Below are 55,408 nucleotides of genomic sequence, written 5' to 3' on the forward strand. Positions count from 1 at the left end.
ACATAGGTCAAGCTGGCACCAGTTGTTTGACGCTCAAAGACTGAGATGCCGAGAAATTCTTCGACTTTGTGTACCCGACGAGAAACAGCGGATTGACCTATACCAAGCTTCTGCCCTGCTTTGCGAAAGCTACCCGCGGCAGCCACAACGCGAAGTATTTCCAGATCACGCAGATCAATGCCGATCACCGGAATTTCTCCTTAGTTCGCAATCGACTGCCTTCAGCTTGAGAGAGCTGAAAGAGCTTTTGGCAACATGGAAGCCAAAACCGCTTAACATCAAATCAGACGCTGATGTTCGCAAAGGCGGCTTTTGCTGCAGTAACGGCGTTCATCGCAGCGGGAACGCCAGCATAAACCGATACTTGCAGGACGATTTCGACGATTTCTTCTCGCGTCACGCCCGTATTCATCGCGGCTCTTATATGGAACTCAAGCTGCCCCTGAGCGGTGCCCATGGCCGCCAGCATGGCAACGGTGAGCATTTCACGCGTGCGTAGATCAATTCCATCACGGCTGACGATATCGGAGAAGGCATAGCCCAGAATGAGTTCTGCTGCCTCGGGCGAAAAGGCATCAAGATTGGCCTGGACCCGGTTCGGTGCACCCGGCTCAAGCCGTTCAAGCAGGCCCATGGCGGATGCGAGAGGCTCTCTTTCCCGGCTCATGCGTTCACCCCTTTCATGCCTTCGACGGTGTAGCGTTCGCCTGAAGCGGCACCGGGCGGGACCAGGCGGTTGAGGTCGTCGAGATCTTCGCGCGTCAGTTCGACAGAAAGTGCGCCAACATTCTGTTCGAGGTATTTCGAGCGTTTGGTTCCTGGGATGGGAACCATCGAGACGCCATGCTCTTTCCCTTGTGCGATCACCCATGCAAGAGCGACCTGTGCTGGGGTGCAGCCTTTGTCCGACGCCATCGCCTGAACCGCTTGCACGATGAACAGGTTGCGATTGATGCTTTCGTCCGCGAAACGCGGATTGGAACGGCGGAAATCATTGTCGGCCAAGCCATCGGTCGAGCTCATCGCGCCCGTCAGGAATCCACGACCCAAGGGCGAATATGGCACAAATCCAATCCCCATCTCGCGGCAGGTGTCGAAGACTCCGTCTTCGGGATCGCGCGTCCACAGCGAATACTCCGATTGAAGCGCCGTAATCTGATGAACCGCATTAGCCCGGCGAAGCGTTGTGGGACTGGCTTCGCAGATCCCGATGTGCCTGATCTTGCCCTCATCCACGAGCTGCGACAGTGCCTCCATCACTTCTTCAATCGGCCGTTCTTTCTCGATCCGGTGGATATAGTAGAGATCGATTGTCTCGACCCCGAGACGCTTGAGCGACTTTTCGCAAGCTTCACGAATGTAAGCGGGATCGTTGGAGATGCCGCGCGCGTAGGCACCAGGTTCTCGGCGGATGCCGAACTTCGTGGCGATCGTCATGGCATCGCTTCCGCGTTCGGCAATCAGGCGGCCGATCAATTCTTCGTTGTGACCGAGGCCATATGTCTCAGCTGTATCAAGAAAGCTCACGCCAAGGTCGATGGCCCGATTGAGCGTCGCTAAAGACTGCTCGTCGTCGCGGGGGCCGTAGAATTCACTCATGCCCATACAGCCGAGACCGAGGGCGGAGACGGTCAATGGGTTTTCGGCAGACCCAAGCTGAACTGTCGAAATCGATGTTGATTCTGGTGTCATTGGTGATGCTCGCTCCATATCCTGTGGTTTATCCAAACCTAGACCTGCATGATGTGGACTTGTAGAGAACCCAATGCATCCCTATGCTGCAAATATGCAGCACTCTGACTGGAACACCATTCGGGATTTTCTAGCGGTCGCGCGAGGCGGTAGCCTCAATCAGGCCGCCAACACACTGGGTGTCAATGCAACCACCGTTGGCAGACGCGTAGAGTCATTAGAGGCAGCCTTGGGTGTACGCCTCTTCCAAAGGGCGCAAACAGGATTCGTTCTCACCGACGAAGGTCGCGATCTTGTCGATCGCGCCGAGAAGGTTGAGGATGCCGCACTGGCGTTCGAGCGCCGCGCTGAGCCTACTGATACAGTAAGCGGTCACGTTCGACTGGCGACAGCCGAAAACCTCGCCAACTTTATCATCCTCCCAGCGTTGAGTTCGCTGCGCAGAAAGCACCCCAATCTAGTGGTTGAGGTCTTGACCGACATTCAATCCGCCAACCTTCATCGACGGGAAGCGGACCTCGCGCTTCGGTTGGTCCGCCCAACCCAGGGCAACGTCACGATCAAACGGTTGGGTGAAATGCGCTATGGCCTCTACGCATCGTCCGAGTATCTCTCTCAACAGGGCGGTACTGAAGTTAGGAGCGACGCGGGCCGTCTTGATACGGATCACTTCATCGCGTGGTCGGATAGCTACCAGGACCTTCCGGCAGCAAAATGGGTTGAACGAACACTTCAGGGCAGAAGTCCGGCACTTGTCGTAACCAGTCTCTATGCACAGCTAGTCGCCGCTCGCGAGAGTCTTGGGATGGCGGTCTTGCCGTGCTTTCTAGCGGCGAACGAGCCCTCCCTGCGCCACGTGCCAAGTGAGGCGGATACCATCAAACAAGACCTATGGCTTGTCCTGCACTCAGACTTGGTCGCATCGGCCCGGGTCAGAGCGGTTGCTGACTTTGTGGAAGAGATCGTGAGCAACAGCATTGGACAACTCTCGAAATTCAGCGAGAAACATTGAAGAGTTTTGCCGAGGTGACCTGAGGCTGCGCATTTATGAGCCGCGACGCGAACCTCTGTGATGGCAGGCATCGAACACTGTGGTTACCTTCATGCATCTTCTGCGAAAGTCTGCTCCAAAAGTGCCAAGTAAGCAGCGCGTAAGCAGGTGTTACCGAAGCTGCCCAATTCTATCTATATGATTTTATTGAAGAAATGGCGCACCCGACAGGATTCGAACCTGTGACCTCTGCCTTCGGAGGGCAGCGCTCTATCCAGCTGAGCTACGGGTGCATACCGTTCGCGAGATGCTTACGCCATGCTTACGCAAGATTTTCGGCTCGTTAAAGAGCGAACCCGATATCCGCTCAAGCCGTTGTTTAGTCACTTCTTTCTTCCAACACCTTTCGCTTTCGCCAGACTTGACATCCGCCTTCGGAGGGTAGCGCTCTATCCAGCTGAGCTATGGGTGCTTACCGTATCGCAACTGCTTACGCAGTGCTTACGTGAACTTTTCGCGAGTTGAAAGATCGAAATGAAGGCCTTGCGAATCCTTGCTGCTATAGTCTTTCTTCATCTCCTCTTTTTCACGCTTCCTGTTGACATCAGCCTTCTAATGTCAACTTTTTTGTCCACTCGCACGACGGGGGCAAAACTGAACCGGATCTCGCGCCCCAGACTGAATCGACAGCTCGGATTTTCGCCGCCCGAACGGTGGCATCCATTCTTGATGGGAACCTGGTGTATTCTCAAGGTCTCGTGCTCTTGTCCGCTCCCCGGGTCACTGTTTCATTTGAGGCTCATCTTCCGGATGAAGCTGCAACGAATGCCTTTGTAAGGTGGCCGTCGTTCCAGATCAGCCATGGAAGCCTCGGGCGTCTGGATAACCCCGGACGGCATTCTGTGCAATTCGCAGGGCTGCGAAATTCCGACATCGCCTCGCCCGCCTGACGGCGGTGGTGTCATGAGCTTGACTGGCAGGACTGACCCTGCGCGCCGCTGCCGACGTTTCGACAGGATGGCTTTTGCAGGGATCAGCGATCTGCCAATCGCTCGATGTCTCGGGCGATGTCCTCGGCGAGGCGGGCAACCTTGTCCTGCGCGTCGCTACGTTGCGCATAGGCCCGCAGACCGAAAATCTCGGCCTGCAACCGGCAGGCCAGACGTTCGGGATCAGTGCCGTCGGGCAGTTCGCCGGCAGTCTGGGCTGCGCGGAATGCGGTGGCAAACTCTGCCTCCATTCCCTCCATGATCTCTTCGGTCAGACGGCGCAGGACCGTGTCGTCGTCAGGCGTCTCCAGCAGCGTCTTGACCAGCATGCAGGCGCGCGAGGGCACCGCGTCGGCCTGAATGCAGCCCAACGCCCGCACATAGGCTGCAAGTCCGGCCAATGGCGATGCTTTCGCGACCCTTGCCTGTCGAAGCTGTTCGCGCGATCGCCGTGCGTAGATGTGAAGCGTCTCGGCAAACAGCGCCTCCTTGGACCCGAAGGCCGCATAGATCGAGCCGGGTCGCATGTTCAAGGCCGCTTCGAGGTCCTTCAGCGACGTCGTGTGATAGCCCTTGCGCCAGAACAGCGCCTGTGCCCTGGCAAGCACCTCGTCCCTGTCATAGCCGGCTCGCCTGGCCATCCGCGCACCCATCCGTTCGATTCATGAGCAAGTGTTCAAAAATAACTTGAACAAGTGCTCAAGTAAAGCTACTTGCCAAGTCGAACACTTGATCGATCACTCAAGAAAGGACGATCCGATGGCCGATTTCACTCTTCACACGCTGGAAAGCGCCCCCGAGGAAAGCCAGGCGCTTCTTGAAGACAGCCGCAAGGGCTTTGGCCGCGTTCCCGGTCTGCATGCGGTGATGGCAGAGGCTCCGGCCCTTCTGGACGGCTACAAGCATCTGCATCAACTCTTTGCGCAAAAAACCAGCTTCAACAAGGACGAGATGACGGTCGTCTGGCAGACCATCAATGTCGAGCATGGATGCCATTATTGCGTGCCCGCACATACCGGGATCGCCAAGATGATGAAGGTGGACGACGCGATCACCGAGTCGCTGCGAAACGAAACGCCGCTGCCCGATGCGCGTCTCGAAGCCTTGCGGACCTTCACGCTGCAGGTGGTGCGCCAGCGCGGCGATCTCGGCGAGGACCAGGTGCAGGCATTTCTTGAAGCGGGCTACACCAAGCGCCAAATCCTCGAAGTGGTCCTGGGCGTGGCGCAGAAGGTGATGTCGAACTACACCAATCATCTGGCACAAACACCGGTGGACGAGCCAATGAAGGCTTTCGCCTGGACCAAGGCTTCCGCAGCCGCCTGAGGCTCGATGCAGCCGTGCGATAATGTCGCATCGGACGGGTCCGAACTCGGGCCCGTCTTCCTGCGTTCGACAACGATCCGCCCCGCCGCTCTTGCGCGCCGTCCCGACCGGACGCCGAGAAAAGGACCCGACCCATGCCCCGATCCGATACCCTGAACCGCAGATTCGTCCTGGCCGAACGCCCAAGAGGCGAGCCGGATGACAGCACGCTGCGGCTGGAAACCGGCGATGTGCCGGCGCCCGGCAAGAACCAGATGCTGCTGCGCAACGAATATCTGTCGCTCGATCCCTACATGCGCGGTCGGATGAGTGACGCGCCCTCCTACGCCGCGCCTGTCGGAATCGGAGAGGTCATGGTCGGCGGCACCGTCGCGCAGGTCGTCAGTTCGGATATCGACGGCTTTGACGAAGGCGACTGGGTTCAGGCCTTCGGTGGCTGGCAGGATTATGCGCTGTCCGACGGTACCGGTGTCCTGAACATGGGCAAGAACCCCGAAAATCCGTCCTGGGCGCTCGGGGTTCTGGGCATGCCGGGGCTGACCGCCTGGGCCGGCCTGACCCGGATCGGTCAACCGAAGGCCGGCGAGACGCTGGTCGTTGCCGGGGCCAGCGGCCCTGTGGGTGCGACGGTCGGCCAGATCGGCAGGATCCTCGGGCTTCGTGTCGTGGGCATCGCTGGCGGTCCCGAGAAATGCGCCCATGTGGTCGATGCCCTCGGGTTCGACGACTGCATCGACTACAAGTCCGAGGGCTTTGCGCAGGCTCTGGAAAAGGCGGTTCCGGGTGGAATCGATATCTATTTCGAGAATGTCGGCGGCGCGGTGTTCGATGCCGTCATGCCGCTTTTGAACCCGTCCGCGCGGATCCCGGTCTGCGGGTTGATTTCGCAATACAACGCCACCTCGCTGCCGGATGGCCCGGACCGGCTGAATCTGCTTTTGGGAACCATCCTGCGCAAGCGGATGACCATGCGCGGCTTCATCGTCTTCGATGATTTCGGCCATCTCTATCCCGAATTCGCCGAACAGATGCGCGCATGGGTGAAGGAGGGGAAAATCAAGTATCGCGAGGAGGTCATCGAAGGTCTGGAACAGGCCCCGCGCGCATTCGTTGGCTTGTTGCGGGGCGAGGCCTTCGGCAAGCGCGTCATCAAGCTGAATCGCTGAAAAGATCAGGAAAAGGAAAGATTCCGATGAAGATACTCATGGTTCTCACATCCCACGACCGGTTGGGCGATACCGGCAAGAAGACCGGCTTCTGGCTGGAAGAATTTGCGGCCCCCTATTACGTCTTCAAGGATGCCGGTGCCGAGATCACGCTGGCCTCGCCCAAGGGTGGCCAGCCGCCGCTGGATCCGTCAAGCGATTCCGAGGACGCGCAGACCGAGGCCACGAAGCGGTTCAAGGCCGATGACGCGGCCCAACGCGCGCTGGCCAACACCGCCGTGCTGTCCACCGTTTCGGCCGACGGATTCGACGCCATTTTCTATCCCGGCGGCCACGGTCCGCTCTGGGATCTGGCCGAGGATGGCGACAGCAGGTCGCTGATAGAAGCCTTCGCCGCGAACGACCGTCCCATCGGCGCGGTTTGCCATGCCCCGGCGGTGTTCCGGCATGTCGAGGGTTCGGACGGCAAGCCGCTTGTTTCCGGCAAGAAGGTCACAGGCTTTGCCAACACCGAGGAAGACGGTGTCGGCCTGACCGATATCGTGCCGTTCCTGGTCGAGGACATGCTGAAGAAGAACGGCGGCGACTACCAGAAGGGCGATGATTGGACCTCGTTCGTGGTGACGGATGGAAAGCTGGTGACCGGCCAGAATCCGGCCTCGTCAGAGGCTGCCGCACACAAGCTGCTGAGCCTTCTGTAAAATGCAAAGGCGGGGCGGTGTTGCCGGCCTTCCCGCCATGCCGGGCCCGTGCCCGGGGGCGCGCACGCATTCCGACCAACGGAGAAAACGATGAACATCCTTGTTGCCGGCGCCACTGGCCAGACCGGTCTGCGCCTGATCCAGGCGTTGAAGACGAAGGGCCATTCCCCGATCGCGTTGGTGCGGGATTCGTCCGACACCGGCCAGCTTCCCTCCGAGGTGCAGATCCGCCGGGGCGATCTGACGGACCTGCGGGACGGGATCTGCGAGGGCTGCGAGGCGGTGATTTTCGCGGCGGGCTCGGGCAGTTCCACCGGACCCGAGATGACTGACAAGGTCGATCGCGACGGCGCCAGGCGTCTGGTGGACCTGGCTGTCCGGGCGGGCGTGCGGCGCTTCGTCATGCTCAGTTCCGTCGGCGCCGACAATCCCGACGGGGACAGCAAGCTTGGACACTACCTTCAGGCCAAGCACGATGCCGACGAGCATCTGATCTCTTCGGGGCTTGAATTCGCCATTCTCCGCCCTGTCGCGCTGACCGACGACGAGGGCACGCGAAACATGCGCTTTGGCGATGAAGTCGACGTGACCGGCAAGGCCGCACGAGGCGATGTCGCCGCCGTCCTGGCCGACGCGGTTGACAACCCGGAATGGACCGGAAAGGTTCTGACCATGCAGTCGATCTAGGCGCAGCGATCCGGCGCCGACCGGCCCATGTCTTGGCTATGTCTCAACGGCGCTCAGGTAGGCTTTCAGCGCCACCGCGTTGTTGTGTTCGTCATCTTTCGCGCCATAAACCAGCGTGACCCGGCCCGATTCCAGTCGCTGGCGCAACGCTGCGACAAGATCGTGGTTTGCATCCAGTTCGCCCGCATAGCGGCGCTTGAATTCCTGCCACTTGTCCGGGTCGTGATCGAACCAGTCGCGCAGGCCGTCACTTGGCGCGATGTCCTTCATCCAGTCATCCAGTTCCAGCGCCTCTTTCGAGACGCCGCGCGGCCAGATGCGATCCACGAGGATCCGCTGTCCGTCGGATGGGCCGGGCTTTTCATAGGCACGTCTCAACCAGATTTGGGTCATCTTTCCTCCTTCGGCATATCGCCCGCTCCGGTCAGCACCATGTCCATCGGAATGTCGTGGGGCTGCGGATAGATCGTGGCGATGGCGGCAACGGGATGACCCACACCGATGAATATCGGCCTGGACGGCAATGCCGCCAGTGTCCGGTCGAAAAACCCGCCGCCATGGCCCAGCCGGAAAAGCCTGCGGTCGTAGCCGACCACGGGCGCGATGAGGATGTCCGGCACGACCTCGTCCGTTCCGACCGGGTTCGGAATGTTCCAGACGCCGCGTTCCCAGCGGCAATCGGGTCGCCATTCGCGGAACGCCAGGGGCTGGCCCTCGGCGACGACGACCGGCAATGCGGCGCGCGATCCCTGCGTGCAGGCCCGCTCCATCCAGCCGCGCAGATCGAGTTCGCCGCGAAAGGGCCAGTAGAGGCTGATGACGGTATCGGGACCGTGATCGACGATTCGGTCAAGCTCTGCACCGACCGCGACGGCAACCCTGGCCCTTTCTGCCGCCGAAACCCCGAGGCGCAGGTCGATGAGGCGCGCGCGCTCGGCCTTGCGCCAGCGGGCGACGTCGCGTTTCTGAACCGGATCGACGGCCGCAATGCCGTCTTGCATGGTCTCCAGTTCGTGGGCGAAGCAGGGTGGCGAGGCGTATCCATCCGCCGGGGTTCGGTTCATCGGCTCGCTCCTTGCTGCCGGTCGAAAATCAACCCGTCCGAAAGGGTCATCCCGGCGTGACAGGCATCGTCTCGGCAAGCATCAATGACTGACGTTGACGCGAGACAGGAACCGGGCGCCGCCGGCGGAACCGGAATTCCGATCATGCCGGCCTCAGGCTCGGTGGCGTCGATCGGCCGTATCCGCCGCGCCAGTCCACAATATTACCGTGAATCGATGCGGCGATGCGGCTGGCACGCTCGATCACATGCGCCGCACCTTCCGGCGGACAGGTTTCGCGGGCGGTCTGTGAAAACAGATCGAGCCAGCGATCGAAATGTGCTTGCTCCACCGGCAGCCCAAGATGCGCCTGCATCGGAGAGCCGTGGTAGCGACCTGTCATCAGGGCCACGGAAGACCAGAAATCGACCATCCGGTCGAGATGCGGCGGCCAGTCGGTGATCCGTTCGGCGAAGATCGGACCCAGAAGCGCGTCTCGCCTGATCCGGTCGTAGAATCCGTGAACCAGACGGGTCAGAACAGCGTCATTCAGCCCTGTCCGGTCCATCAGGGCCGATGTGATCTCTGGCCTGAGGGTGACGGTTGCTTTGGGCGTCGCTAGGGGAGGGGGCATGTCATTCACACTTGAATAGGCATTTTCAATGCTGTTTTATAGAGCCGACACGCCCACGTAAACCCCGACGAGATTTTCTGATGCGTCTGACCGCCTTCACCGATTTCGGCCTCCGGGCGCTGATGCGGATCGCCAGCGAACCGGAACGCGCCTTTTCGACCGCCGAGATCGCCGATGAGTTCGGCATATCCCGCCATCACCTGACCAAGACCATGGCGGCGTTGGCCAATGCGGGTTTTCTGACAACGAGACGTGGTGCCGGAGGCGGGGCGATGCTGGCCCGACCGGCGGCGCAGATCGGACTGGGCGAGGTGGTGCGGGTTCTGGAACGCGATCAACCGCTTGTCGAATGCTTTCGGGTCGATGGCGGGGCCTGCGTGATCACGCCGCAATGCCGTCTGAAATCCTTTCTTTTCGCAGCCGAAGCCGCGTTTCTGGACCGGCTCGACCATTTCACCCTGGCCGATTGCGCGCTGGATCCGCGCGGTCGGCCTGTAAAGGAGGCATTGTCGTGAAGCTGAGGCTGACCGAAACGGGCGTCGAAGTCGCCGCGGAAGACCTTGCCCCGCTTCTGGAACTGGATCCGTCCGATCTGCGCCGTCAGATGCGCGACGGAGCGGTGACAACCCGGTACGAGGTCGGCCAGGACGCGGATGCGGGCCGGTTCCGTGTCACCTTTCAATCCGCCGATTGGCGGGTCAGGTTCACATGCGCCAGCGATGGAACCGTGCTGAAACGACTGCGCAACAGGCGCGGCGGATGATGTCGTCCGGGACAGCGGTTGCGTCCGAAGTCATGACAGGCTGGATCGAATTCGCCGCCGCGATCGCGGTGTTCTTTCTCAGCCATTCGCTGCCGATGCGTCCGGCCGTCCGCGCGCGTGGCGTCGAATATCTGGGCCGCGGCGGCTTTGGCCTGCTGTATTCGGCGCTGTCGATTGCGGCGCTGGCCTGGATGATCGGCGCCGCGGGTCGCGCGCCCTTCGTGCAGCTTTGGCCGCGGCAGACCTGGCAAACCCTGGTGCCGTTGATCGCGATGGCACTGGCATGCCTGATTGCCGCCTTCTCCATCGCCCGGCCCAATCCCTTTTCCTTCGGCGGCGGGTCTTCGGGTTTCGATCCCGCCAGGCCGGGGATCGTGCGCTGGCTGCGGCACCCCATGCTGGCGGCGCTGGCATTGTGGGCTGCAAGCCACATGGTGCCCAACGGCGATCTGGCGCATGTCCTGCTTTTCGGCATATTCGCGGCCTTCGCCGTTCTGGGAATGCGCCTCGTGGACCGGCGCAAGCAGCGCCAGATGGGTGTCGCGCAGTGGGCCGCGCTGCGACGCGCGGCGGGGACCGGACCCTTCGTGCCGCGTCCTGTCTCGTCCGCCCATGCCGCGATCCGCTTTGGGATCGCGGCGGCTCTGTATGTGACGCTGATCGTGTTGCATCCGGTGGTGATAGGCGTGTCGCCTCTGCCCTGACAGGGATCGGTCTGGCCGTTTGCGCGAAAAGATGCGTCTCCGAAAGACCTGTCTGCCGCGCAGGATTGCAGAATTGCGCCCGTGGATGTCGGGTGACGCTGGTGCCGTGCGGCGGGAAGGTTGCATAGAGAATGGCAGGCGAATAAATTGACATCCATGATACCGATTTACGGCGGCCCGTGACGCCGTAGAATGACAGGGACGGTCGAGGACGGACGGAGCGACATATGCGCATGGACATTCACAACGCCGACGTCCCCGTGCTGTGTCGCGCCTGCGAAGCACGGCATCGCGGAATCTGTGGCGCGCTTGATGCGCCGGAACTGTTGCGGCTGGGTCGGACCAGCAGCAGACACGAATACGGTGCCGGAACGACCCTTGTCGCCGCCGGGGAACGCCCCGAACATTGTTCGAACATCCTCAGCGGAGTCGTGAAGCTTTCCAAGCTTCTGCCCGACGGGCGCCAGCAGGTCGTCGAGTTGCAGTTCGCGCCGGATTTTCTGGGCCGGCCGTTCGGCGGCGAAAGCGATGTCCTGGTCGAGGCGGCGACCGATGTGCGGCTGTGCTCGTTCCCGCTCGACATGCTTCAGACGATGATGGCCGGGTCGGCGGCCTTCGAGACGCGGATGCATCGCCAGGCGCTGCGTCAGCTGGACGATGCCCGCGACTGGATGATGACGCTGGGTCGCAAGAACGCGGCCGAGAAGGTGGCCTCGTTCCTGCTGATGCTTTCGCGCCATGTCCGTCCTCAGCAAGAGGGGTATTCAACCTCCTTCGCGCTGCCGATGGGGCGATCGGACATCGCCGATTTTCTCGGCCTGACGACCGAGACGGTCAGCCGCCAATTGACCAGGTTGCGAAAGGACGGCGCCATCGCGATTGAAAGAACGCGGCATGTCGAGGTTCTGGACCTGGACGAATTGAAAGAGGTCGCGGCGGGCGGAACCTAGTCGCGCCGCGACAGCGCCTGCCGGTAGAGAGGCAGGATCACGTCCCGATCGAAAGCCGAGTGCCGCATCAGCGGCCGGAACAGGCCGCGCAGGAGATAGCCGAGCTGATCGGCCTCCGCATGTCTCCGCGACCGGACGAAGCGCATGATGGCTTCGGCGACGATGGCGGCGTGATCCTCGTCCTCGACATGTTCCGCCCGCAGCCGGTCCAGCGTCGGGCCGATCGACGCTTGCCACGTCAGGATCGCCGGAAACACGTGGGTTTCTTCAAGATCCTGGCAGGCCCGCAAGGTCGGATGAAGCGCGTCGGCCAGCATCTTGGCCGCCAGCGTATCGATCCGGTCGGGAAGGTCGTCGGCCAGCGATTCCAGATCGCGGCACATCCGTTCCTGCCGCGAAATGAGAGCCTCGAAATGCTGCGAAAGGCGGTTGCGTTCCAGGGTGATGTCGATGGGCACTTGCACCCGATCGCCTCCTGCGACGACATGACGTGCGATGGCATCAGGCTATGCAATCAATCCTTCGCCAACTTGATCCAGATCAAGAAATGGTGACGACGCGGCACTAGGAGTTGATGGCCAAATCGTTGGGTCTTTCCGATGCCTGCCTCTGCCGCCCTCCATTCGACAGGTTCTCGAACCGTGACCCTGTCCGCACCGACGATCCGCTGCGGCGGCTGCGTTGCCGCGATCGAACGCGCCCTTGTCTCGCGCCCCGATGTCGATCGCGCGCGCGCCAATCTGACCCTGCGCCGGATCAGCGTCACACCCTCGCCCGCAGCGGCCGATCTGTCCGGGATTCTGGCCGCGCTGGACCGGATCGGCCATCCGGCGACCCCGATCGACGCGGCTGATCTGTTCGTCGAGGCCGGCGACCGGACCGGTCAGGCGCTGCTGCGCGCGGTCGCCGTGGCGGGGTTCGGCGCGATGAACGTGATGCTGCTGTCGGTGGCGGTCTGGTCCGGCGCGACCGGGGCGACGCGGGACAGCTTTCATCTGATCTCGGGGCTGATCGCGGTGCCGATCGTGGCCTATGCGGGGCGGTTCTTTTTCGTTTCAGCCTGGCGCGCACTGCGCCGGGGCGGCGTGAACATGGATGTGCCCATCGCGCTGGCCATCGCGCTGGCCACGACGCTGAGCCTGTACGAAACCGCGCGCGGCGGGGACCAGGTATTCTTTGACGCGGCCGTGACACTGACCTTCTTCCTGCTGATCGGTCGCTGGCTGGACCACCGGATGCGGGACCGGGCGCGCAGCGCGATGACGGGTCTGGCACGTCTTGCCGTGCGCGAGGCGGTCGAGGTTGCGCCCTCGGGCGCGACGCGCGCGGTCACGGTCGATGCCATCGTTGCGGGCATGGTCCTGCGGATCGCGCCGGGCGAGCGGATCCCGGTCGATGTCCGCATCCTTGCCGGTGCCTCCGATCTGGACCGGTCGCTCGTCACCGGAGAATCGCGTCCCGTCAGCGTGGGTGCCGGCTGCGAGGTCGAGGCCGGGGCGCTGAACCTGACCGGCCCCGTGGACGCGGTGGCCCTGCGCCCCGTCAGCGACAGTTTCCTGGCGCAGATGATGGCGATGCTGGCCACGGCCGAGGAAGGGCGCGGCCGCTATGTGCGCATCGCCGACCGCGCGGCGCGGCTTTATGCGCCGCTGATCCATCTGCTGGCGCTGGCGACGTTCATCGGCTGGATGGCCGTGACCGGCGATTGGCAGGTGGCGGCGTTCGTGGCGATCAGCGTGCTGATCGTGACCTGCCCCTGCGCGCTGGCCCTGGCCGTTCCGGTCGCCCATGTCGTCGCCGCCGGCCGGTTGATGGCCGATGGCATCCTGATGAAGGACGGATCGGCGTTGGAACGGCTGGCGCATATCGACCGCGTGGCCTGGGACAAGACCGGCACGCTGACAACCGGCGAACCGACGATCCGTGCATGGCCCGACATGGATGCCGCGTCGCGAAGGGCGGTTACGTCGCTGGCCGCACGGTCGGCGCATCCGGCGGCGCGCGCGATCGCAAGGCGCCTTGTCGCGCCCGCCATGATGTCGGCGGATGTGCCGATGGATGTGGTGGAACGCCCCGGATTCGGCGTCGAGGGTGTGATCGCCGGCCAGCGGGCGCGGCTGGGGCGGGCCGTCTGGGTCGGCGAGATCGCGGCCGATATGGCAACCGGGGACGGTCCCGCCTTTGCCTTCGACGGAGGCGCGATGCTGCGGTTTGCGCTGGACGAAGACCTGCGCGACGGCGCGGCGGATGCCGTGGCGACCCTGGCCGGGATGAACCTGGCCGGCGAGATCCTGTCCGGCGACGCGGCCCCGGCCGTGGAACGGGTCCGGCGCCTCCTGGGGCTGGGCGGGGCGCAATCGGGCATGAAGCCCGCGGACAAGATCGCCCGGCTCGACGACCTGCGCGCGCAGGGCATCCGGGTGCTGATGGTGGGCGACGGGCTGAACGACACCGCGGCGCTGGCCGCCGCACATGTGTCGATGGCGCCGGCAACGGCATCGGATGCGGGCCGGGCCGCCGCCGATCTGGTGTTCCTTCGCGACGATCTGCGCGCGGTGCCGCAGGCCGTCGGCCTTGCCCGCCGCACCGGCCGCATCGTCCGGCAGAATTTCGGCCTGGCGATCCTCTATAACAGCATCGCGGTCCCGCTGGCGGTCGCGGGCCTTGTCACGCCGCTGATCGCCGCCATCGCCATGTCGGCCTCCTCGGTCGCGGTGGTGGCCAATTCGCTGCGCCTGAACCGGCGCAGGGCGCCGATTGCGGCACCCGGTGCGGTGCTTTGCGAGGTGCCGGCATGACGATCCTCTATCTGCTGATCCCGATCACGCTGGTCATGGGTGCCATCGGCCTTGGCGCCTTCTTCTGGAGCCTTCGCAGCAGCCAATACGACGATCTGGCGGGCGATGCCGAACGCATCCTGCATGACGACGGCGACACCCCGCTTGTCCCGAACAAGGAGACCCCACGATGATAAAGCGTCTGACCATAGCCGAACGGCAGACCGCGATGCTGCTTTCGGTCCTGATCGCCCTGGCAGGCTTTGCCATGGCCGTCATCGGGCGGGGCGATCCGATGGGGGTGCATGGCTGGATCGTGCTGATCCTTGCCGGGGCGCTGTTCTTCGCTCTGGCCAGCGCGCTCTACGAACCCGAGCCGACCGAGGATCGCGCGGTCTCCTATTATGATGATCCCACCAAGGTCGGAATCCTGCTGACGCTGGTCTGGGCGGTCGCGGGCATGGGCATGGGGGTCTGGGTCGCGGCGCAACTGGCCTGGCCCGACCTGCGCTTTGACGCGGCCTGGTCCAGCTTCGGGCGCATCCGGCCGGTCCATACGTCCGGCGTGATCTTCGGCTTCGGCGGCAATGCCCTGATCGCCACCTCGTTCCACATCATGCAACGCACCAGCCGCGCGCGCATGGCGGGCCACATCTCGCCCTGGTTCGTGCTGCTGGGCTTCAATCTGTTCTGCATCATCGCGGCCACCGGCTATCTGATGGGCGTCACCCAGTCCAAGGAATACGCAGAGCCGGAATGGTATGCCGACATCTGGCTGGTGATCGTCTGGATCGTGTATTTCGTGCTCTATATCCGCACGCTGGCCCGCCGGAACGAGCCCCATATCTATGTTGCCAACTGGTATTACCTGGCCTTCATCCTGGTCGTGGCGGTGCTGCACATCGTCAACAACCTGGCCGTCCCGGCATCCTTCGGCGCAGCCAAAAGCTATTCGGCCTTTTCAGGCGTGCAGGATGCCATGACGCAATGGTGGTATGGCCATAACGCGGTGGCCTTCTTCCTGACGGCAGGCTTCCTTGGAATGCTCTACTATTTCCTGCCCAAGCGGGCCGAGCGGCCGATCTATTCCTATCGCCTGTCGATCCTGTCCTTCTGGGGGATCACCTTCTTCTATATCTGGGCGGGATCGCACCACCTGCACTATACCGCCGTTCCGGAATGGGTGCAGACGCTGGGCATGACCTTTTCGGTCATGCTGCTGGTGCCGTCCTGGGCCAGTGCCGGCAACGCGCTGATGACGCTGAACGGGGCCTGGCACAAGGTCCGGGACGACGCCACGCTGCGGTTCATGATGGTGGCGGCGGTATTCTATGGCCTGTCCACCTTCGAGGGATCGTTCATGGCGATCCGCCCGGTCAATTCGCTGTCGCATTATACCGACTGGACCGTGGGACATGTGCATGCGGGGGCGATGGGCTGGGTCGCGCTGATCACCTTCGGGTCGATCTATGCGCTTGTTCCGGTGCTGTGGCGCAAGCAGACGATGTATTCCTGGAAGCTGGTGGAATGGCACTTCTGGCTCGCCCTGGGCGGGACCGTCGTCTACGTCTTCGCGATGTGGAACAGCGGCATCACCCAGGGGCTGATGTGGCGCACCTATACCGAAAGCGGCACGCTGGCCTATTCCTTCACCGACACGCTGGTGAAGATGCACCCCTATTACATCGCGCGCGCCATAGGCGGGGCGATGTTCTTTGTGGGTGCCGTGATCGGGGCGTTCAACGTCGTGATGACGATCCGCAGCGTCGGCCATCAGGCACAGCAACTTGACTATCCCACCGGGTCGGAGGCCAACGAGCCTGCCGTTCCGGCGGCGGAGTAGACCCATGTTCAGAACACTTCTCGGACCGTTTGCCCGGTTCTTCGAATTTCACGCCAAGACCCATTACCGGGCCGAGCGGCATTCCATGGCCCTTGCCGGGGGCATCCTGCTGGCCGCAAGCATCGGCGGCTTCATCGAGATCGCGCCGCTGTTCACCATCGACGACACGGTCGAGGCCGCGCCCGACATGCGGCTTTATACGCCGCTCGAACAGGCCGGGCGCGACATCTATATCCGCGAAGGCTGCTATGCCTGCCACAGCCAGATGATCCGCACGCTTCAGGATGACGTGGACCGCTACGGCCCCTATTCGCTGGCGGCGGAAAGCAAGTACGACCACCCGATGCTGTGGGGATCGAAACGCACCGGGCCGGATCTGGCACGCGTGGGCGAGAAATATTCCGACGACTGGCAGGTGCGCCATCTGGCCGATCCCCGCGCCCTGGTGCCGGAATCGGTCATGCCGCAATACGCCTTTCTGCTCGACACCCCGCTGGAAACCGAAAGCCTTCCGGGCCGTCTGGCCGCCCTGCGGGCCGTGGGCGTGCCTTATTCCGACGCCCAGATCGCAAACGCGGCCAGCGACGCCTTCGGTCAGGCCATGCCCGACAGCGACCGCGCGGGGGGCGTTCTGGACCGCTATGGCGAGGAAACCAACCTGCGCATCTTCGATGGCCGCCGCGACCGCCTGACCGAGATGGACGCACTGGTCGCCTATCTTCAGATCCTGGGCGGCCTGACCGATCTGGCGGCCCGGACGCAACCGGCCAGAGGAGAGAACTGATGGAACTGAGCTATGAATGGACATCGGCCTTCGCCCAGTCCTTCGGTCTGATCTACCTGATGGTCCTGTCGGTGGCGATCGCCGTCTATGCGTTCTGGCCCAGCCTGGGCAAGCGCTTCGACAAGGCCGCCAAGAGCATCCTGAACGATGAGGACGGCCCATGTCGGTAAAGGAACGCGATCCGCTGACCGGTCACCAGACGACCGGCCATGAATGGAACGGCATCACCGAACTGAACACGCGCGTGCCCCGTGCGGTCTGGTTCTTCATCGCCGTCACGCATATCTGGGCGCTGGTCTATTGGGTGCTGATGCCGGCATGGCCGTTGGTCACGACCTATACCAAGGGCCTGCTGGGCTATGACGACCGGACACGGGTCGAACGGCAACTGATGGCGGCCAATGCGCAACGCGCCGACTGGACCCAGGCGCTGGCCACGCTGCCGGCCGAGGACATCCGCCAGGATCCCGCATTGATGGCGCGGGTCGCACAGACCGCACCGGCGCTTTTCGGCGACAATTGCGCCGCCTGCCACGGGACGAATGCCGCCGGCGGGCCGGGTTTCCCCAGCCTTGTCGACGATGCCTGGCTGTGGGGCGGTGATACTGCCACGATCATGGAAACCCTGCGCGTGGGGATCAATGCGCCCCATCCCGACAGCCGCAGTTCCCAGATGCTTGCCTTCGGCGAGACCGGGATCCTGACGCGGCCGCAGATCCGCACCGTCGTGAACTACGTCCAGTCCCTGTCCGGCCGAGAAACGCAGGCCGATGCGCAGCAACTGGCCGAGGGCGCAACGATCTTTGCCGAGAACTGCGCCAGTTGTCATGGCGAGAACGCCATGGGCAACCAGGACATCGGTGCGCCGAACCTGACCGACGATTTCTGGATCTATGGCGGCGACGATGCCGCGATGTTCACGACGATCGACCTGGGCCGGCAGGGCTGGATGCCCGCCTGGGAGGGCCGGCTGACAACGGCCGAGCGCATGGCGCTGACGATCTACATCCAGGATCTTGGCGCGGAGCAAGGCAAATGACCCGCCCGCGTCTTGTCGCCTTCGGCTCTGCCGGGTTGCTGGTTGCGGGGTTTGTCGCGGCCAATGCCCATCTCGTTCTGACCGCGATCGGCTCGCAGCCCGATTGCGTCCTCGAAGCCCCACCGAAAGAAGGCGCCGCGCCCCGAGCGGCGGAACCGTCATGCTGAGCGACCGCACCGATCCGCCCCCGCCCGACAACCCCCATGCGGGGGGCGTCATCCCCAAGGTGGTTCCACCTCTCCCGCGCGAGAACCCGCACGCCCGCAACCTGCCATGGCGGACAGCCCTGCGCTGGCTTCGGGCGGGCTGGTCCGATCTGTGGACCAATCCCGTGCCCAGCCTGCTTTACGGCGCGGGTGTCTTTGCGGTTTCGCTGCTGGTGGTCCTGGCGCTGTTCCAGTTCCGCTATGAATATGCGCTGTTCCCGGCGCTGGCGGGATTCATGGTCCTGGGTCCGCTGATCGCGAACGGCCTCTACGAAAAAAGCCGCCGACGGGAGACGGGCGAAAAGATCGGGCTGGGCGGCATGATCTTCGTGCGCCCGCGTTCTGGCTATCAGGCGCTTTTCATGGGCGTCATGTTGCTGGGGCTGTTCCTCTTGTGGCTCAGGGCGGCGGTGCTGATCTATGCGCTGTTCTTCGGCATGGTGCCGTTTCCGGGCACCGATGAACTGGTCCCGATGCTGTTTCTGACCCCGACGGGCTGGGCGCTGCTTCTGACGGGCAGTGCTGTCGGCGCGCTTTTCGCGGCCTTCGCCTTCGCGATCAGCGTCTTCGCCGTGCCGATGCTGCTGACCGAACGCACGGACGCGCTGTCGGCCATGGGCATTTCCATGGCGATGGTCTGGGCCAACCTGCCCGTCATGTTGGCCTGGGGCGCGATCGTGCTGGGGCTTTTCCTGGTCTCGATCGCAACGGCGTTCGTGGGACTGATCGTGGTCTTTCCGATGCTTGGTCACGCGACATGGCACGCCTACCGCGCCATCCGTCCCGTTGATCGCCAGCAGGGCGATGCCGAACGCATGTTCATCCGTCCGGCCTAGCGGGATCATGGTCTGCCGATCTGCACGGACGGGCCTTGCGTTTCAGTGCGGCGAAAACGATGGCTATCGCTGCCTGCGCCGGTGTCCGGCCCCGACGGCATCAGGCCGGCTTCACGCGATCTCGTCGCGTGCCCGCCCGCCGGCCCGGCCGCAGATTGCGCTCGGCAGCCCTGCCGATCGCTGGCCGGTCGGGGCCGGTTCGCCTAGCGCAGCGTGACAAGGACCGAGGCCGTCTTGTCTCGCAGCCTTGCGTCAAGCCGGATGGTGCCGGTCTCGCCAGTCGGGCGCAGCCAGCAGCCGGTGCTGCCGCCTTGCAGCACCGGGCAGGCCGGACCGATCAACCGGGCCGGACCGGCGAGGTCCAGAAAGACCGGCTCGTTCAGGAAATGCAGCCGGTTGCCAGCCTGATCCAGCGCGCGGACGATCACCCGGATCTCGTCGCTGGGATCGGCGGCGGCTTCGGTCACGTCCGCGGCCAGAACCAGCCGGTCGAACACCGCTCCTGCGGGAAAGTGACGTTCGGCCACCAGCTCGCCGTCGCGATAGCCGCGCAAAAGGCCCGAATGCCAGCTTTCGCCCCAATCGCCCAGTTCCTCGGCCGAGAAATGGCGGTGGTCGATGATCACCGGCGGGTGGGGCAGATGCGGGAACCGCTCGCGGTCGGGGCTGACACGCCTGGTCACGCGGGCATGGGACAATTCCACCTCGTCGCAATTCGTCAGCACGATCAGCGGCAGAACGCCGCCGATATTGCGCTCGCCGCGCGCCCAGACGGTGACGGGCTCCATCACGATGCCGTCCCCGGGGTCGCGCTGGCTGGCATAGGCATGGGCGGCGAATTTCGGCTCGCGGAAGATCGTCATCACGCCGTGATGGCAGATCCGGTCGCCGGCACCGAAATCCTTGTGGGTATTGTAATCGAACATGCACCAGCCGATGCAGCCGGCCAGTCCCGCGGCCGGGTCGTGAGCCGCATCCAGCACCTCGAGATGGCGCAGGACGTGTTCGTGCTGGCGATGTTCGGGATCGCCCGCCTTGGTCGGAAACATGTGCCCGTTATATTCGGTCACCAGATAGGGCACTCGGGCGGGCAGGCCGGTGACCTCCTGCTGATCGCGCAGCGCGGTGCGCGGCCGGTTCGAAAAGGGCGTCTCGAAATCGCCGAGGATGAAATCATTCATCGTATAGACGTCTTCCAGAAGCTGGCTGTCGGGGATGCAGCGAACGCCGCCGGTCGGCCGGGTCGGGTCCAGATCGCGCGCCAGCGCGTTGGTGCGGCGATAGAAATCCTCTGCATCAGGGCTTTCGTTGATGCGTACGCCCCAGATCACGATCGAGGGATGGTTCCAGTCGCGCCTGATCATCCTTTCCACGTTCAGCACCGATTCATCCTGCCAGCCGGGCCCGCCGATATGCTGCCAGCCGGGAATTTCCTCGAAGACCATCAGCCCGATTTCGTCGCAGCGGTCCAGGAACCACGGGCTTTGCGGGTAGTGCGAGGTGCGCGCGATGTTGCAGGCCAGATCGAAGCGCAGGATTTCGGCGTCGCGCTGCTGGCTGCGCCTGCCCTGCGCGTAGCCGGAATAGGGAAAGCTCTGATGCCGGTTCAGTCCGCGCAGGATGACGCGCGCGCCGTTCAGAAAGAACCCCTCGGGCGTGAAGCGCGCGTCGCGAAAGCCGAAGCGTTGGCTGAGGCGGTCGCCGCTGTCGGGCAGGGACAGCGTCAGCGTGTAAAGCGCGGGCGTATCGGGCGACCACAGCGTGATGCCTTCCAGCCCCGCAAGGCAGATCTCGCCCTGGCCGGTGGCATGCGCGATCTGGCGGCCGGACGCGTCCGACAGCACCGCCTCCACCGGGCCCGGCTGCGTGACCTCGATCCGGGCAAGGACCGTCTTGCCGTCGGCCAGCACCTCGGGCGTCTCGATCTTGACGGCGGCGATGTGGCGTTCGGGCAGCACCTCCAGCCAGACATCGCGATAGATCCCGGCATAGGTGAGATAGTCGATGCGCCCGCCGAAAGGCGGGATTTCCGGATTTTCCGATCCGTCGATTCGCACCGTCACCAAGGCTGAGCCGCCATCGAAACAGCCGGTGAGATCGACGGTGAAGGGCGTATAGCCGTCGCGGTGCCGCGCGACCCGCACCCCGTTCACCCAGGCCGTGGCATCGGCCATCGCCGCGTCGAAGCGCAGCCTGACGATCCGGCCCTGCCAGGCCGGTTCCCAGGCGATCTGGCGCTGATAGGTGAAGGGGCGCTGAAAATCGCCCTCGTCGAAATAGCTCAGCGGAAGATCGGCGGCGTTGTGGGGCAGGGTGACCGGTATGCCCGCCATCGACGCCGCGATATGGGCCTTGTCGAATCCGGGCGCAAAGCGCCAGCCGGCGTTCAGGGTGCGGATCTCTCTCATGCCTACCACTCCGCGAAACTGCCATCGGCGTGGCGCCAGATCGGATTGCGCCAGCGATGCCCCCCGGCCGCTTCCTGCCGGACCCGGTCTTCGTTGACCTCGATGCCCAGGCCGGGGCCGTCGGGGATGGCGACGAAGCCGTCGCGATAGTCGAAGACGCCGGGATTCGTCAAATAATCCAGCAAATCCGATCCCTTGTTGTAGTGGATGCCCAGCGATTGTTCCTGGATGAAGGCGTTGTAGCAGACCGCATCCAGTTGCAGATTTGCGGCCAGCGCGATCGGCCCCAGCGGACAATGCAGCGCCAGCGCCACGTCATGCGCTTCGGCCATGGCGGCAATCCGGTAGGTTTCGGTGATGCCGCCCGAATGGCTGGGATCGGGCTGGATGATGTCCACATAGCCGCCATGCAGGATCTGCTTGAAGTCCCAGCGGCTGTAAAGCCGTTCGCCAAGCGCGATCGGGGTTGCGCAATGATTGGCGATCTCGCGCAGCGCTTCGGCATGTTCGCTGAGCACGGGTTCCTCGATGAACATCAGATTGAAGGGCGCCAGCTCGCGTGCAAGCTGCTTGGCCATGGGGCGATGGACGCGACCGTGAAAATCCACGCCGATGCCGAAATCGGGGCCCATCTCGTCGCGGATCGCCTGCACGCGGGCCAGAACGGCGTCGATCCTGGCATGGCTGTCGATGAACTGCATCTCTTCGGTGCCGTTCATCTTGACCGCGGTAAAGCCGCGATCGCCGCATTCGCGCGCCATGCGCGCGGTGTCGCCCGGCCGGTCTCCGCCGATCCAGCTATAGACCCGGATCCGGTCGCGCTGCCGCCCGCCCAGCAGCGCGTGGACCGGCACCCCAAGTGCCTTGCCCTTGATGTCCCACAGCGCCTGGTCGATCCCGGCGATGGCCGACATGTGGATGCCGCCGCCGCGATAGAAGCCGCCGCGATACATCACCGTCCAGTGGTCCTGGATATGGCCCGGATCGCGGCCGATCAGATAGTCGGACAATTCCTCGACGCAGGCGGCGACGGTGGCGGCGCGGCCTTCCAGCACCGGTTCGCCCCAGCCCGAAATCCCTTCATCGGTGCAGATCTTCACAAAGCACCAGCGCGGCGGCACGATGAATGTCTCGATGGTGGTGATTTTCATGAAAGCCTCGCGGTGAAATCCAGCCGGATGGTGTTGGTATAGATCTGTCCCGGCCGCAGGATGGCGTCGGGAAAGTCGTTGCGGTTGGGCGCGTCGGGCCAGGCCTGCGGCTCCAGGCACAGGGCCTCGGCGGCGGGCAATCGGGCCAGAAAGACCTGCAAGCCCGGCTGGTCGGTCGAAAGCCGCATCGCCCGCCCCGAGGCGCGATCCTCCAGCCACGCCACCGGGCGCAGGCCCGGCCCGTGATCGAGGCAGAGGCAATGGTCCAGGCCCGGCGCGTCCGGTCCGGGCAGCGGGCGAAAATCGCGAAAGTCGAAGCGGGTGCCCGCGACGGGCCGGGCCGGGCCTTTGGGGATCAGCGCCGCATCCACGGGCAGATAGCGTTTGGCGGCGACGCGCAGCCGGTGGTCCCGGACCGGCCCGCCGCCCGCGAGGTTGAAGAACCCGTGCGAGGTCAGCGAAACCGGGCAGGGGGCGGTGACCGTCGCGCGATAGGTCACCGTCAGGCTGCCGGGATCGTCCAGCGCAAAGTCCGCCCGTGCCTGCAACGCGCCCGGAAAGCCCTGATCGCCGTCCGGGCTGTCGAGACCCAGAACGACCGAGCGCGGGCCGCGATCCAGGACCTGCCAGTCGCGCCGGTCGAAACCCTCGGCGCCGCCATGCAGCGTATTCGCGCCCTCGTTCGCGTCCAGCCTAACCTGCCGGCCGTCCAGCATGAAGCCGGCGCCGCCGATGCGATTGGCATAGCGGCCGATGCTGCTGCCCCGGAACAGGCGTTCCCCGCGGTGATCGGCCGGCCGGGGTGGGCCGATCAGCACCTCGCCGGGATGGCCGTCCGGGCCCGGAACGCGCAGGCTGGCCAGCGTCGCGCCATGGGGCAGGATCGTCGCGGAAAGGCCCGAGGGCAACGCAATGGTGCAGGCCGGTTCAGCCATGCCCGGTCTCGTCGAAGGGTGCGACGAGGCGGCGTCTGCCACAGAGGAACGCATCCGCGACCAGCCGCAGCGGAGCCAGATCGACCGCGCTTCTGCCAGCGGCGACAAGGTCGCGAAAGCCCTCGTAGAGCCGGCGATATTCCACGTCCTCGCCGCCGATGGCCGGCTTTCCGTCGGCCTCGAAGACCGCGCCGCCGTCACGCAGGCAGGCGGTGCCGTTCGTGGTCTCGAAGCCGATCTGCCAGGTTTCCCCGCCTTGTTCGCGCCAGTCGAACTCGGCATCGATCGCAACCGCTCCGGCGGACAGCGCAAGCTGCGCCGCGATCGGGGTCTGGCGGCCCTCGGGAATGTCCAGGCCGGCCGCGCGCAGGATCACCGGGTCTGCCATCAACGTCGTCAGCAGCGACAGCGCGTTGATGCCGGGATCGAAGACGCCCAGCCCCCCCGGCTGCCAGATCCAGTCCTGACCGGGATGCCATTTGCGCACATCCTCTCGCCAGTCGATGCGGACCTGCCGCACCTTGCGGACCGACAGCCAGCGGCGCGCGGCGTCCACCGCACGACCCTCGCGGCTGTGCCAGGTGGCGAAGATCGTCAGCCCGCGCCGTCCGGCCTCGTCGCGCAGGATCTCGGCCTCGGTCAGGGTCGCGGCAGGGGGTTTTTCCAGCATCAGATGCCGCCCCGCGCGCAGGACCTGCATCGCCTGATCGAACCGTCCCTGTGGCGGCGTGCACAACGACACCGCCGCAAGGCCGGGTTCGGCCGCCAGCATCGCGGCCAGATCGGGGTAGGAGGGGCAATCCGGCAGGCTGGCGTTGCGGCTGGCGATGGCGGCCAGATGCACGCCGCCGGTCGCGGCGATGGCGGGCAGGTGCTGGGCACGGGCAATGGCGCCCAGTCCGACAAGACCGATGGCCAGCGACATCAGCGCAGCCGCTGACCGGTCTGGGCATCGAAGATCAGCGCGCAGGCGGGATCGAAGCCCGCGCCGATCGCGTCGCCGATCCGGACGGCGACCTTGTCGCGATCCTCGATGACCAGTTTTTCGCCGTTCTCGGCCGAGGCATGGACGTAGGAGACGCCGCCAAGCGCCTCGACCATGTCGACGCTCAGGCTGTCGCCGCCGTCGATCTTCAGGAATTCCGGGCGCAGGCCGACCGTTACCGCGGTCCCCTCGGCCGGCAGAGCGACAGGGCTGGGGATGCTGCGGCGCATGGTCGGGATCGCGATCTCGCCGTCCTTGACCCGCCCTTCCATGAAATTCATCGAGGGCGAGCCGATGAAACCCGCCACGAAGCGGTTGTCGGGATCATCATACAGGTCCATCGGCCGGCCGACCTGTTCGATATTGCCCGCGCGCAGGACGACGATCTTGTCGGCCATCGTCATCGCCTCGACCTGGTCATGGGTGACATAGATCATCGTCGCGCCGATCTCGCGGTGCAGGCGGGCGATCTCGGCCCGCATCTCGACGCGCAATTCGGCATCCAGGTTCGACAGCGGCTCGTCGAACAGGAACACCTCGGGGCCGCGGGTGATGGCCCGGCCGATGGCGACGCGCTGACGCTGGCCGCCCGACAAGGCCGCAGGCTTGCGATCCAGCAGCGGTTCCAGCTTCAAGATCTGCGCCGCCTCCTGCACCTTGGCGGCGATCTCGGTCCGCGGATGGCCGTTCATCTTCAGCCCGAAACCCATGTTTTCGGCCACTGTCATGTGCGGATAGAGGGCATAGGTCTGAAACACCATTGCGATGCCGCGATCGGCCGGCTCGGCGCCGGTCACGTCGCGTCCGCCGATGCGGATCGCACCACCCGTCGTCTCTTCCAGCCCGGCGATCATCCGCAGCAGCGTGGACTTGCCACAGCCCGAAGGGCCGACGAAGACGCAGAACTCGCCCGGCTCGACCTGCAGATCGACGCCGTGGATGACCTCGGCATCGCCGAATTTCTTGACGATCTTTTCCAGTCCGACTCCGCTCACGGGGTCCGTCCTCCCTTGTTCCGCGAACCCGCCTTCAGCCGGGCCGCTTCTGTTCCGGAAAGCGCCAGTCGCTGGCGGCTTTCGCAATCTTGTCCGCCGTGTCCAGGATCAGCGGGACGTGGCGTTCCAGCCGGTCATGTTCGGCGCGCTGGCCCGAGGTGATCGACAGCGCGCCCAGCACCCGGCCCTGCGGCGACAGGATCGGCGCGGCGATACAGCGGATGCCGGGTTCGTGTTCCTCGTTGTCCCAGGCGATGCCGCATGCGCGGATGTCGCGCAGCTCGGCGCAGAGGCTTTCGGCATTCCTGTGCGTCTTGTCGGTGAAGCGGTGAAAGCTTTGCCGGGCCAGCGCGTCCCGCAGGGCGGGTTCGGGCAGAAAGGCCAGCATCGCCTTGCCGACGCCGGTGCAATAGGCCGGCCCGACCTTGCCCGATTGCGAGAACATCTCGACCGGGCGGGCGGCGTTGCGTTTGTCCACATACAGCACCATGCCCTGATCCAGCTGCGCCAGATGCAGTGTCTCGCCGGTAAGATGCGAAAGCTGGTCCAGATGGCACGCCGCGATCGGCGCCAGCGCGCTTTGCGACCAGGCCGCATGAGCCAGCCGCACCAGGCGCAGGCCCGGCGCATAGGTCTGGCGATCGGCATCGAAGGCCAGCATCCCCTGCTTCGTCAGGGTCCGGAGAAAGCGGTACAGCGTGGCCTTGGGCAGGCCGGATACGGGCAGCAATTCGGCAAAGCGCACCGGCCGGCCGAATTCGGCCACGCGATCCAGCACCGCCAGCGTGCGCCCGACCGTGCCGTCCGTGCTGTCGGGCGCCGCAATCGCCTTGTTCATGACTCCTCCTCAGGGCTGTTGACAGGATGAGAGATTCGCGGCAGCATTTCAATATGTAAAATCAAGTTCCAGCATGTGAAACAAGATGCTGGCTGTTTTACCGGCGAAAATGGGGAGGAGACCCGAATGACGATGCCAAGAACCACCGCGCTGACGGCGCTGATGGCCGCGCTTGCCTTGCCCGCCATGGCCCAGCAACGCGATCTGACCCTGTTCACCGATGCCTCCGATCCGGCACCCAAGGCCGCCTTCGAGCAACTGGTAAAGGGGTTCGAGGAGGAAAACCCCGATGTGAAGGTCACGGTCAACACCTTCGATCACGAAGGCTACAAGACCGCGATCCGCAACTTCCTGACCGCCGACAGCCCGGATCTGGCCAACTGGTATGCAGGCAACCGCATGGCGCCCTTCGTCAATGCCGGACAGTTCACCGATGTCTCGGATGTCTGGGAGGAGAACGGGCTGAAGGAATCGCTGGCGCCGGCGCTGTCGTCGATGACCATCGACGACAAGCAATGGGGCGTGCCCTACACCTATTACCAGTGGGGCATCTACTACAACAAGGATGTCTACAAGCAGGCCGGCGTCGAGGTGCCCAAGACCTGGGACGACTTCATCGCGAATTGCGAGAAGTTCAAGGAAATCGGCATCGATTGCCTGACCACCGGGACCAAGGCGCTGTGGCCCGCCGCCGGAATCTTCGACTATCTCAACCTGCGCACGAACGGCTACGATTTCCACATGCAGCTGACCAACGGCGAGATTCCCTGGACCGACGACCGCGTGCGCAAGGTCTTTGCCGAATGGGCCAGGGTTTTGCCCTATACCACGCCCAACGTCGCCGCGATCGATTGGCAGGACGCGGTGTCCAACATCGTGCAGGGCAAGGCCGCGAACTACGTCATGGGCAATTTCGCCGTCGCCACCTTCCGCGATGGCGGGATGACGGACGAGACGCTGGGCTTCATGGACTTTCCCGAGATCACGCCGGGCATCCCGCGTGCCGAAGAGGCGCCGACGGACACGATCCACATCCCGGCAGGCGCCAAGAACGTCGAGGATGCCAAGAAATTCCTGGCCTATGTGGCGCGCGCCGATGTGCAGACCGCGATGAACGAAACGCTGGGCCAGTTGCCGATCAACGTCAATTCGACCGTGGGGGACGATCCGTTCCTGAAACAGGGCTTCGAGGTGCTGTCCACCGCCGAGGGCGGCATCGCCCAGTTCTTCGACCGCGACGCGCCAGCGCAGATGGCCAAGGCCGGGATGGAGGGATTCCAGGAATTCATGGCCTATCCCGACCGTCTGGACGCGATCCTGGAACGGCTCGAATCGGTCCGCCAGCGCGTCTACAAGAACTGATCCTGCGCGTGGCGGGCGGTTCCCGGAACCGGGTGCCGCCCGCCTTTCCCCCCTTCCTGATCCGAGGAGTGCGACGATGACCGTCTCGCCCGCCGCCGCGCTGCCGCCAAATGGCCCGCCCGCGCCGCGCCGCCGCAGGCTGGGGCGCAAGCTGGCGCCCTGGCTGTTCCTGGCCCCCGGCGCGATCATGTTCCTGGTCTATGTCATCATCCCGATCGGCCAGTCGATCCGGATCTCGTTCTTCGACTGGGACGGGCTCAGCCCGAAGGTCTGGACGGGGCTTTCCAACTATGCCGAGCTGTGGGGCGATCCGGCCTTCTACACCAGCCTCAAGAACAACGTGATCTGGCTGGTCCTGTACATGCTGGCGATCCCGGCCGGCCTGGCCATTGCGCTGTTTCTGAACCAGACCGTGCGCGGCATCCGCATCTACAAATCGCTGTTCTTCTTTCCCTTCGTGATTTCGCAGGTCGTGGTCGGCCTGATCTTCTCGTGGTTCTACGCGCCCGGTTTCGGGCTGTTCTTCGAGATGACGAAATGGTTCGGCGGCGAGGGCGTGGCGGTGCTTGCCAACCCCGATACCGTGACCTACGGCATCATCGCCGCAGGTCTTTGGCCGCAGATCGCCTATTGCATGATCCTGTATCTGACCGGCCTGAACGCGGTCGCCCCCGACCAGATCGAGGCCGCCCGGCTGGACGGCGCCAAGGGGCTGAAGATGCTGTGGTACGTGGTGCTGCCGCAGCTTCGGCCAGCGACCTTCATCGCCGTCGTGGTGACCGTCATCGGCGCCCTGCGCAGCTTCGATCTGGTGTCGATCATGACTGATGGCGGACCGTTCGGATCGTCGCGGGTGCTGTCCTTCTACATGTATGAACAGGCGCTGTCGGAATACGGCTATCGCATGGGATACGGCGCGGCCATCGCGGTGGTCCTGTTCGCGATCATGATGATCTTCATCTCGGGCTTCATCTGGAAGATGTGGCGCGACGAAAAGGGGCTTTGAGATGTTTCCCAGACCCGTCCAGTCCATGAGCCCGGCCGCGCGGACCACCTACCAGATCGCATTGCCGGTGATGCTGATCCTGTGGCTTCTGCCGCTGCTGGGCGTGGCCCTGACCTCGGTCCGTCCCTCAAGCGATCTGGCGCAGGGCAATTATTTCGGGGTGCCGTCCTACCTGGCGTTTTCGAACTATCTCGACGTGTTCCGCAATTCGCCCTTCGCCAGCTACATGCTGAATTCTTTCCGGGTGACGATCCCGACGGTGATCGGGGCGGTGGCGCTGTCCTGCCTGACCGGCTATGCGCTGGCGGTCTACAGGTTCAGGGGCAACCTGATCGTCTTCTTCCTCTTCGTGGCGGGCAATTTCGTGCCCTTCCAGATCCTGATGGTTCCGGTGCGCGACCTGACGGTGACGATGGGATTATACAATACCATTACCGGGCTGGCGCTGTTCCACATTGCCTTCCAGACCGGGTTCTGCACGCTGTTCATGCGCAATTTCATCAAGGCGCTGCCGCGCGAACTGATCGAGGCCGCCCGCGTCGAGGGCGTCAGCGAATGGCAGATCTTCTGGCATGTCGTGCTGCCGCTGGTGCGGCCCGCCATCGCGGCCCTGTCGGTGCTGGTCTTCACCTTCATCTGGAACGATTATTTCTGGGCAACGGTGCTGACGACCGGGGCCGGCACGCAGCCGATCACCGCCGGACTGCAATCGCTGAACGGGCAATGGGTGGCGGCCTGGCAACTGGTTTCGGCCGGATCGATCCTGGCCGCATTGCCGCCGGTGGCGATGTTCTTTCTGATGCAGAAACACTTCATCGCGGGGCTGACGCTGGGGGCGGTGAAGTAATGATCCGAACCTGGTCGCTGGACGATGCGCGGCAAAGCCTGGTCCTGGCCAGCCGCGACGCCCGCCTGCCCGAGATCGTCTATTGGGGCGCGCCCCTGCCGCCGGACGAGGATCTGGCGGCGCTGGCCCGCTCGGGGTTGGCCGATGTCACCGGCGGGATGCTGGATCGGCTGCCCGAATTGTCGATCTGCCCGGAAGCCTCGCAAAGCTTCCCGGGCGAGCCGGGGCTGATCGCGCGCGATCTACAGGGCCGCCCGCTGCGCCCCGCCTTCCGCCTTCAGGGCGACGAGACGGCCGAAGGGCGGCTGGCGCTGTCCTATCGTTGCGCGGCCACCGGCATCGGCTATCGCGCCAGCTTTGCGCTGGACGCGGATACAGGTCTGGTCGCGGCGCAGGCCGAAATCGACAGCGATCGGCCGATCATCCTGCACTGGCTGGCCGCGCCGGTCTTTCCGGGCCCGCAACTGGCCGACGAGATGCTGGAAATTTCCGGCCGCTGGTGCGGCGAATTCCAGATCGCGACGTCAGCCTGGCGCCCCGGCCAGCGCGTGCGCGACAATCATACCGGCCGCACCGGGCACGAACATTTCCCCGGCCTGATCCTGCCCGACCGCGGCGCCGCCAAGACCACGGGCGAGACCCGCGCCTTCCATTACGCCTGGTCGGGCGGGCACCGGATGCTGGCCGAGGAATTGCCAGACGGCCGCCGCCAGATCCAGTTCGGCCACGCTTCGGGCGCCGAGCCGGGGCCGGGACGGCATTTTCGCACCGCGACGCTTTACGCGGCCTTTTCGGATCAGGGCTCGAACGGCTGCGCGGTGGCGTTCCAGCGGTATCTGCGCGCCCGCGCGCCGCAGGCCCGCCCGCGCCCGGTCCACTATAATTGCTGGGAGGCAGTCTATTTCGATCACGATCTGGCCGCGCTGAAAGACATCGCCAGCCGCGCCGCCGCGCTTGGCGCGGAACGATTCGTGCTGGATGACGGCTGGTTCGGCCGGCGCGACGACGACACGACCAGCCTCGGAGACTGGCAGGTCGATCCGCGCAAGTATCCCGACGGGCTGGGTCCGCTGATCGCGCATGTGCGCGGGCTGGGCATGGATTTCGGCCTCTGGTTCGAACCCGAGATGGCCAACCGCGACAGCGAACTGGCGCGCGCCCATCCCGACTGGATCCTCGGGGCCGGGGATCAGATCGAGGGCCGCGGCCAATGCGTGCTGGACCTGTCGCGGCCCGTGGTCCGCGACCATCTTTTCGCAGCCGTCGACGCCGTTCTTTCGGCTCACGCGATCGGCTATGTGAAATGGGATCATAACCGGGTGCTGCCGCATACGGACGCGGCGCAGGCGCGCGGACTTTATGACGTGCTGGACCGGCTGCGTGCGGCCCATCCGGGCGTCGAATTCGAAAGCTGCGCCTCGGGCGGGGGGCGGATCGATTTCGGCATTCTCGAACGCGCCGCACGGGTCTGGCTGTCGGACAGCAATGACGCGCTGGAACGGCTGCGCATCCAGCACGACGCAGCGCTGTTCCTGCCCGCCTGCGTCACCGGCAGCCATGTCGGCCCCCGCATCTGCCACACGTCGGGGCGCGAGATCGACATCCACACCCGCGCCTGGACCGCGGCCCAGCGGCACATGGGATTCGAGATGGACCCGCGCGAACTGACCGATGACGAGGCGCGGGTGCTGCGCGACGTGACCGCGTGGTGGAAGGCGGGTCGCGACTGGCGGATGGAGGCCGATATCCTGCGGCTGGACAGCGCCGATCCGGCCGTTCTGGCCGAAATGCAACTGGCCCGCGACGGCCGCCGCTTCGTGGCCTTCGCCGCGCAGATGGCCAGTTCGGCGCCGATCCTGCCCCGGCCGCTGCGGCTGGCCGGGCTGCAGCCGGATGCCCGCTATCGGCTGCGCTTGCTTGATACCGGGCAGGGCACGCGGCTTTCGCGCGGGCTGCCGGCGCTGAAGGCCGGGCCGGTCACGGCCAGCGGTCAGGCGCTGATGCGGCGCGGCGTCACCCTGCCATGGACCTTTCCACAGCGGATCCGGGTGATCGAAGGAGAAAGGGCATGAGCCACGCCAACCCCGACTGGATCGCCGCCGATTGGGGCACGACGCATCTGCGGCTGTGGGCCATGAATGGCGACCGGGTGCTGGATCGCCGTGTCTCGGATCAGGGGATGGGCCGTCTGGCGCCCTCGGAATTCGGCCCGGTGCTGGAATCGGCGCTGCGGGGATGGGGGGTGGCCCCGGTCGTCGCCTGCGGCATGGTCGGCGCGCGCCAGGGCTGGTTCGAGGCGCCCTATACGCCGGTGCCCTGTCCGGCGCGGCCGCGGCTGGTCAGGGTGCCGGGGCACGCCGCGCGGCCGGTCTTCATCGCCTGCGGCCTGCGTCAGGACAGCCCGCCCGACGTGATGCGCGGCGAGGAAACCCAGATTGCCGGCCTGAGCCTGCGCGATCCGGATTTCGACGGCGCGGTCTGCCTGCCGGGGACCCATACCAAATGGGTCACGATTGCGGGCGGGCGCGTTGCCTGTTTCCGCAGCTGCATGACCGGCGAGATCTTCGATCTGCTCGCCCATCGTTCGATCCTGCGGCACATGCTGGGCGCGGGAGGTGACGACATGGCCGCCTTCGACGCGGCCTGTCAGGCGGCGCTGACCGATCCGGCCGCGGCCTATGGCGCGCTGTTCGGTCTGCGGGCCGGGGCATTGCTGAACGATCTCGCCCCCGCGACCGCTGCCTCGCGTCTGTCCGGGCTGCTGATCGGCTGGGAACTGGCCGCGACGCGCGATCTGTGGGCGGGCCGAACGGTGGCGCTGATCGGCAGCCGCGTGCTCAGCCCGCTTTATGCCCGGGCGCTGGCGACCCGCGGGATCGCCGCCACCGTCCATGACGCCGAATATCTGACCCTCGCCGGGCTTTTTGCCGCGCGCCACAGCCTGGAAATTTCCCATGACACCGGAGCCCAGCCATGAGCCGCCCCCTGATCGCCATCCTGCGCGGAATCACCCCGACCGAGGCGCTGCCCGTGGCCGGGGCACTGATCGAGGCGGGCGTGACCCGGATCGAGGTGCCGCTGAACTCGCCCGAACCGCTGGACAGCATCGCCCGCATGGTCACGGCCTACGGGTCGGATGCGCTGATCGGCGCGGGCACGGTGCTGACCCCCGGTCAGGTGCGCGAGGTGGCCGCGACCGGCGCGCGGCTGATCGTCTCGCCCAATTGCGATCCGGCGGTGATCGCGGCCAGCAAGGCCGCCGGGATGGACAGCTTTCCCGGCGTGATGACCCCGACCGAGGCTTTTGCCGCGCTGGCCGCAGGGGCGGACGGTCTGAAGCTGTTTCCCGGCGAATTGATCGGCCCGGCGGGACTGCGCGCAATGCGCGCCGTGCTGCCGCCGGAGGTGCCGCTGTTCGCGGTGGGCGGCGTCTCGGCCGACAACATGGCCGATTGGCACCGCGCCGGTGCCGCCGGATACGGGATCGGATCGGCGCTCTACAAGCCCGGCGACAGCGCCGCGACCGTCGCCGCGAGGGCGCGCGAGCTGATAGCCCGCTTTGACGGGGCGTGCGCGGCATGACGGCGGGGATCCTTGATGGCCGCGCCTGTTTTCTGGGCGAAGGACCTTTGTGGCACCCGCTGCGCGGTCAGCTGTTCTGGTTCGACATCCTCGACGGACGGCTGCTCAGCCGCGACGCGCAGGGCGCGCGGGAATGGCCGATCGGCCAGATGGCCGCCGCCGCCGCCTGGGTCGATGCCGACACGCTGGCGATTTCAACCGAGACCGGGCTGCGGCTTTTCGACATCGCCAGCGGCGCGCACGAGCCGCTGGCCGGAATCGAGGCCGACAACGCTGCGACGCGCTGCAATGACGGACGGGCCGATCCGATGGGCGGGTTCTGGGTCTCGACCATGGGCAAGCGGGCCGAACCGGGGGCGGGGGCGATCTATCGCTATTACCGGGGGGCGGTCGCGCCGCTGTTCACCGCGATCACCATCCCCAATGCGATCTGTTTCGCCCCGGATGGACGCCGCGCCTATTTCGCCGATACCCCGACCGGCCGGATCATGACGGTCGCGCTGGATGCGCAGGGCTGGCCCGATGGCGCGCCCGAAGTCTTCGCCGATCTTGCCGCGGAAGGACTGAACCCCGACGGCGCCCAGACCGATGCCCAGGGCGGGGTCTGGAACGCGCAGTGGGGCGCCGGGCGCGTGGCCCGCTATCGCCCCGATGGCAGCTTCGATCGGGCCATCGCGGTGGGCGGGCGGCACGCATCCTGTCCCGCGTTCGGCGGGCCGGATTTCGCGACCCTGTTCGTCACCACCGCGCGGCAGGGAATCGAGGCACCGGATGCGGGGCAGGGCTGTGTCTATCAGGCGCCCGCCGGAATCGCAGGCCGCGCCGAGCCCGCACTGCTGCTGGGCCGCTGAACGCCGCGCGGGGCGTCGTCCGATCGGGCGGTGGCAATCGCAGCCGGTCCCGGTCCGGCGCGCCGCCTGCAACAGGAACCGGTCCGGCAGGTGCTGCGCAGGATCGGTTGCCACGGCATCCAGGCAGGCACCGGCACGACATCCGGCGACGGCATCGGCTGGTCCGTCCTGTCCGCCCGCGCGATCAGGGCCGGTCGGTCACGGCCCGGCCTCGAACCAGTCCAGCATCGCCGTCGCCCAGCCCTTCGGCACCACATGGCCGCCCGGATGCAGCGCGAGGACCAGCGATGCGCCGGGCGCGCAATCGCTCCACCGCCGGATCTGGAACGACGGATCGCCCGCGAAACCGTCGGGCTGGCTGCGCGGGCAGCGGTTCGCCGCGCGCCAGATCGCCATGGCGGCGAAGACATCGCCCTGCACCGCCGTGCCGCCACCGACCGCGCGACCCTCCAGCGGGACGGTGCCGTCGCGCCAGCCATGGGTGTGGAACAGCCGCACCGGACCGGCGCAGGCGCGCGGCATCGGTCGCCAGAAACTGCCGCCGACCGGGGCATAGGCGGCGAAACTGCCGGGCGTGTCGCAGGCCACGTAACTGACCATCGAGCCGCCGACCGAAAATCCCGCGAGAACCATCCGCGCCCGGTTCAGGCCCTGGCGGCGGGCGGCATCGTTGGCCACGGCGCGCAGGAACGCGCCCTCGTCACGGCCAGCCGCGCGCCCCTGGCGCGGAAACAGCCATTGCCGCCCGTCGCGCCCCTCGCGCGGGCTGCCATCCGGGGCGATCACCGCATAGCCACGCCCGGTCAGCTCGCGAACCACCCCGGACATGGCCAGGATCCCGGATCCGTCACTGCCCCAGCCATGCAGCATCACCACCGCCGGCCAGCCACCGGGCGGCGCCTCGCCCCCGGGCAGGACCAGATGATAGCTGCCTGAAACCGCGCCCGCCTGAACCTGGCAGGCCGCCTTCCGGTCGGCGCATCCGGCCCGCGCCAGACCCGGCAGCGCCAGCGCCAGCATCACCAGCGAAATCAGCAGCCCGATCTGCCGCCGGATCATGGCCGCGCCGCCGCGATAGCGGCGCCGGCGCCATGCCCGCCGGCCTGAACCCTGGCCGGCGCGGTCTTCCCCGCCGGCTGCCGCCAGGGCTGCCGCTTCAGATAGCCGACGAAATAGGCGATGGCGGTGATGATCGCGGCCCCCAGCAGGTTGACCAGCGCCACGCTGGCCAGGTTCCGGCCCAGAAGATCCAGCATCACCCCCAGCAGCCGCGCCAGCACCATCGACGACATGAACACCGCCAGCGATTGCTGCCCGACCTTGCGCACGACGCCGACGATCCCGTTTCGGAACCGCCCGCCAGACAGCCTTGCGCCGCCCGGCCCGGCCGCGATCCAGGCCAGATAGGCCAGCGCCAGGAAATGGACATAGCGCAGCAGCCCGAAATGGGTCTTGTCGATCAGGATTTTCCACTCGTCGCGCCACTCGCGCACGAAATCCGAGACGCCGATGATCCGGAACCAGGCAAAGGGAACCGTCGCCACGATCACAACGATGGCCAGCGCGATCAGCCAGCCCCTGACAGGCGGCGCGGGCAGCCAGCCCGACATGAAGGCAAAGCCGGTAAAGAACACGAGCTGCCAGGCGAAGGGGTCAAAGAACCATTGCCGGTCGCTGGGGGGCTGGAACCACAATTCCGCCGGCAGTCCGACCCCCTTGAGCGAACCCGCCATCCACAGCGCCACCGAGGCCGCCATTGCCAGCGCGACGTGAATCCGCGCCAGCCCGATGATCACGGGGATCAGCGCCAGAATGACCAGATACATCGGCAGGATGTCGAAGTAATTGGGCACATAGGTCAGCGTCAGCAACCCGACCAGATTCGGCCCCGGATCGTTCAGGAACGGATAAAGGTTCAGCGCGCCGACGTAATCCCTTTCGAACCAGCCGGTCATGTTCAGCGCCACCATGCAGAACAGCGTGACCACGAAAACCCCGATATGGGCCCAATAGACCTGCCAGACCCGGTGTGCGACACGCAATGCGCCCAGTGCCATCCCGGCCCGGGCGAAAACCGCGCCGAAGGCCATGGCCGAGGCCATGCCCGACGAGAAGACAAAGATCTCGGTCGCGTCCGAAAAGCCGAAACGGGCGGGAATCCACAGGGTCCAGGGATTGCCGGGGATATGGGCGATCAGGATGATATACATCCCGAGGCCGCGAAAGAAATCCAGCCGTGGATCGCGCGCCCTGGCCGGCGTGCCGGACAGGGCCAGCGCCTGCGAACGGTCGGCATCGGCGGAACCCGCGGACGGGGTGGCGGGCCGGGCGGCGGGCTGGATGGCAGCGGCAGGCGGCGGGGCGGTCATGGTCGGGATTCTCCGTCGGATGTCGGATGGCCGGGCGGCGGCGGCGCGGTCAGACCGCCCGTTCGCGCGCGGCGTTCAGCAGATCCAGCCTGCGCCGGGTATAGCCATCCTCGAAGCCTCCGCGCAATCGGCGGCGTTCGTGCAGCATCTGTTCGGCCGCATCCGGATAGCCGCCCAGAAGCGCCGATTCGATCGTCAGCCGGGTGAACACGTCGCGCTGCGCATGGCTGCCGCCGATCCGTTGCAATTCCGGCGCGGCGCCGCGCAGGTTCAGCCAGGCGCGTGCGTAGCTGCCGCTGCCGAAGGCCTGGAGGCCGGCCGCGATCCGCTGCCCCGGATCGGCAAGAATCGCCGCCGCCTCGCCCTCGCTCGCACGGGCGCTGGCCATGCGCGCGACCAGCCCGGCCGCGGCCTCGTCGCGCCCGCCGCCGATCAGCGACAGCAGATAATGCAGGTCGGCGAAGGCCAGGCTGCCATCGCTGGAACGTTTTTCGGACAGATCGGCCAGTTCGTCCCAGCGGCGGCCGACATCGACGCCCTCGATCTCCAGCCGCGACAGCAGCGAGGCCGCGTTCGAGATGTCGCGGTAATCGTCGGTCCGCTCGGACCGGACCTCGCGGTCGTACAGATCCAGCGCGGCGTCGAAATCGCCCAGATCCAGATACATCAGCGCCCGGTGCCACCAGACATGGAAGCGGAAATTGTTGCAATGCGCCCAGGACGATTCGCGTCCCGTCAGCCAATCCAGCCCCTCGCGCGCGCGTCCCGTGCTGTCATGGACATGGGCCACCGCGTGCAGCCCCCAGGCATCGTCCGGAGCCAGGTCCACCCCGTGCTTTCCGGCCGCCTCGGCGGCGGCGTATTCGCCGGTCTCTTCCAGCGTGAAGGCATGGCAGCCCAGCAGATAGCCGCGCGCCGGGTGATCTTCCCAGTGTGGCAGCACCGCCTCGACCGAGCGGCGCATCGCCTGCGGGCGGCCCATGATGAAATGGATCGCGTGGACCAGCTTCATCGCCAGCGCGTCGCGCGGATGGTCGTCCAGGATCTGCTGGACCCGCGCGGCGGCGGCCGAGGGCCGGCCCGACAGCCAAAGTTCCAGCGCCGCGACATAGCCCGCCTCGCGCGGGGTCGGCGGGCGGCGTCGGGCGGCGGTCCGCGCCCGCGCCATTGCCTCGTGGGCGGTCTGCGTCATCTCGGCACGGCCCAGCATCAGGCAGGACAGGCCCCGGATCGCCTGGGCCAGCGCAAAGTCGCCGTCGGCCGCGATTACCGCGTTCAGATCGTCTCCGGTGGCGGCTGAATGGGACAGGATGCCGCGGATCACGCGATCCCACAGCGGCACCAGCCGCGCGTCGGTCGTGACGTCCATTCCCGACAGGTCCGTCATCGATGCCATGCTGGCCTCCTGTGATCAAAATCGCGCGTGGCTGGCGCCTGAGGCCCGGCAACCCCTTTGCATGACACCGCATCCGGGGTTCTATACGAACACCGCCGCCGGAATGTTACAGTTTTTGTCATACAGGGGGCGAACCACTTGCGGACGGCGGCAAGAAGCCGCCCCCCGGGGGACAGGCGCCATGCCCAACAAGACCCCACTTCTGCTGTCCATCCTGGCGCTGGCCGCGCTGCTGGCTTCGCAGGCGATGATGGGGCGGGCCGCGGGCATGGGCGCGGCGCTGGCCGGGTTTCTGGGCGGCTTTGCCTTCTATCACGCAGCCTTCGGCTTTGCCGGAGGCTGGCGGCGCTGTCTGACACAGGGCGACGGCAGCGGCGTCCGCGCGCAGGTGCTGCTTCTGGCGCTGATCCTGCCGGTCAGCCTGACGCTGATTGCCCTCGGCGGCGCCTCGGGCTGGGTCGTGCCGGTCGGGGTCGGGTTCCTGGCGGGGGCCGCGATCTTCGGCATCGGCATGGCGCTGGCGGGCAGCTGCGCCTCGGGGACCCTGTTTGTGGCGGGGGGCGGCAATACGCGGATGCTCGTGACTCTGGCCTTCTTCATCGCCGGATCGCTGCTGGGCACCGCCCATGTGCCGTTCTGGCTGTCGCTGCCGCGCCTGCCGGCATTGTCGCTGCCGGCAACCTTCGGCACCCCCGGCGCCATTGCCATCAGCCTGGGCCTTTGCGCCGCGCTGGCCTGGCTCAGCCGCCTGCCCGAGCGCAGCCGCCCCATCCCGGCGTCACGGTCCGTGCCGCCGTTCCGCCTGCTGCGAGGCCCCTGGCCGGCCTGGTTCGGGGCGCTGGTCCTGGCCATCGCGGCCCTGGGCATGTTTCTGAGCCTGCACCGGCCCTGGGGCGTGACCGAGGCTTTCGCGCTGTGGGGGGCCAAGATCTATCAGGCCCTGGGGTTTTCGGTCGCGGACTGGCCCTATTGGTCGGGCGGGCGGCGCGCGCAGCTGACGCAGCCGGTGCTGGCCCATGCCACATCGGTCACCAATCTCGCATTGATCGCGGGGGCGATGGCGGCGGCCTCGCTGGCGGGGCGGTTCCGTCCGGTCTGGACCGTCTCGGGGCGGGAGGTCGCCACCGCGGCACTGGGCGGGCTGGCGATGGGCTATGGTGCGCGGTTGTCCTCGGGCTGCAATATCGGCGCGCTGATGGGCGGCGTCACCTCGGGCAGCCTGCATGGCTGGGTTTGGGCGGTGGCGGCCTTTGCGGGCTATGCGCTGATGCTGCGATGGCGGCTGCCGGGCAGGCGGGGCGATGCGCGGGTTCAGAACGCGCCGTCATAGGCGCGCGGCCCGATCCGCAGCGCCAGCAGGCTGAAATGGTCGCGGTCCAGCGCGGCGCGGGTCTGGACCTCCAGCGTGTCTTCGTCCTCGATCCAGGCGCCATGGCCGCCAAAGGCACGGGCCAGCGCCGGAAAATCGGTCCGGCCCGCGAAATCGACGCCCAGATTGCCGCGCTGGCTGGCGCGCTGTTTCATCTCGATCAGCGACAGGCTGCCATCGACCAGCACGCACAGGATCACCGGCAGGCCCAGATCGCGCAGGCTGGCCAGGTCGCCGGCGCCCATCTCCAGCCCGCCATCGCCCAGGATCGCCAGAACCGGCGTATCCGGCCGGCCCAGTTTCGCCCCCGCCGCCAGCGGCAGCGCGCAGGCCATGGTGCAAAGCGCGCTGGATTGCAGCATCAGCCGCGGCGCCGGACAGGTCCAGATCTGGCTGGCGAGAATCCGGTGCGCGCCCGAATCCGCCGTCACCACCGTTTCGGGTGGCAGCAGCTGCCGCAGCCTTTGGAACGCCCGATGCGGCCCCCAGCCCGGCGGCGGATCGAAGGCGCGCTCCAGCGCCCTGCGCGCCTGTCCCGGCGCCCCGTCAGGCCAGCGTGGCGTGGCCACGTCGTGGCGCAGCGCGGCCAGCGTCGGTGCGATGGCACCGATCAGCAATTCGTCGATGCGGTGCATCCCGTGGCCGCGCGCGACCGGGGTGATCTCGATCGCGGTCTGGTCGGGCCGCCAGGGGTCGCGCCAGCCGGCCCGCATCTCGATCGGGTCATAGCCGGCCATCACGATCACATCGGCCTGTGCGATCAGCGGCATCAGCACCCGGTCGGCGCGCGGCGACAGCCCGGCCCCGCCCAGCGACAGCGGATCGGCCTCGTCCATCAGGCCCTTGCCCTTGTAGCTGGTGATCAGCGGCACGCCGTGGGCGCGGCAGAAATCGGCAATGGTCGGGCCCGCGCCTTCGTTCACCGCATCGACCCCGGCGATCATCAGCGGCCGCATCGCCCCCGCCAGCGCAGCCTGCGCCCGCGCCAGCGAGGATGCATCCGGCAGGCCGGGGCGGGCGGGCGGAATCGTTGCGGCTCGGGCCTCGTCGCCGGGGTTCTCGGCCACGCCGATGGGCACATCGACATGAACCGGGCCGGGCTGGCCGCTGGTCGCGATGGCGATGGCCTTGGCGATCACCGCGCCCACCGCACCCTGATGCAGGCGAAAGCTGGCCTTGACCACCGGACGCAGCAGCGCCTGATGATCGAGGACCTGATGGGTATAGCTTTCGGCCTCGGCGGCATCGACGCAGCCGGTCAGAACGATCAGCGGCACCCGGTCCTGCATCGCGTTGGCGATGACATTGACCGCATTGGCGACCCCGGGCCCCAGGGTCGCCACCAGCACCGGCAGATCGCCGGTCATGTGCCAATGCCCCTCGGCGAAGAAGCCGCCGGCATTCTCGTGCCGGACCAGCGTGAAGCCCACGCCCGCGCGGTCCAGCGCCTCGATCAGGGCCAGGACCTCGCCGCCCGGCACGCCGAAGGCGCGGCTGGCGCCCGCCCCGGCCAGGGCCGCGCCGATGATGTCGGCGCCTGTCGCGGGTCCGGTCACGGCGCTGATGCGGGCGAGGGCAGCCCGATCGCCCCGGACGCTTCCAGATCGCGCAGTTCCTCGGCGTCCAGATCCAGATGCCGGCCCAGAACCTCGGCCGTGTGCTGGCCCAACAGCGGCGGTGCGTTGCCATAGCGGACCGGCGTGTCGCTGAATTTCAGCGGATTGCCGATCAGCTCGACCGCGCCGGCGCCCGCCAGCGGATGCGGCAGGCTGATGCGCATCTCGCGCGCGGCAACCTGCGGACCTTCGAAGACCTGCCGCAGGTCGTTCACCGGCCCGCAGGGCACGCCGATCGACGCCATCCTGTCCAGCCAGTCGGCCCGGCTGCGGATCCGGGTCAGCGCCTCGATCCGCGGAATCAGCTGGTCGCGATGGGTCACGCGGGCGGTGTTGGTGGCAAAGCGCGGATCCTCGGCCATGGCGGGATCGCCCGCCTCGGCGGCAAAGCGGCGGAACTGCGCGTCATTGCCCACCGCCAGGATGAAATCCCCGTCAGAAGCCGGAAAGCTGCCATAGGGCACGATGGTCGGATGGTCGTTGCCGCGCCGCGGCGGCACCTTTCCGTCGGTCAGATAGCCGACGCCCTGGTTGATCAGCCAGGCCACCTGCGTGTCGAACAGGCTCAGGTCGATATGCTGGCCGCGCCCGGTGCGGTGGCGGGCCTGCAAGGCCGCCAGAATGCCGCTGAGCGCATACATGCCGCACATCACATCGGCCACGCCGACGCCCACCTTCAGTGGCCGGCCATCGGCCTCGCCGGTCAGGCTCATGATCCCGGCCTCGCCCTGGATCAGGAAATCGTATCCCGCCCGCGCCGCGTTCGGCCCGGTCTGGCCGAAGCCGGTGATGGAACAATAGATCAGCCGTGGATTGCGCCGCGACAGGCTGGCGAAATCCAGCCCGTAGCGCGCCGTGTCGCCGGTCTTGAGGTTCTCGACCAGGATGTCGGCGCGTTCGGCCAGCCGCCCGATCAGCGCCTGGCCCTCGGGCGTGGCGATGTCGATGGCGACCGATTGCTTGCCGCGATTGGCGCAAAGGTAATAGGCGCTTTCGCCGGTTGCCGTGCCATCCGCGCCGGTGACGAAGGGCGGACCCCATTTGCGGGTGTCATCACCCATGCCGGGGCGTTCGATCTTGATCACCTCGGCGCCCAGATCGGCCAGCGCCTGAGTGGCCGTCGGCCCCGCCAGGATCCGCGACATGTCCAGAACCGTGATCCCGTCCAGCGGAGCTTCAGACGACATCGGCAGATCTCCCCCACCCTGATGGCGGCATCCGCGCGGCCCGTTCAGGCCCGCTGCATCAGCCGCATCACCGCAACCAGCACGATGCCGTAAAGGACGTGGCCGACCAGCGCAACCCAGGTGATCCCGGTGAAGTTCAGGAAGAAGGGCAGCCCGGCAATCGCGGTGATGCCGCCGATGGCAAAGACCCACAGCCCGAATCCGTAGACGGCCGAGGCCAGCAGCGCCCCGCCCCGGCCGCCGGTGACGGCGTTCCAGACCGGGCGGAACACGAACAGCCAGCCGATCGGATAGCCCAGCAGTCCGACGCCGTAGAAATGCACGAAATATCCCGCGAAATCGCCATTGGGCAGGCCCAGACGGCCCAGCAGGCTTTTGGCCAGCCCGTGCGGCGACAACGCCGCCAGACCCAGTCCCGGACTGATCAATTGGCCCCACAGGTCGAAGGCCATGGTGGCCACCACGCCCGCGATCATCATCATCCCCAGGGTGCGGGCGTTCAGCGGCGGCCAACCGGTTCCGGTGTCGCCGGTGACGGTCTGGATGTCGGGCATGGTCATGGTCTTGTCCTTTCCTGTGCTGCGCTGCGAAGGGCGCGGACAGCGGTTACCGACCTGCCTGCGGCTCATCGGGGGTGAAATCGGGTATCGCGCGGTCCGAGGCTTTCGCGGGCTCGATCGCCGGCCAGTTTTCCTCGGCGATGGCGATGTTGCCGGGGATGTCCGCCTGCCAGAGCCCGGCGACGTCCGGGGTGATGTTCAGATACAGCCTGTCATCGACGATGCGCCACAGATCGGGGTTGCCCGGAACCTTGTTGCCCCTGGCGACGCCATAGGCGCAATGTCCGTCATATCGGGGCGCGTAGCGGGCCGGGTCGGTCAGGAACCGGTCGCGGTTGGCGGCTGTGGCAAAGGCGAAGACGGCACCGTTGTATTCGGCGGTGATGTCGCGGCGCCCTGGCACGGCCCGGGGCTGGGGCCGGCCCGCCGGCACCTGTTCCAGATCGCGGTAGGCCACGACATCATAGCCCGAAACGGCAAGTCCCGTCGCGTCCACATATTGCTCGCCGGCAAGGGCCGCCGCCGGCTTCAGCATCAGGGGCGTCAGCATCAGGACCAGCGCGGCCATCAGATGGATCGGTTTCATGCGGCACCTCCGGAATGGCGCGGTCGCTTTCGCCGACCGCCATATCCGCCATTACGCGGGCCGGACCCCGGACGTTACGGCACGCGACGGCGCTTTTTCGAAGGACAGGCGGATTGCGCAGCAAATCCCGCGCTGTCGCGCAGAAGATCTGCATTCTCGGACACGGCTCTGGAAAGCGCCCGCATCAGCGGTAGAGCACGACGGGCACCTTGCACGATCGGATCATCTGGGTGGTGGTCGAGCCGATCATCAGGCTGCGGATGCGGCTGTGGCCATAGGCGCCCATGACCAGCAGATCGAATTCCTCATCGGCGATGATCTGCGGCAATGCGGTTTCGGGCTCGCCCCGGACGAAGCGCGCCTCGGCCTTCCGGCCCGCGTCTTCCAGCACGGCCTGAGCAGCCTCGATCCGGGCCTGGGCGGCGGGGCCGGGTTCGGACACCGTGATCAGGCTGATCGCCAGGTCGCGATACAGCGGACTGTCGGCGACATGGCGGACAGCCTTCATCGCCGAATCGCCGCCGTCGAAGGCGATTATCGTGCGGGCGATGGGTCGGAAGGCGCGCGAGGCAACCAGAACCGGCTTGCGGCTGACCCGCGCGATCCGTTCCAGATTCGAGCCCAGGTGACCCTTGGCGAAATCCGCCGCCACACCGCGCTTGCCGATGACGATGGCGCGGGCCTCGGGCTCCAGCTTGGCGACGGTTTCGATCAGGTCGCCGTGCAGCAGGCGGGTCCGGACCTCGGTCGCGCCACTCTGGCGGGCCAGTTCGGCCGCATCCTCCAGCATGGCCCGGCCCTGCCGCGTCGCCAGTTTCGACCGCTGCGCATCCAGTTCGGCCAGTTCCTCGAGCAGCCGGGTCCGCGCACCCAGCCGGATCGCGCCGGACAGATCCTGCGGAACGGCCCCCTCGCGGCGGCCAAGGACGTGCAGCAGGTCCACCGGCGCGCCGGTCCGGGCCGAAACCCAGGCCGCATGTTCGCAGACCGAGGCCGCATAGCTCGAGCCGTCGATCAGCGCCACGATCGGGTTGGTCATCGGAAGCGTCTCCTCAATGTGCGGCCAGCTTGTCCATCGCGCCGGGCTTGTCGTGGATCGCCAGCTTGTCGACGATGGTCTCGGACGCCCGGTTCAGCCCGACCAGATCGACCTCGGCCCCGTCACGGCGAAATTTCAGGATCGCCATGTCCAGCGCCTGGACCGAACTGATGTCCCAGATATGGGCGCGGCTGACGTCGATCACCACCCGGTCCAGAGCCTCGTGGAAATCGAAGGCCGCCATGAAATCCTCGACCGAGCCGTAGAAAAGCTGACCCTCGATCTTGTAGACCCGCTTGCGTCCGTCGGCCGAGATCGTCGAGGACACGCGGAACAATTGCGCGATCTTGGCGGCAAAGAAGATGCCCGACAGCAACACGCCGACCAGCACGCCGATGGCGAGGTTGTGGGTGTAGACGACCGTGGCCACCGTCGCCAGCATCACGGCCGAGGATGACCTGGGATGGGTGCCCAGGTTGCGGATCGACGACCACGAGAAGGTGCCGATCGACACCATGATCATGATCGCGACCAGCGCCGGCATCGGAATCCGGCTGACCAGATCGCCAAGGCCGGTGACCAGGATCAGCAGGAATACGCCGGCGACGAAACATGACAGCCGCCCGCGCCCGCCCGATTTCACGTTGATCATCGACTGCCCGATCATCGCGCAGCCCGCCATGCCGCCGATGAAGCCGGTCGCGGTGTTGGCAAGCCCCTGACCGATACATTCCTGATTGCGGTTGGACCGGGTGTCGGTCAGCTCGTCCACCAGATTCTGCGTCATCAGGCTTTCCAGCAGCCCGACCACCGCGACGGCGACCGAATAGGGCAGGATGATTCGCAGCGTTTCCACGTTCAGCGGCACGTCCGGCAGCAGGAAGACCGGCAGCGTGTCGGGAAGAGCGCCCATGTCGCCGACGGTCCGCACCTCCCATCCGAAGATCAGGCTCAACCCGGTCAGCACGATGATCGTGACCAGCGGCGAGGGGATCGCGCGCGTGATGAGCGGGAACAGGTAGATGATCGCCAGCCCCGCTGCGACCAGCGGAAAGGTCGGCCAGGGCACCTGGCGCGGGTCCAGTTCAGGCAGTTGCGCCAGAAAGATCAGGATCGCCAGCGCGTTGACAAATCCTGTCATCACCGATTTCGACACATAGCGCATGACGAAACCCAGTTTCAAAGCCCCGCAACCGATCTGTATCAGACCGGCCAGAACCGTCGCGGCAAGAAGATATTGCAACCCGTGGTCGCGGACCAGCGTCACCATCAGCACCGCCGTGGCCGCCGTTGCCGCCGAGATCATGCCGGGCCGCCCGCCCGCGATTGCGGTGATCACCGCGATCGAGAAGCTGGCATAGAGCCCGACCTTGGGATCCACGCCCGCGATGATCGAGAAGGCGATCGCCTCGGGGATCAGGGCCAGCGCGACGACCAGACCCGAAAGCAGGTCGGCGCGGACATTGCCGGTCCACTGGCGTTTGTAGGTATCGAATGAGAACATGAAATATCTGTCCATGACCGGGCCGGTCCCCCGAACCGGCCTCGGCGCGATCCTGTCTGTCGGTTCATGTTGTCCGGCGGATCAGCGGCCGGAAGAGCCACCCGGAATTGCGCCGGGTCCATGCGATGAGCGCGTGATAGGCGCAATCCCTCCCGGATCGCAACCCCGTGATCCGAAATTGCACGGGGAATGTGGCCGGTTTCCCGGTCCCGGACCGTCTTCAGGGCCGGCTGCGCAGCAGGCCCATGATCTGCTTGGTCTTCTCGAGGATCGGGGTCGCGACCGTGTCCGCGCGCAGCGCGCCATCCCCAAGGATGCGGTCGATTTCGGCCGGGTCGTCCATGTATTCGGTCATCTTCGCGGTGATCGGGGACAGGGCCGAGACCGCGATGTCGGCCAGCGCCGGCTTGAATGCGCCAAAGCCCTGGCCCTCGAAGCGGGCCAGAACCTGATCGGGGGTCTCATCGGCCAGCGCGGCATAGATGTTGACCAGATTGCGCGCCTCGGGGCGGTCCTTCAGCCCGTCGATGGCGCCCGGCAGCGGGTCGGCATCGGTGCGGGCCTTGCGGATCTTCTGGGCGATGGTGTCGGCATCGTCGGTCAGGTTGATCCGGCTGGCATCCGAGGGGTCGGATTTCGACATCTTTCTGGACCCGTCACGCAGCGACATGACACGGGTCGCCACCCCCTCGATCAGCGGTTCGGTGATCGGAAAATGACCGACGCCGTAATCATGGTTGAACTTGGCGGCGATGTCGCGGGTCAGTTCCAGATGCTGCTTCTGATCCTCGCCGACCGGCACGGCGGTTGCCTGATAGGTCAGGATATCGGCCGCCATCAAAGCCGGATAGGCCAGCAGTCCGAGGCTGGCGTTTTCGCTGTTCTTGCCTGCCTTGTCCTTGAACTGGGTCATCCGATACATCCAGCCGACGCGAGCCACTGTGTTGAAAAGCCATGCCATTTCGGCATGGGCGCTGACCTGGCTCTGATTGAACAGGATCGATTGCGCGGGATCGACGCCCGATGCCATGAAAGCGGCGGCGGCCTCGCGGATGCGGGCGCGCAGCATTTGCGGATCCTGCCAGACGGTGATCGCGTGCAGGTCGACGATGCAATAGACCGTCTCGGCGCCCTGTCCCTGCAGGGCGGCAAAGCGTTTCAGCGCGCCCAGATAGTTTCCCAGCGTCAGCCCGCCCGAGGGCTGGATGCCCGAGAAGATGCGCGGCGTAAAGCCCGGATTGATCGGATCGCTCATGTCTGGCCTGCTTGGATTTTCCGTGGCGCTGGCTTAGCTGTTGGCCGCGACAAGAGCAACCGAGAAGGAAATCCGATGCGCGAGGGACTGACCGAATCGCCGCTGAATCCGCTGCCGATGGCGGTCTGGCTGCTGGCGCTGCCCATCATCGCCAGCGAGGCCGTTTTCGGGCTGGGCCGGATCGGGCTGATCGGCGGGGCGCAGGGCGTGGGATTGCGGCTGGCGGGAATGCAGCTTTCGGCCTATGCGCCCGAGATGGTGCAGCGGATGTGGGATATGGGCGCGATCGACTGGGCCCAGATCTACCGGCTGTTCAGCTATTCCTTCGTCAATGCCTCTTTCACGCAGTCGCTGTTCGTGCTGGCCTTCACGCTGGCGCTTGGCAACCTGGTGGCGCGTCAGTTCAGGCCCACGGCCCTGATCATGCTGTTCTTCGGATCGGCGGCGGGCGGCGCGCTGGTCTATACCGTGGCGATGGCCGCGCTGCCGGGGCGCGCGGTGCCGCTGATCGGGGGCTATCCGGCGGTCTACGGGCTGGTCGGGGCCTTCACCTTCCTGCTGTGGGCGCGGCTGGCCGCGGCCAATGCGAACCGGATGCGTGCCTTCACGCTGATCGGGATGCTGCTGCTGTTCCAGCTGGTCTTCGGGATGGTCTTCGGCGGCACGGGCTATGGCTGGATCGCCGAGATCGCGGGTTTCGCCGTTGGCTTCGGTCTCAGCTTTCTGCTGGTCGATGGCGGCGTTGCGCGAGCCATCCGGCAGATCCGCCAGCGATAGCATCCGGGCGGCCGCCCCGAAAGGCCGCGGCGGGATCGCGACAGATCAGCGGCCGCGTCTGACGGCGGTCCCGAGATCGCCGAGGCGGTAGGCGCGGGTGAGGAAGGCCAGCGAGAAATAGATCGCGGCGCCGCCGAAGACGAGAATGGCGAGGCCGGGAATGCGCGCCATCCCGGACGCGGCCAGCCAGTCGCGGATCAGCCAGAGGGCCATCGCCATCAGCGCAGAGGCCAGCACGATCCGGGGCGCGGTCCGGCGCAGGCGGGCATCGGCGCGGGCGGCCTGTCCCATCGCGCGGGTGCCCCACCAGAGCTGCGCAACCATGACCCAGGCTGCAACGGTGGTGCCAAGCGCCGCCGCGATGAAGCCCAGCGGCTGCATCAGGCCAAAGGCGACGGCGGCGTTCACCACCATCGACCACAGCGCGAAGCGGAAAGGCGTGCGGGTATCCTCGCGCGCGAAATACAGCGGTTGCAGGATTTTCTGCAGCACGAAGGCAGGCAGGCCGAGCGCATAGACGACCAGCGCCTTCGCGGTCTGCGCGGTGTCGAATGCGGTGAACTGGCCACGCTCGAACAGGGCCGCCACCATCGGCTGGGCGATGACGGCGATCGCGAAGGCGGCAGGCAGGGTCAGGAACAGGCCGAATTCGGTGGCCCGGCTGTAGGCGGACTGGCCGCCGGCGTGGTCGCCGGCCCGCAGGCGCCGGGCCAGTTCGGGCAGCAGGACGACGGCGACGGCGGCGCCGACGACGCCCAGGGGCAGTTGATAGAGGCGGTCGGAATAGGACAGCCAGCCGATCGCGCCGTCAAAGCGCGAGCCGACCTGCCGACCGATCAGCAGGTTCAGTTGCACGACGCCCCCTGCGAAGGCGGCCGGCAGCGCCACGGCCAGCAGGCGGCGCATGTCGGGCGAAAGGCGCGGCCGGCGGGGCAGAAAGGTCCAGCCGGTGCGATGCGCGTCCCACCAGACCAGCGCCAGTTGCGAGATGCCGGTGACCGGCGTGGCCCAGGCCAGCGTCAGCCCCAGATCCCAGCCGCGCCAGCGCCCCAGACCCATCGCCGCGATGAAAAGCAGGTTCAGCAGCACGGGGGCTGCCGCCGCGGCGGTGAAGCGGCCATTGGCGTTCAGCACGCCCGAAACCATGGACGCCATGGAAATCAGCAGGATATAGGGGAAAGTTATCCTGCCGTATTCAACGGCCAGCGCAAAACGTTCGTCGCCCTGAAAGCCCGAAGCCATCAGCCAGACCAGCACCGGCATGAAGATCATTGCCACAGCCGAAAGGATCAGCACGGTCACGAACAGGCCTGAAAACGCCTCGGAGGCGAAGCGCAGCGCGTCGCGGCGATTGTCGAGCTTCTTGGAAAAGATCGGCACGAAGGCGGTGTTGAACGCGCCCTCCGCGAAGAAGCGGCGGAACATGTTGGGCAACGACAGCGCGATCAGGAAAGCCTCGGCCACGGGCCCGGTGCCCAGCCACGCCGCCATCAGGATGTCGCGCACGAAGCCCGAGACGCGCGAGACGAAGGTCCAGATTCCCACCGACAGGAATCCGCGCACCAAACCGGATTTCATGATCTATGCCTCTGCCCGTCTTGTCCCGTCGGCGATGGCCTTGCGCAGTTTCTTCTCGAGCGCAAGGCGTTTGCCATCGCCGTGCAGTTTCAGGCCGAACATGTCCTTGACGTAGAAACTGTCCACGACCTGCGCGCCATAGGTCGCGATCACGGCGCTGACGATCTGGATGTGGTTGGAGGCCAGCGTCCGGGTCAGGTCATAGAGCAGGCCGGGACGGTCGCGGGTATCGACCTCGACGATGGTATAGATGTCGCTGCCTTCGTTGTCGAAGGTGATATGGGTCGGGAACCGGAATTCGCGGTTGCGCTTCTTGGGCTTGTCGCGTTCGGCGAAGGCCTCGCGCGCCACGATCTCTCCGCCCAGCGTGCGCAGGATTGTCTGGCGCAGGCGCGGCAGGCGATCCTCGGCAAAGGGATGGCCATCGGCATCCTGCACCCAGAACACCGCGGTCGCGTAGCCGTCGCGCGTGGTATAGGTGCGCGCGTCCACGACATTGGCGCCCATCAGCGTCAGCGCCCCGCAGAGCCGCGAGAAGATGCCTGGATGATCGGCCAGAACAAAGGCCGCGCGGGTGGCGTCGCGGTCATGATCGGCGCGCAGGTCGGTCCTGATCTCGTCCGCGTCTATGCCGCTCAGCAATTCCGCAAAGACCGCCTGCGTCTCGGAGGGCAGGCCGGGCCAGTAATTGTCGTAGTGGCGCGCGATCTCGGCCCGGATCGCGCGGGCCTCCCAGCCCTTGGCGATCAGCAGGTGGCGCAGGGATCGCTTGGCCTCGTTCTGGCGCTTGTCACGGTTCAGTTCTTCCAGGCCGTTATCCAGCGCCGTGGCGGTTTCGGTATGCAGCTTGCGCAGCAATACCGCCTTCCAGTTGTTCCAGACGCCCGGCCCGACGCCGCGAATGTCGCAGACGGTCAGCACCAGCAACATGTCCAGCCGCCGGCGTGTCTTCACCGCCTTGGCAAAATCGCGCAACGTGCGGGGGTCGGAAATATCGCGTTTCTGCGCCACGTCCGACATCAGCAGGTGATTGCGCACCAGCCATTCGACATTGTCGATATCGTCCTGGGAAAAGCCGAAGCGGCTGGCCACGCGGCGGGCGAGGCGGGCGCCCAGGATCGAGTGATCCTCGGGGCGGCCCTTGCCGATGTCGTGCAGCAGCGTCGCCAGATACAGGACGCGGCGGTTGATGCCCGAATCCATGATCGCGTGGGACAGCGGCAGGTCTTCGGGATGTTCGCCGCGCTCGATCTCGGCCAGGGCGGCGACGCATTGGATCGAATGTTCGTCAACGGTGTAGTGATGATAGTGGTTGAACTGCATCATCGCCACCACCGGCTCGAATTCCGGAATGAAGGCTGCCAGCACGCCCAGCTCGTTCATGCGGCGCAGCGCGCGTTCGGGATTGCCGTGGCGGATCAGCAATTCCATGAACAGTCGGATCGCCTCGGGATCCTGGCGCATCCTGTCGTCGATCCGGTCCAGGTTGGCGGCGATCAGGCGCATCGCATCGGGGTGGATCAGGATGCCGGTGCGCAACGCCTCTTCGAAGAGACGCAGGATGTTGAGCGGATCGGCGAGAAAGCCCGCCTCGTCCTGGATGGCCAGACGGCCAAGCTGATCGACGAAGCCCGCCTTCAGCTTGCGCCGGCGGCGGAAGATGCGGCCCAGGATCGGCGCGCTGCGCACATGGCGGGATTCAAGTTCGGTCAGGAAGACGCGGGTCAGTTCGCCGACGCGGGTGGCGTGGCGGAAGTAATCCTGCATGAAATATTCGACTCCGCGCCGGGCCTGGGTGTCGTGATATCCCATGCGTCGCGCCACCTCGACCTGCATGTCGAAGGACAGCATGTCAACGGGGCGTCCCGCGATCAGATGCAGATGGCAGCGCGCGGCCCAGAGAAAATCCTCGGCCTGCCAGAAGGACAGGTGCTCTTCGCGGGTGAAGACACCCAGATCGACCAGTTCCACGGCGCGATCGACGCGGTGGATGTATTTCGCGATCCAGTAAAGCGTTTGCAGATCGCGCAGGCCGCCCTTGCCCTCCTTGACATTGGGTTCCAGGACATAGCGCTGCCCACCCTGCCGCTGATGGCGTTGGGCGCGTTCCTCCAGCTTGGCCTCGACGAATTCGGGAACCGATTTCGCGAACAGATCCGACCACAGCCGCTGACGCAATTCCTCGGCCAGCGGCGCGTGGCCGGTGACGAGACGATGTTCGACCAGGGAGGTGCGGATCGTCATGTCGGCGGCGCCGAGGCGCAGGCAATCGTCCACGCTGCGGATCGAATGCCCGATCTTCAGCTTCAGATCCCACAACATGTAAAGCATGGATTCGACCACGCTTTCGGCCCAGGCGGTGATCTTGTAGGGCGTCAGGAACAGCAGATCGACATCCGAGAACGGCGCCATCTCGGCCCGCCCGTAGCCGCCGACGGCCAGAACGGCCAGACGCTCGCCCTCCGATGCGTTGCGGACCGGGTGCAGATAGCCGGTGGCGATGTGGTGCACGATGGTGACGATGCCATCCGTCAGGCTGGCGATGGCGCGCACGGTTTCGCGGGCGGCGCGGGGATGGCTGGCGAATCCGGCCTCGATATCGGCCATGGCGGCGGCGCGGGCACCGGCGAGAAGATCGACCGTGACCGCCCGGATCCGGCGCGGCTCGCCGATCCCGTCCAGCGCCCGGTGCAGGTCGGGCAGAAAGGCGTCGGGGTCGAAAACCGCATGCGCCCCGGGCAGGGCGGGGGCGCTTTGCACGATCGGGCCGGTCGCGGCGGCGGCCAAGATCAGAACCCGTATCCGCCGAAGCCGCGCGGTGCGGGATCGAGGATCACCACCTGATTGCCGCGCAGCGTCGCCACGGCAAGCGCGCGTTGCGAGGTGCCGTTGCCGCGCAGGCGGAAGACGCCGCCGACGCCGGAAAATCCCGAACGCTGTGTCAGTCCGGTCGTGGTCAGCGCATTGCGCCTGCCCGTGCGGACCAGCGAGGCAATGGCGGCCACGCCGTCATAGCCAAGACCGGCCAGTTCGTGCGGCGCCTCGCCATAGGCGGCACGATAACGTGCGTCGAATTGCGTCTTCAGGCCCTGATCGGGGATCGCGAACCAGCCGTTCTGAAGCTGCGGCAGGCCGACGCGCGACGGCGGCTGGTCCCAGCGGGTCAGGCCCATCATTTGCGTGACCGGCGAACGGATGCCCGAGGCGGCCAGTTTTTCCGTCAGATAGGGCAGCACGGCCTGATTGTTGGCGGTCATGAAGACCGCCTCCACCCGCCCCGACTGCGCCGCGGCGGCGATCTGCGGGATCACCGCGTCGATGCCGCTGACCGAGACGGGGTGGTTGGTGCGCCCCGCGAGGCGCGCACCGTTGCGGGCGATGGCGGTCTCGATGGCGCGGCCGCCAAGCTGGCCCGCGACGTCATCTTCGGCCACGACATAGATGTTGCGCTTGCCCTGACGGACGCCATAGCCGACCAGCCGGTCGGCAACATTGGCGAAACTGTTGCCCAGAATGAAGACGTTGCCGCCGGCGATTTCCGCATTGTTCGAGAAGGACAGCACGTTGATGTTGCGATCGCGCATGGCGTTGCCGACGGCGTTGGCGGCCTCGGCGAACAGCGGGCCGACGATGATCTGGGCGCCGGCATCGGCGGCGGCATTGGCCTGCTGGACGGCCCGTTCGGTGCTGCCCCCGGTGTCATAGACGCGCAGGTCGATGGCCGCACCCTGCGCGTCCGATGCGGCCATGCGCGCCGCGTTCTTCAGGCTTCGCGACAGCCATTCCAGATTGTCCGATCCGCTGCCGGCAGGTGTCAGAAGGGCGACGCGCACGGGCTGTCCCGGTTCGATCAGCGGCCCGATGGCGGGGCCGGTCGCGACATCGTTGTCACGGCCTCCGGTCGGCTCGCAGGCGGCAAGGACAAGGGCCGACAGCATCGCGGCTCCGGCTGTGAACAGGCGGCGCAGTCCGGTGGCGGGCCGGGTTGTGGCGGATGCAAACATGTGGAACCTCCCTGCTTTGTGTTTGTCGTCGCGACGAGTTGCGGGCAGCCTAGGTCCAACCGGATCGCTTGGCAATCAGCCCGACCGCGTCAGCAGAGGGGGAAATGTCATGGCCACCGGGTCAGGCGGAGACGGCGTGAAAGGCCGCGAGATCGAGCCCGCGCGCCCACTGGCCGCGCGGATCGAGGCATCGGCGCTGCAGGCGGGTCTGTATCTGGTCGCCACCCCCATCGGGACGGCGCGCGACATCACCTTGCGCGCGCTGGACGTGTTGAATTCGGCCGATCTGCTGGCCGCCGAGGACACGCGGGTAATGCGGCATCTGATGGCGATTCACGGCATTCCGCTGCGCGGCCGCCGGGTGCTGTCCTATCACGACCACAATGCCGAAAAGGCCCGCCCCGCGCTGATGGCGGCACTGGCCCGGGGCCAAAGCGTCGCCTATGCCTCGGATGCGGGCACGCCGCTGGTGGCGGATCCGGGCTACCGTCTGGCGCGCGAGGCCGCCGAAGCAGGCGCGCGGGTCCATGCGATCCCCGGCCCCTCGGCGCCGCTGGTTGCGCTGAGCCTGTCGGGCCTGCCCAGCGACCGGTTCCTGTTCGCGGGCTTTCCGCCCCATGCCAAGGCCGCGCGCGCCGCCTGGCTGCGGCAATGGGCCGGCGTGGATGCCACGCTGATCCTGTTCGAAAGCCCCAGGCGCGTTAAGCAAACATTGGCAGAATTGTGCGAGATTGACGCGAATCGGGTTACAGTGGTGGCAAGGGAACTGACCAAGAAGTTCGAAGAGGTGATCCGGGGCCGGGCGGAGGATCTGGCGGTCGATCCGCGGCTGGACGGGCTGAAGGGAGAGGTGGTCATGCTGCTGGACAGGCCAACAATGCGCGAGGCCGGCGAAGACGATCTGCGCGCGGCCCTGTTGCAGAGGCTGAGCCGAATGAGTGTGAAGGATGCCGCGCGCGAGGTGGCCGAGGAATTGGGAATGCCGCGGCGGGATGTGTATCAGTTTGCGCTGGCTCTGGGCGCTAAAGGGGAATGATGCTGGATATGGGGCTGGCCTTTGCGCAGCCATCAAGGCCCGGCCCACGGCGCGAACGCGGGCGCCGGGCCTGTCTGTCGGGTGCCATGGCGGAACAGGCGGTGGCGCGCAGACTGCGCGCGAAGGGATTTGAAATCCTGGCGGAGCGCTGGCGCGGGGCGGCGGGCGAGATCGATCTGATCTGCCGCGACGGCGACTGCGTGATCTTCGTCGAGGTCAAGCAGGCTGCCACCCATGAGGAGGCGGCATCGCGGCTGGGCGCGGGGCAGCAGGGCCGCATCTGCCGGGCGGCCTGTGACTATTGCGAAAGGCTGCCCCTTGGGCAACTGACCGAGATGCGTTTCGATGTTGCCCTGGTCGATGGTCAGGGCCGGGTCGCGATCCTTGAAAACGCCTTCGGCGACTGCTTCGCCTGAGACTTGCATCCGCCCGGTCGCCGCGCGACAAGCGGGCAAGCAAGGTCAGGGGATGCCGATGAGCCTTTATGTCGCGTTGCAGATGGATCCGGTTCAGCATGTCTCGGTCGATGCCGACAGCACCTTCCGGATCGGGCTGGAGGCGCAGGCGCGCGGGCATCGGCTGTTTCAGTATACCGTCGACCAGCTGCGCTATGACGAGGGTCGCGTGATCGCACGGGGCCGGCCCGTCAGCCTGCGCAGGAAACAGGGCGAGCACGTGACATTCGGCGATTGGGACGAGGTGGATCTGCGCGATTTCGACGTGGTCTGGCTGCGCCAGGATCCGCCTTTCGACATGGCTTATGTGACGTCGACGCATCTGCTGGACCGGGTGCATCCCGGCACATTGGTCGTGAACGACCCGTTCTGGGTGCGGAATTGCCCCGAAAAGCTGATGGTTCTGGATTTTCCCGATCTGACGCCGCCGACCATGATCGCGCGTGACCTCGCGGCCTTCCGCGCGTTCCGGGCACGCCACGGCGAGATCATCGTCAAGCCGCTTTACGGCAATGGCGGCGCCGGGGTGTTTCATCTGAAACCGGGCGATCCCAACCTGTCCGCATTGCTGGAAACCTTCGCCGGC

55 protein-coding genes, 1 tRNA gene and 1 other annotated feature (1 of these 57 cut by a window edge) are annotated in these 55,408 nt (G+C 66.1%); of the genes, 28 read left to right on the forward strand and 28 right to left on the reverse strand.

All coding sequences use genetic code 11. From position 1 onward, the window contains the following. The 3 genes from B4L36_RS00385 to B4L36_RS00395 all read right to left on the reverse strand — a co-directional run. Positions 1-188: helix-turn-helix domain-containing protein (locus B4L36_RS00385; RefSeq protein WP_292950738.1), on the reverse strand; the 188-nt coding region annotated here is incomplete at its 3' end. Between the two features lie 95 nt (positions 189-283). Further along, on the reverse strand, positions 284-634 hold the full coding sequence (locus tag B4L36_RS00390; RefSeq protein WP_172841148.1) for a carboxymuconolactone decarboxylase family protein: 351 nt from the start codon (positions 632-634) through the stop codon (positions 284-286). A 29-nt stretch (positions 635-663) separates the two neighbouring features. Beyond that, positions 664-1,710, reverse strand: coding sequence for an aldo/keto reductase (locus B4L36_RS00395; RefSeq protein WP_349675814.1), 1,047 nt, complete (start codon positions 1,708-1,710; stop codon positions 664-666). A gap of 55 nt (positions 1,711-1,765) precedes the next feature. On the opposite strand from B4L36_RS00395, the gene B4L36_RS00400 reads away from it, so the two are divergent. Then, complete coding sequence (locus B4L36_RS00400) at positions 1,766-2,704, forward strand: LysR family transcriptional regulator (RefSeq protein WP_292950745.1); 939 nt, start codon at positions 1,766-1,768, stop codon at positions 2,702-2,704. A gap of 195 nt (positions 2,705-2,899) precedes the next feature. Here the strand turns inward: B4L36_RS00400 and B4L36_RS00405 are convergent. Both B4L36_RS00405 and B4L36_RS00410 read right to left on the reverse strand, forming a co-directional pair. Further along, positions 2,900-2,976, reverse strand: a tRNA-Arg gene (locus B4L36_RS00405). A 740-nt stretch (positions 2,977-3,716) separates the two neighbouring features. Next, complete coding sequence (locus B4L36_RS00410) at positions 3,717-4,313, reverse strand: TetR/AcrR family transcriptional regulator (RefSeq protein WP_292950747.1); 597 nt, start codon at positions 4,311-4,313, stop codon at positions 3,717-3,719. Between the two features lie 118 nt (positions 4,314-4,431). On the opposite strand from B4L36_RS00410, the gene B4L36_RS00415 reads away from it, so the two are divergent. The 4 genes from B4L36_RS00415 to B4L36_RS00430 all read left to right on the forward strand — a co-directional run bounded on the left by B4L36_RS00415 (position 4,432) and on the right by B4L36_RS00430 (position 7,552). Continuing rightward, the gene (locus B4L36_RS00415; protein ID WP_292950876.1) at positions 4,432-4,998 is read left to right on the forward strand and encodes a carboxymuconolactone decarboxylase family protein; all 567 of its coding nucleotides are present in this window, start codon (positions 4,432-4,434) and stop codon (positions 4,996-4,998) included. Between the two features lie 134 nt (positions 4,999-5,132). Further along, positions 5,133-6,164: an NADP-dependent oxidoreductase gene (locus B4L36_RS00420; protein WP_292950749.1), complete on the forward strand. Its 1,032-nt coding sequence runs from the start codon at positions 5,133-5,135 to the stop codon at positions 6,162-6,164. 26 nt (positions 6,165-6,190) lie between these two features. Then, positions 6,191-6,865: a type 1 glutamine amidotransferase domain-containing protein gene (locus B4L36_RS00425; RefSeq protein WP_292950751.1), complete on the forward strand. Its 675-nt coding sequence runs from the start codon at positions 6,191-6,193 to the stop codon at positions 6,863-6,865. Positions 6,866-6,955: 90 nt separating this feature from the next. Beyond that, positions 6,956-7,552 carry an SDR family oxidoreductase gene (locus B4L36_RS00430; RefSeq protein WP_292950753.1) on the forward strand — a complete coding sequence of 199 codons (597 nt, stop codon included), beginning with the start codon at positions 6,956-6,958 and terminating at the stop codon, positions 7,550-7,552. A 36-nt stretch (positions 7,553-7,588) separates the two neighbouring features. On the opposite strand, the gene B4L36_RS00435 is transcribed toward B4L36_RS00430, so the two are convergent. The 3 genes from B4L36_RS00435 to B4L36_RS00445 all read right to left on the reverse strand — a co-directional run bounded on the left by B4L36_RS00435 (position 7,589) and on the right by B4L36_RS00445 (position 9,229). Then, positions 7,589-7,945, reverse strand: coding sequence for a DUF488 domain-containing protein (locus tag B4L36_RS00435; protein WP_292950755.1), 357 nt, complete (start codon positions 7,943-7,945; stop codon positions 7,589-7,591). Next, positions 7,942-8,616: a 5-formyltetrahydrofolate cyclo-ligase gene (locus B4L36_RS00440; protein ID WP_292950757.1), complete on the reverse strand. Its 675-nt coding sequence runs from the start codon at positions 8,614-8,616 to the stop codon at positions 7,942-7,944. The genes B4L36_RS00435 and B4L36_RS00440 overlap by 4 nt, the downstream gene beginning before the upstream one ends. A gap of 142 nt (positions 8,617-8,758) precedes the next feature. After that, positions 8,759-9,229: a group III truncated hemoglobin gene (locus B4L36_RS00445; RefSeq protein ID WP_292950877.1), complete on the reverse strand. Its 471-nt coding sequence runs from the start codon at positions 9,227-9,229 to the stop codon at positions 8,759-8,761. Between the two features lie 80 nt (positions 9,230-9,309). Here B4L36_RS00445 and B4L36_RS00450 point away from each other — a divergent pair, with 80 nt between their 5' ends. From B4L36_RS00450 to B4L36_RS00465, 4 genes are all read left to right on the forward strand, one after another. Continuing rightward, positions 9,310-9,744, forward strand: coding sequence for an RrF2 family transcriptional regulator (locus B4L36_RS00450; protein ID WP_292950759.1), 435 nt, complete (start codon positions 9,310-9,312; stop codon positions 9,742-9,744). Then, entirely contained in the window at positions 9,741-9,992 is a 252-nt protein-coding gene (locus B4L36_RS00455) for a DUF6522 family protein (RefSeq protein ID WP_292950761.1), read from the forward strand. Before B4L36_RS00450 ends, B4L36_RS00455 begins: the two co-directional genes overlap by 4 nt. 32 nt (positions 9,993-10,024) lie before the next feature. Further along, positions 10,025-10,696 (forward strand): NnrU family protein, encoded by a 672-nt coding sequence (locus tag B4L36_RS00460; RefSeq protein ID WP_292950763.1) that lies wholly within the window; start codon positions 10,025-10,027, stop codon positions 10,694-10,696. Between the two features lie 233 nt (positions 10,697-10,929). Then, positions 10,930-11,646 (forward strand): Crp/Fnr family transcriptional regulator, encoded by a 717-nt coding sequence (locus tag B4L36_RS00465; RefSeq protein WP_292950765.1) that lies wholly within the window; start codon positions 10,930-10,932, stop codon positions 11,644-11,646. Here the strand turns inward: B4L36_RS00465 and B4L36_RS00470 are convergent. After that, positions 11,643-12,110 carry a hemerythrin domain-containing protein gene (locus B4L36_RS00470; protein ID WP_292950767.1) on the reverse strand — a complete coding sequence of 156 codons (468 nt, stop codon included), beginning with the start codon at positions 12,108-12,110 and terminating at the stop codon, positions 11,643-11,645. The two genes, B4L36_RS00465 and B4L36_RS00470, sit on opposite strands and share 4 nt — an antisense overlap. A gap of 177 nt (positions 12,111-12,287) precedes the next feature. On the opposite strand from B4L36_RS00470, the gene B4L36_RS00475 reads away from it, so the two are divergent. From B4L36_RS00475 to B4L36_RS00505, 7 genes are all read left to right on the forward strand, one after another. Further along, positions 12,288-14,444, forward strand: coding sequence for a heavy metal translocating P-type ATPase (locus B4L36_RS00475; RefSeq protein ID WP_292950769.1), 2,157 nt, complete (start codon positions 12,288-12,290; stop codon positions 14,442-14,444). Then, entirely contained in the window at positions 14,441-14,617 is a 177-nt protein-coding gene (ccoS, locus tag B4L36_RS00480; RefSeq protein ID WP_292950771.1) for a cbb3-type cytochrome oxidase assembly protein CcoS, read from the forward strand. The genes B4L36_RS00475 and ccoS overlap by 4 nt, the downstream gene beginning before the upstream one ends. Next, positions 14,614-16,266, forward strand: coding sequence for a cytochrome-c oxidase, cbb3-type subunit I (gene ccoN, locus B4L36_RS00485; protein ID WP_292950773.1), 1,653 nt, complete (start codon positions 14,614-14,616; stop codon positions 16,264-16,266). Before ccoS ends, ccoN begins: the two co-directional genes overlap by 4 nt. Positions 16,267-16,270: 4 nt before the next feature. Next, on the forward strand, positions 16,271-17,050 hold the full coding sequence (gene ccoO / locus B4L36_RS00490) for a cytochrome-c oxidase, cbb3-type subunit II (protein WP_292950775.1): 780 nt from the start codon (positions 16,271-16,273) through the stop codon (positions 17,048-17,050). Continuing rightward, a complete protein-coding gene (locus tag B4L36_RS00495) occupies positions 17,050-17,220 on the forward strand; it encodes a cbb3-type cytochrome c oxidase subunit 3 (protein WP_292950777.1) in 171 nt (56 codons plus the stop codon). The genes ccoO and B4L36_RS00495 overlap by 1 nt, the downstream gene beginning before the upstream one ends. Beyond that, positions 17,211-18,089 carry a cytochrome-c oxidase, cbb3-type subunit III gene (ccoP, locus tag B4L36_RS00500; RefSeq protein WP_292950779.1) on the forward strand — a complete coding sequence of 293 codons (879 nt, stop codon included), beginning with the start codon at positions 17,211-17,213 and terminating at the stop codon, positions 18,087-18,089. Before B4L36_RS00495 ends, ccoP begins: the two co-directional genes overlap by 10 nt. A gap of 160 nt (positions 18,090-18,249) precedes the next feature. After that, complete coding sequence (locus B4L36_RS00505; protein ID WP_292950782.1) at positions 18,250-19,131, forward strand: DUF2189 domain-containing protein; 882 nt, start codon at positions 18,250-18,252, stop codon at positions 19,129-19,131. A gap of 203 nt (positions 19,132-19,334) precedes the next feature. On the opposite strand, the gene B4L36_RS00510 is transcribed toward B4L36_RS00505, so the two are convergent. From B4L36_RS00510 to B4L36_RS00535, 6 genes are read right to left on the reverse strand one after another with little or no spacing between them, the layout of a single operon-like run. Continuing rightward, on the reverse strand, positions 19,335-21,539 hold the full coding sequence (locus tag B4L36_RS00510) for a glycoside hydrolase family 2 protein (protein WP_292950784.1): 2,205 nt from the start codon (positions 21,537-21,539) through the stop codon (positions 19,335-19,337). A gap of 2 nt (positions 21,540-21,541) precedes the next feature. Beyond that, on the reverse strand, positions 21,542-22,690 hold the full coding sequence (gene dgoD, locus B4L36_RS00515) for a galactonate dehydratase (protein WP_292950786.1): 1,149 nt from the start codon (positions 22,688-22,690) through the stop codon (positions 21,542-21,544). Beyond that, positions 22,687-23,625 (reverse strand): aldose epimerase family protein, encoded by a 939-nt coding sequence (locus B4L36_RS00520; RefSeq protein ID WP_292950788.1) that lies wholly within the window; start codon positions 23,623-23,625, stop codon positions 22,687-22,689. Before B4L36_RS00520 ends, dgoD begins: the two co-directional genes overlap by 4 nt. Then, a complete protein-coding gene (locus tag B4L36_RS00525; protein WP_292950790.1) occupies positions 23,618-24,550 on the reverse strand; it encodes a Gfo/Idh/MocA family protein in 933 nt (310 codons plus the stop codon). Before B4L36_RS00525 ends, B4L36_RS00520 begins: the two co-directional genes overlap by 8 nt. After that, positions 24,550-25,605 carry an ABC transporter ATP-binding protein gene (locus B4L36_RS00530; protein ID WP_292950792.1) on the reverse strand — a complete coding sequence of 352 codons (1,056 nt, stop codon included), beginning with the start codon at positions 25,603-25,605 and terminating at the stop codon, positions 24,550-24,552. Before B4L36_RS00530 ends, B4L36_RS00525 begins: the two co-directional genes overlap by 1 nt. A 34-nt stretch (positions 25,606-25,639) precedes the next feature. Then, positions 25,640-26,443 (reverse strand): IclR family transcriptional regulator, encoded by an 804-nt coding sequence (locus B4L36_RS00535; protein ID WP_292950794.1) that lies wholly within the window; start codon positions 26,441-26,443, stop codon positions 25,640-25,642. 126 nt (positions 26,444-26,569) lie between these two features. Between B4L36_RS00535 and B4L36_RS00540 the strand changes: the two genes are divergently transcribed. The 7 genes from B4L36_RS00540 (at position 26,570) to B4L36_RS00570 (ending at position 34,091) form a co-directional block, all read left to right on the forward strand. Next, positions 26,570-27,805, forward strand: a complete 1,236-nt coding sequence (locus B4L36_RS00540) for an ABC transporter substrate-binding protein (protein ID WP_292950796.1) — start codon at positions 26,570-26,572, stop codon at positions 27,803-27,805. Positions 27,806-27,881: 76 nt separating this feature from the next. Next, positions 27,882-28,811 carry a carbohydrate ABC transporter permease gene (locus B4L36_RS00545; protein ID WP_292950798.1) on the forward strand — a complete coding sequence of 310 codons (930 nt, stop codon included), beginning with the start codon at positions 27,882-27,884 and terminating at the stop codon, positions 28,809-28,811. A 1-nt stretch (position 28,812) separates the two neighbouring features. After that, the gene (locus B4L36_RS00550; protein WP_292950800.1) at positions 28,813-29,658 is read left to right on the forward strand and encodes a carbohydrate ABC transporter permease; all 846 of its coding nucleotides are present in this window, start codon (positions 28,813-28,815) and stop codon (positions 29,656-29,658) included. Then, positions 29,658-31,730 (forward strand): alpha-galactosidase, encoded by a 2,073-nt coding sequence (locus tag B4L36_RS00555; protein ID WP_292950802.1) that lies wholly within the window; start codon positions 29,658-29,660, stop codon positions 31,728-31,730. The genes B4L36_RS00550 and B4L36_RS00555 overlap by 1 nt, the downstream gene beginning before the upstream one ends. After that, positions 31,727-32,635 (forward strand): 2-dehydro-3-deoxygalactonokinase, encoded by a 909-nt coding sequence (locus tag B4L36_RS00560; RefSeq protein ID WP_292950804.1) that lies wholly within the window; start codon positions 31,727-31,729, stop codon positions 32,633-32,635. Before B4L36_RS00555 ends, B4L36_RS00560 begins: the two co-directional genes overlap by 4 nt. After that, positions 32,632-33,240 (forward strand): 2-dehydro-3-deoxy-6-phosphogalactonate aldolase, encoded by a 609-nt coding sequence (locus tag B4L36_RS00565; protein ID WP_292950806.1) that lies wholly within the window; start codon positions 32,632-32,634, stop codon positions 33,238-33,240. Before B4L36_RS00560 ends, B4L36_RS00565 begins: the two co-directional genes overlap by 4 nt. Next, positions 33,237-34,091, forward strand: coding sequence for an SMP-30/gluconolactonase/LRE family protein (locus B4L36_RS00570; RefSeq protein WP_292950808.1), 855 nt, complete (start codon positions 33,237-33,239; stop codon positions 34,089-34,091). The genes B4L36_RS00565 and B4L36_RS00570 overlap by 4 nt, the downstream gene beginning before the upstream one ends. Positions 34,092-34,289: 198 nt before the next feature. Here B4L36_RS00570 and B4L36_RS00575 read toward each other — a convergent pair whose 3' ends face one another. The 3 genes from B4L36_RS00575 to B4L36_RS00585 are packed head-to-tail and all read right to left on the reverse strand — an operon-like array spanning position 34,290 to position 37,847. Continuing rightward, entirely contained in the window at positions 34,290-35,150 is an 861-nt protein-coding gene (locus B4L36_RS00575; RefSeq protein WP_292950810.1) for an alpha/beta hydrolase family esterase, read from the reverse strand. After that, the gene (locus B4L36_RS00580) at positions 35,147-36,460 is read right to left on the reverse strand and encodes an OpgC family protein (RefSeq protein ID WP_292950812.1); all 1,314 of its coding nucleotides are present in this window, start codon (positions 36,458-36,460) and stop codon (positions 35,147-35,149) included. The genes B4L36_RS00575 and B4L36_RS00580 overlap by 4 nt, the downstream gene beginning before the upstream one ends. Positions 36,461-36,509: 49 nt before the next feature. After that, positions 36,510-37,847 carry a tetratricopeptide repeat protein gene (locus B4L36_RS00585; RefSeq protein WP_292950878.1) on the reverse strand — a complete coding sequence of 446 codons (1,338 nt, stop codon included), beginning with the start codon at positions 37,845-37,847 and terminating at the stop codon, positions 36,510-36,512. A 190-nt stretch (positions 37,848-38,037) separates the two neighbouring features. Here B4L36_RS00585 and B4L36_RS00590 point away from each other — a divergent pair, with 190 nt between their 5' ends. Then, positions 38,038-39,186 carry a YeeE/YedE family protein gene (locus B4L36_RS00590; RefSeq protein ID WP_292950814.1) on the forward strand — a complete coding sequence of 383 codons (1,149 nt, stop codon included), beginning with the start codon at positions 38,038-38,040 and terminating at the stop codon, positions 39,184-39,186. Here B4L36_RS00590 and B4L36_RS00595 read toward each other — a convergent pair. The 7 genes from B4L36_RS00595 to trpS all read right to left on the reverse strand — a co-directional run bounded on the left by B4L36_RS00595 (position 39,168) and on the right by trpS (position 46,972). After that, positions 39,168-40,781 (reverse strand): thiamine pyrophosphate-binding protein, encoded by a 1,614-nt coding sequence (locus tag B4L36_RS00595; protein WP_292950816.1) that lies wholly within the window; start codon positions 40,779-40,781, stop codon positions 39,168-39,170. The two genes, B4L36_RS00590 and B4L36_RS00595, sit on opposite strands and share 19 nt — an antisense overlap. Beyond that, the gene (locus B4L36_RS00600) at positions 40,778-42,028 is read right to left on the reverse strand and encodes a CaiB/BaiF CoA transferase family protein (RefSeq protein WP_292950818.1); all 1,251 of its coding nucleotides are present in this window, start codon (positions 42,026-42,028) and stop codon (positions 40,778-40,780) included. Before B4L36_RS00600 ends, B4L36_RS00595 begins: the two co-directional genes overlap by 4 nt. Positions 42,029-42,072: 44 nt before the next feature. Further along, positions 42,073-42,588 carry a hypothetical protein gene (locus B4L36_RS00605; protein WP_292950820.1) on the reverse strand — a complete coding sequence of 172 codons (516 nt, stop codon included), beginning with the start codon at positions 42,586-42,588 and terminating at the stop codon, positions 42,073-42,075. A 46-nt stretch (positions 42,589-42,634) separates the two neighbouring features. Next, positions 42,635-43,156, reverse strand: a complete 522-nt coding sequence (locus B4L36_RS00610) for a YHS domain-containing (seleno)protein (RefSeq protein WP_292950879.1) — start codon at positions 43,154-43,156, stop codon at positions 42,635-42,637. Between the two features lie 202 nt (positions 43,157-43,358). Further along, the gene (locus tag B4L36_RS00615) at positions 43,359-44,213 is read right to left on the reverse strand and encodes a universal stress protein (protein ID WP_292950822.1); all 855 of its coding nucleotides are present in this window, start codon (positions 44,211-44,213) and stop codon (positions 43,359-43,361) included. 13 nt (positions 44,214-44,226) lie between these two features. Continuing rightward, complete coding sequence (locus tag B4L36_RS00620) at positions 44,227-45,717, reverse strand: SulP family inorganic anion transporter (protein ID WP_292950881.1); 1,491 nt, start codon at positions 45,715-45,717, stop codon at positions 44,227-44,229. 67 nt (positions 45,718-45,784) lie between these two features. Then, positions 45,785-45,840, reverse strand: a sequence feature (sul1 is cis-regulatory element that is thought to sense ions involved in sulfur or methionine metabolism; They are found in Alphaproteobacteria). 97 nt (positions 45,841-45,937) lie between these two features. After that, entirely contained in the window at positions 45,938-46,972 is a 1,035-nt protein-coding gene (gene trpS / locus B4L36_RS00625; RefSeq protein ID WP_292950824.1) for a tryptophan--tRNA ligase, read from the reverse strand. 75 nt (positions 46,973-47,047) lie between these two features. Here trpS and B4L36_RS00630 point away from each other — a divergent pair, with 75 nt between their 5' ends. Next, complete coding sequence (locus tag B4L36_RS00630) at positions 47,048-47,749, forward strand: rhomboid family intramembrane serine protease (protein ID WP_292950826.1); 702 nt, start codon at positions 47,048-47,050, stop codon at positions 47,747-47,749. Positions 47,750-47,794: 45 nt separating this feature from the next. On the opposite strand, the gene murJ is transcribed toward B4L36_RS00630, so the two are convergent. Genes murJ through B4L36_RS00645 form a run of 3 tightly spaced genes read right to left on the reverse strand, consistent with a single transcriptional unit; the run spans position 47,795 to position 53,331 of the window. After that, complete coding sequence (gene murJ / locus B4L36_RS00635; RefSeq protein ID WP_292950828.1) at positions 47,795-49,327, reverse strand: murein biosynthesis integral membrane protein MurJ; 1,533 nt, start codon at positions 49,325-49,327, stop codon at positions 47,795-47,797. 3 nt (positions 49,328-49,330) lie between these two features. Continuing rightward, positions 49,331-52,117: a [protein-PII] uridylyltransferase gene (locus tag B4L36_RS00640; protein ID WP_414692120.1), complete on the reverse strand. Its 2,787-nt coding sequence runs from the start codon at positions 52,115-52,117 to the stop codon at positions 49,331-49,333. Then, entirely contained in the window at positions 52,117-53,331 is a 1,215-nt protein-coding gene (locus B4L36_RS00645) for a penicillin-binding protein activator (RefSeq protein ID WP_414692119.1), read from the reverse strand. Before B4L36_RS00645 ends, B4L36_RS00640 begins: the two co-directional genes overlap by 1 nt. Before the next feature lie 109 nt (positions 53,332-53,440). Between B4L36_RS00645 and rsmI the strand changes: the two genes are divergently transcribed. The 3 genes in view from rsmI to gshB are tightly spaced (at most 58 nt apart) and all read left to right on the forward strand, a layout consistent with a single transcriptional unit that may run on beyond the window. Next, a complete protein-coding gene (rsmI, locus tag B4L36_RS00650; protein ID WP_292950842.1) occupies positions 53,441-54,367 on the forward strand; it encodes a 16S rRNA (cytidine(1402)-2'-O)-methyltransferase in 927 nt (308 codons plus the stop codon). Continuing rightward, positions 54,364-54,783 carry a YraN family protein gene (locus tag B4L36_RS00655; RefSeq protein WP_292950844.1) on the forward strand — a complete coding sequence of 140 codons (420 nt, stop codon included), beginning with the start codon at positions 54,364-54,366 and terminating at the stop codon, positions 54,781-54,783. Before rsmI ends, B4L36_RS00655 begins: the two co-directional genes overlap by 4 nt. A 58-nt stretch (positions 54,784-54,841) precedes the next feature. Beyond that, on the forward strand, positions 54,842-55,408 hold the 5' portion of the coding sequence (gene gshB / locus B4L36_RS00660) for a glutathione synthase (protein WP_292950846.1). 471 nt of this gene lie beyond the right edge of the window; the window shows 567 of its 1,038 coding nt (coding positions 1-567); the start codon lies at positions 54,842-54,844; its stop codon lies off the right edge, out of view.

The sequence above is a fragment of the Paracoccus sp. UBA889 genome (assembly GCA_002294185.1).
Lineage (GTDB): Bacteria > Pseudomonadota > Alphaproteobacteria > Rhodobacterales > Rhodobacteraceae > Paracoccus.

Excerpts from the sequence above, each read along its gene's own strand:
- B4L36_RS00390 (WP_172841148.1), bottom strand. The coding sequence starts at position 634 with ATGGGCCTGCTTGAACGGCTTGAGCCGGGTGCACCGAACCGGGTCCAG.
- B4L36_RS00610 (WP_292950879.1), bottom strand. The coding sequence starts at position 43,156 with ATGGCCGCGCTGGTCCTGATGCTGACGCCCCTGATGCTGAAGCCGGCG.
- B4L36_RS00655 (WP_292950844.1), top strand. The coding sequence starts at position 54,364 with ATGATGCTGGATATGGGGCTGGCCTTTGCGCAGCCATCAAGGCCCGGC.
- B4L36_RS00615 (WP_292950822.1), bottom strand. The coding sequence starts at position 44,213 with ATGACCAACCCGATCGTGGCGCTGATCGACGGCTCGAGCTATGCGGCC.
- B4L36_RS00570 (WP_292950808.1), top strand. The coding sequence starts at position 33,237 with ATGACGGCGGGGATCCTTGATGGCCGCGCCTGTTTTCTGGGCGAAGGA.
- B4L36_RS00535 (WP_292950794.1), bottom strand. The coding sequence starts at position 26,443 with ATGAACAAGGCGATTGCGGCGCCCGACAGCACGGACGGCACGGTCGGG.
- B4L36_RS00445 (WP_292950877.1), bottom strand. The coding sequence starts at position 9,229 with ATGCCCCCTCCCCTAGCGACGCCCAAAGCAACCGTCACCCTCAGGCCA.
- B4L36_RS00605 (WP_292950820.1), bottom strand. The coding sequence starts at position 42,588 with ATGACCATGCCCGACATCCAGACCGTCACCGGCGACACCGGAACCGGT.
- B4L36_RS00505 (WP_292950782.1), top strand. The coding sequence starts at position 18,250 with ATGCTGAGCGACCGCACCGATCCGCCCCCGCCCGACAACCCCCATGCG.
- B4L36_RS00560 (WP_292950804.1), top strand. The coding sequence starts at position 31,727 with ATGAGCCACGCCAACCCCGACTGGATCGCCGCCGATTGGGGCACGACG.
- B4L36_RS00520 (WP_292950788.1), bottom strand. The coding sequence starts at position 23,625 with ATGGCTGAACCGGCCTGCACCATTGCGTTGCCCTCGGGCCTTTCCGCG.
- ccoS (WP_292950771.1), top strand. The coding sequence starts at position 14,441 with ATGACGATCCTCTATCTGCTGATCCCGATCACGCTGGTCATGGGTGCC.
- B4L36_RS00540 (WP_292950796.1), top strand. The coding sequence starts at position 26,570 with ATGACGATGCCAAGAACCACCGCGCTGACGGCGCTGATGGCCGCGCTT.
- B4L36_RS00400 (WP_292950745.1), top strand. The coding sequence starts at position 1,766 with ATGCATCCCTATGCTGCAAATATGCAGCACTCTGACTGGAACACCATT.
- B4L36_RS00550 (WP_292950800.1), top strand. The coding sequence starts at position 28,813 with ATGTTTCCCAGACCCGTCCAGTCCATGAGCCCGGCCGCGCGGACCACC.
- B4L36_RS00495 (WP_292950777.1), top strand. The coding sequence starts at position 17,050 with ATGGAACTGAGCTATGAATGGACATCGGCCTTCGCCCAGTCCTTCGGT.
- B4L36_RS00555 (WP_292950802.1), top strand. The coding sequence starts at position 29,658 with ATGATCCGAACCTGGTCGCTGGACGATGCGCGGCAAAGCCTGGTCCTG.
- B4L36_RS00430 (WP_292950753.1), top strand. The coding sequence starts at position 6,956 with ATGAACATCCTTGTTGCCGGCGCCACTGGCCAGACCGGTCTGCGCCTG.
- B4L36_RS00630 (WP_292950826.1), top strand. The coding sequence starts at position 47,048 with ATGCGCGAGGGACTGACCGAATCGCCGCTGAATCCGCTGCCGATGGCG.
- B4L36_RS00435 (WP_292950755.1), bottom strand. The coding sequence starts at position 7,945 with ATGACCCAAATCTGGTTGAGACGTGCCTATGAAAAGCCCGGCCCATCC.
- B4L36_RS00510 (WP_292950784.1), bottom strand. The coding sequence starts at position 21,539 with ATGAGAGAGATCCGCACCCTGAACGCCGGCTGGCGCTTTGCGCCCGGA.
- B4L36_RS00450 (WP_292950759.1), top strand. The coding sequence starts at position 9,310 with ATGCGTCTGACCGCCTTCACCGATTTCGGCCTCCGGGCGCTGATGCGG.
- B4L36_RS00565 (WP_292950806.1), top strand. The coding sequence starts at position 32,632 with ATGAGCCGCCCCCTGATCGCCATCCTGCGCGGAATCACCCCGACCGAG.
- B4L36_RS00580 (WP_292950812.1), bottom strand. The coding sequence starts at position 36,460 with ATGACCGCCCCGCCGCCTGCCGCTGCCATCCAGCCCGCCGCCCGGCCC.
- B4L36_RS00645 (WP_414692119.1), bottom strand. The coding sequence starts at position 53,331 with ATGTTTGCATCCGCCACAACCCGGCCCGCCACCGGACTGCGCCGCCTG.
- B4L36_RS00465 (WP_292950765.1), top strand. The coding sequence starts at position 10,930 with ATGGACATTCACAACGCCGACGTCCCCGTGCTGTGTCGCGCCTGCGAA.
- B4L36_RS00525 (WP_292950790.1), bottom strand. The coding sequence starts at position 24,550 with ATGTCGCTGGCCATCGGTCTTGTCGGACTGGGCGCCATTGCCCGTGCC.
- B4L36_RS00585 (WP_292950878.1), bottom strand. The coding sequence starts at position 37,847 with ATGACGGACCTGTCGGGAATGGACGTCACGACCGACGCGCGGCTGGTG.
- B4L36_RS00600 (WP_292950818.1), bottom strand. The coding sequence starts at position 42,028 with ATGTCGTCTGAAGCTCCGCTGGACGGGATCACGGTTCTGGACATGTCG.
- B4L36_RS00590 (WP_292950814.1), top strand. The coding sequence starts at position 38,038 with ATGCCCAACAAGACCCCACTTCTGCTGTCCATCCTGGCGCTGGCCGCG.
- ccoP (WP_292950779.1), top strand. The coding sequence starts at position 17,211 with ATGTCGGTAAAGGAACGCGATCCGCTGACCGGTCACCAGACGACCGGC.
- B4L36_RS00620 (WP_292950881.1), bottom strand. The coding sequence starts at position 45,717 with ATGTTCTCATTCGATACCTACAAACGCCAGTGGACCGGCAATGTCCGC.
- trpS (WP_292950824.1), bottom strand. The coding sequence starts at position 46,972 with ATGAGCGATCCGATCAATCCGGGCTTTACGCCGCGCATCTTCTCGGGC.
- murJ (WP_292950828.1), bottom strand. The coding sequence starts at position 49,327 with ATGAAATCCGGTTTGGTGCGCGGATTCCTGTCGGTGGGAATCTGGACC.
- B4L36_RS00460 (WP_292950763.1), top strand. The coding sequence starts at position 10,025 with ATGACAGGCTGGATCGAATTCGCCGCCGCGATCGCGGTGTTCTTTCTC.
- dgoD (WP_292950786.1), bottom strand. The coding sequence starts at position 22,690 with ATGAAAATCACCACCATCGAGACATTCATCGTGCCGCCGCGCTGGTGC.
- B4L36_RS00410 (WP_292950747.1), bottom strand. The coding sequence starts at position 4,313 with ATGGCCAGGCGAGCCGGCTATGACAGGGACGAGGTGCTTGCCAGGGCA.
- B4L36_RS00420 (WP_292950749.1), top strand. The coding sequence starts at position 5,133 with ATGCCCCGATCCGATACCCTGAACCGCAGATTCGTCCTGGCCGAACGC.
- ccoO (WP_292950775.1), top strand. The coding sequence starts at position 16,271 with ATGTTCAGAACACTTCTCGGACCGTTTGCCCGGTTCTTCGAATTTCAC.
- B4L36_RS00415 (WP_292950876.1), top strand. The coding sequence starts at position 4,432 with ATGGCCGATTTCACTCTTCACACGCTGGAAAGCGCCCCCGAGGAAAGC.
- ccoN (WP_292950773.1), top strand. The coding sequence starts at position 14,614 with ATGATAAAGCGTCTGACCATAGCCGAACGGCAGACCGCGATGCTGCTT.
- B4L36_RS00425 (WP_292950751.1), top strand. The coding sequence starts at position 6,191 with ATGAAGATACTCATGGTTCTCACATCCCACGACCGGTTGGGCGATACC.
- B4L36_RS00575 (WP_292950810.1), bottom strand. The coding sequence starts at position 35,150 with ATGATCCGGCGGCAGATCGGGCTGCTGATTTCGCTGGTGATGCTGGCG.
- B4L36_RS00545 (WP_292950798.1), top strand. The coding sequence starts at position 27,882 with ATGACCGTCTCGCCCGCCGCCGCGCTGCCGCCAAATGGCCCGCCCGCG.
- B4L36_RS00440 (WP_292950757.1), bottom strand. The coding sequence starts at position 8,616 with ATGAACCGAACCCCGGCGGATGGATACGCCTCGCCACCCTGCTTCGCC.
- B4L36_RS00395 (WP_349675814.1), bottom strand. The coding sequence starts at position 1,710 with ATGGAGCGAGCATCACCAATGACACCAGAATCAACATCGATTTCGACA.
- rsmI (WP_292950842.1), top strand. The coding sequence starts at position 53,441 with ATGGCCACCGGGTCAGGCGGAGACGGCGTGAAAGGCCGCGAGATCGAG.